We start from the raw sequence: 57,671 nt of genomic DNA, 5'->3' as shown, positions 1-57,671 counted from the left end.
GTCAGTGGTGGTCGCAGCGCTTGTGAAACAGCGCCGGATGCTGAGCCCGGCACGGTGCTGTTTCACGAATATTTCAGATCGATCTCGGCCAAGGTCTTGACGATCTATGTTAACGCTAACAGCATGGAGGCTCCCCGTAACGCTCGCGTCTGGAGCCCCGCCATGCAGGTGTCTGCCGGCCCTCCGGCCCCACGCTCACCACGACGGATCCCGCTCGTGACGGCCGGCGTGCTCCTCTGCGCCGCCGCGGTCTCGCCAGGTGGCGTGGCCCACGCCGCCGACGAGTGGTCACCCGCGTCGTCGTACACCTCGACCGACCGAGGGGACGGCACGTACAGCGTGCCGCTGCTGCGCTCCGACGTGCCGGACATCAGCGTGGAGCGGGTGCCGGCCGCCGAGAACGACGAGGGCCGCGACGTCTACTACATGATCAGCACGACCATGCACCTCAGCCCGGGCGCGCCGATCATGAAGTCTCACGACCTCGTGAACTGGGAGATCGTCAACTACGTGTTCAATCGGGCGAGCGTCGGCGACTCGTTCTCGTTGCGCAACGGGCAGAACTCGTACGGGCAGGGCCAGTGGGCCTCGTCGCTGCGCTACCACGACGGCGTCTTCTACGTCGTGTTCAACACCAACAACCTCGGCGGCGCGTACATCTACCGCACGGACGACATCGAGAACGGGGCGTGGCAGCGCACGGCACTGGGCCGGGGCCTGCACGACCCCTCGCTCTTCTTCGACGTCGACGGCACGCCGTACATCTTCCACGGCTCCGGCGGGACCAGCGCGGTACGGCTCAACGCCGACCTGACCGCGATCACCGCCGACTACCCGAACATCTTCACCGCGGGTGACTACGCCGGTCAGCCGTTCATCGGCGGGTTGTTCGAGGGCGCGCAGTTCTACCACATCGACGGCTGGTACTACGCGGTCATCATCACCTGGCCCTCCGGCCAGGGCCGGCAGGTCGTCATGTTCCGCTCCCGGGAACTGCTCGGTCGCTACACCGCGACCGGCGGCGTGAACACCTACGAGGCGCGCGGCGTGCTCAACTCCAACGGATTCGCGCAGGGCAGCCTGGTCCCGATCGCGCGCGACGGCGGGACGACGGACTGGTACGGCATGTTCTTCCGGGACACCTTCCCGATCGGTCGTATCCCGGCGCTCATCCCCGCCACCTGGTCCGACGGCTGGCCGACCTTCGGCACCAACGGGGTCGTGGCGGTGGACGGCAGCTTCGCCAAACCGATCCGGCTCAGCCCCGCCGAGGAACTGTTCGCACGCCAGCAGAGCATCGTGGTCTCCGACGACTTCGCCAACGACGCGCCGCACCGGCCCTACCTGGACGAACAGTGGACCGCACCGCCGGGAGGCGAGGCGGAGATCGCGCCGAACGGATCACGGCTGGACCTGGCGTGGCAGTGGAACCACGCCCCGGACGACCGGTACTGGTCGCTCACCGACCGCGCCGGCTGGCTGCGGCTCACCGCCGGCAAGGTGGTCACCGGCGACTACGTCTACACCAAGCTCGCCAACCGTGCCGAACTCGCCTGGTTCGAGGAGGCCCGCAACACCCTGTCGCAGCGCACGTTCGGGCCACGGCAGTCGGTCGAGACCAGGATGGACATCTCCGGGATGAAGGACGGCGACGTCGCCGGTCTGGCCGCCTACAACCGTGGTTTCTCGTACGTCGCGGTCAAGCGGTCCGGTGGCGTCAACACCATCGGCGTGGTGCACCGGGGCCAACCGTTCGCGGTCGATCTGGACCAGGCGACGCTTGAGAACTTCCTGCCGGGCAGCACAACGCCGCTGGGCGAGGCCACCGAGGTGCACCTGAAGGCGGACCTCGACTTCGCCTCACCGACCGGCCAGCTCTGGACGACCTTCCACTACAGCCTCGACGGTCGTCAGTGGTCCCAACTGGGCAGCCGGGTCGGTCCGCAGACGCTGGACGGCAGTCTCGCCCACTTCATGGGGCACCGGGTCGGCCTGTTCAACTACGCGACGCAGCAGACCGGCGGGCAGGTCGACTTCGACCACTTCCTGCTCAGCGACACGCTGACGGCTCAGGGCCGGCCGCTGGACACCAGCCGGCTGGACGCCGCCATCGCCCACGCCGGGTCGCTGGACGAGGCCGACCATCCGGCCGACGCCTGGGCCGTGATGCTCGCCCGGCTGGGCGAGGCACGGACGGCGCGGGAAGGCGGTTTCGGCACTCAGAACCAGATCGACGCACCGGAGCGGGCGCTGAGCTACCAACTCGCCCGGCTCGGCGTACTCCGGGCCGACCAGGTCGAGCTGCCGGTGACCGTGAGCGCGCAGGCCCGCTGCGTCGGTGGCAGCGCGTACGTGGCCGTGCAGGCCCGTAACGACCATGACGCGCCGGTCGACATCGTGCTGGAGACCGCGTACGGCCAGCGCCCGGTGCCGGACGTCGCGCCCGGTGCCCACGCCTACCAGCAGTTCAACACCCGCGCCTCGGCGGTGCCCGCCGGCACCGTGACTGTCCGGGTCACCGGGGCGGTCGACGGCCGGACGGTGACCACCGCGCGTACCGCGAACCACCCGGCCACGGACTGCTGACCCGATCTTCCCGACGACCACGACGGTTGGCCGGCACGGGCCGGCCGTCGGCACCGAACCCCCGGATCCACCGCAGTGATCAAGGAGGATGTCAGTGACACATCGCGTGCGAAGGGCGGCGTTACGTAGGGCCGCCGCTGTCGTCACGGTCGGGCTCATGCTGGCCAGTGGGCTCGTCGCCGGGTCGCCGGCCCAGGCCGACGACACCGATCTCGTCGTCAACGGCGGGTTCGAGGACGGTCTCACCGGTTGGTTCGTCAACAACGGCAACGCGACCGACAGCGCCACGCTGTCGCTCACGGCGGACGCCCACTCGGGGTCGAGCGCCGTGCTCGTCACCAACCGGGCGACCACCGGGTCCGGCCCGATGCAGGATCTCAGCGGCCGGGTGCAGGCCGGGCAGACCTACGCCCTGACAGCCCGGATCAAGTACGAGAACCCGAACGGGCCGGCGACCAAGCAGTTCTTCGCCACGATGCACTACGGCGCGGCGACCTACACCAACCTGGTCAGCGTCGTCGCCACCAAGGGCCAGTGGGCGCAGTTCAACGGGACATTCACCATCCCGGCCGGACAGAGCGTGTCGACGGCCCGGCTGTTCTTCGAGACGCCGTGGACGAGCACCCCGTCAGAGGACCCGGAGCTGCACCTGATGGACTTCAAGCTGGACGGCGTGTCGGTGGTCGGTGCCGCACCGCCGCCCGCTCCGTCGAAGACGATCGAGGTGGTCGGCAAGCTGCCCGGCGAGCACAACCCGTTGATCGGGCACAAGTTCGGCGCCGACGGCTTCGGCTTCGTGCACGACGGCCGGGTGTACCTGTACCTGACCAATGACACCCAGGGTTACGCGCCCGACCCGGTCACCGGTGTCTCGCCGGGCATCAACTACGGCGACATCAACCAGATCACGGTGATCTCCTCGGCGGACCTGGTCAACTGGACCGACCACGGCGAGATCCAGGTCGCGGGCCCGAACGGCGTGGCACCCTTCACCGCCAACTCGTGGGCGCCCGGCATGGCCAAGAAGGTGGTCGACGGCCAGGAGAAGTTCTTCCTCTACTACGCCAACAACGGCAGTTCGAGCAACGTGATCACGGGTGCGTCGCCGGTCGGTCCGTGGACCAGCGAGCGGACGAGCACGCTTATCGACGGCCGTACGCCCGGCGCGGAGGACGTGGCCTGGAAGTTCGATCCGGCGCCGTTCGTGGATGCGGACGGGGAGCCGTACCTCTACTTCGGTGGTGGCCCGGCGTCGACAAGCATGCCGCCGGCCGAGCGCTTCAACAACCCGAAGAACCTGCGGGCCATCAAGCTCGGCGACGACATGGTGTCGACCGAGGGCACGGCGGCGGTGGTGGACGCCCCGGTTGCCTTCGAGGCGGCCCAGGTGTTCGAGCGCGACGGCAGGTACTACCTGTCGTACTCGTCGCACTTCGGCGGCAACGACTTCGGTGGTAACCAGACCCCGCTGCCCGGCTATCCCGGCGGCGGCCAGATCGGCTACCTGATCTCCGACGACCCGATGGAGTGGCCGAAGGAGACCTACGCGGGCGTGCTGTTCCCGAACCAGTCGCAGTTCTTCGGCGCCGGCACCGGCGGCAACAACCACCAGTCGGTCTTCGAGTTCGAAGGCAGGTACTACTTCACGTACCACGCCCCGACGCTGAACAAGCGCATCAACGGAAACACCACCCAGGGGTACCGCAGCCCGCACATCCAGGAGCTGACCTTCAATGCGGATGGCACGATCCAGCAGGTGGTGGGCACCTACGCCGGGGTCGACCAGGTCCGCGACTTCGACCCGTACCGGGTGTTCGAGGCGGAGACCTTCGGCTGGAGCAAGGGCGTCGCGACCGCCAAGGTCGACGGCGGGTCCGCGCAGTTCGGCGACGCGGCACCGAACCTGGTCGTGCGCGACATCGACAACGGCGACTGGACGGCGTTGTCGTCGGTGGACTTCGGCGAGGGTGCCCGCAGCGTGACGGCGAAGGTACGGCCACTGGCCAGCGGCGGGTCGATCCAGATCCGACTGGGTGAGGTCACCGCGCCGGTGGTCGCGACCATCCCGGTCGACGCGCCCCCCGGTGAGTGGACCGAACTGACCGCCGAACTCGACGGTGTCGCGGGCGTGCACGACGTGTACTTCACCTACGCCGGGCCGGAGGGTGTCGACCTTTTCGAGCTGGACACCTGGGCCTTCGAGGCCGGAGCCGAGGTGCCGGTGACGGTCGGCGCCCAGGCGCGGTGCGTGGGTGGTAACGCGTACGTGGCGGTGCAGGCGCGCAACGACCACGACACGCCGGTGGACGTGGTGCTGGAGACGGCGTACGGGCAGCGGTCGGTGAGCGCCGTGTCGCCCGGTGCCAACGCGTACCAGCAGTTCAATGCGCGGATGCCGGCAGTCCCGGCCGGGGTGGCGACCGTCCGGGTCACCGCCGACGGTGTCGAGGGAACAACCGTACGTACCGCCGAGTACCCCGCCGCCGACTGCGGCGCCTGACTTGCCGTCCATCCACAAACGACAACGGAGCAACGGATGAGCACATGGAATCGCAAGCGGTTGGTCACCGCGGGGGCTGCGAGCGTCCTCCTGGTCGGGGCGGCGGTGGCGCCGTCGCCGGCCCAGGCCGAGCCGGGTGACAGCGGCGAGGTGGAGGTCACCGTCGACATCGAGGAGATTCAAGAGCCGGGAGTGCTGGCGATGTCGATCGCCGGTGACTCGGTGGCGTTGACCGAGGACGGCTCGACGTTGCTGGTACGCCAGTTCGTGGGCGGGCTGCCGACGGTCACCGTCACCGACACCCGCACGGCCGACGAGCTACCCGAGGGTGCGGCGTGGGCGGTGCTGGGCAGCGCGACCGATTTCGTCGGTAGCGCCGGTCAGGCGCCGATCGGGGCCGGGCATCTGGGCTGGCAGCCGCGGTTGCTCGACGGCGGTGAGACCGGCCTGGTCAGTGCGGGCGAAGAGGTCGTCACGGTGTTGGACGAGCCGACGCAGCCGGGGAACAACGTTGGTCTGGTCGACCAGGAACTGCTGGTCTCGACGTTCGACTCGGGGGCGGTCGCCGGGGATGCGTACTCGGTCGACGCCGATTTGTTCCTGCGCACCCCGGCCGATGTCGCAGCCGGTTCGTACACCTCGACGTTGACCCTGTCCCTGTTCGAGTGATGGCCGGCGCGGTGGGCGGCCACCGCGCTCCCGGGGGTCGCCGCTCGGCGGCCCCCGGGTCCGTACCTCTCCGACCTCGAAGGACTGTGATGATCCGATTCCTGCCGCGGTGGGGAGCGGTGCTGGTCGCGGTGTCGGCCATCGTGCCGACCACACCGGTTGCCGCGTCGGCGGAGCCGACCGGGGCGACGGTGACCTGGGCGGTGCAGCCGGCGGACGCGCGGGGCCCGGACGGCCGCCGGTGGATCGAGCACACGCTGGATCCGGGTGTGGTGCTGACCGAGCATCTGGCGGTGCGGAACTTCGGCGACGCGCCGGTGGTGTTCGCGTTGCAGGCCGCCGACGGCTACCTGACCGACAAGGGGCGGTTCAACATGCTGACCTCCGGCCAGGAGTCGGTCGACGGTGGTACCTGGATCACGCTGCCCGAGACGGTGACCGTCGGGGCGAAGCAGACGACTGTGGTGCCGTTCACCATCTCCGTCCCGCAGGACGCGACGCCGGGGGATCATCCGGCCGGTGTCGCGGCCACCGTGACGAGCACCGGGGGCACGGTGGCGGTGCAGAGCAGGGTCGGGTTTCGGGTGATGCTGCGGGCCAGTGGCACGGTCACCGCCGCGGTCGCGGTCGAGGATCTGACCGTCAGGTACGAGAGGTCGTGGAATCCCTTCGCCTCCGGCGGTGTCCACCTGACGTACACCGCGCGGAACAACGGCAACGCCGCGGTGACCGGCGACGGCACTGTGCGGGTGGGCGAACTGTTCGGCCTGGCGGGCCGGAACGCGTCCACCGACGTGCCGGAACTGTTGCCGGGCGACGGCCGGCAGGTCGAGGCCCACGTCGGTGGGATCTGGGGGCTGGGACGGCTCACCACCACTGTCGAGGTGACCCCGGCGGTCGTGTCCGGTGAACCGGCCGGTGCCGAGGTCCGGCCGACCACCACCACCGTGACCGTGTGGACGGTGCCCTGGCCGCAACTGGCCCTCGGCGTACTGTTCGGCGTGCTGTTGCTGGGCTGGCGGACCATCACCCGCCGGCGTCGCCGGCAGCTCGCCCGGCTGCTCGACCAGGCCCGTGCCGAGGGCCGCGAGTCCGTGCTCACCGCCGACTGATCCGGCGGATGGCAATGGACCTCCACCCCGGAATCGGTCGCGACGGCCAGAACTTTTCCCATCTGAACAAAAAGATGGCGACCTATTGCCAGAAGAGACGTCATCGCGAGGATGATTCGATGCGTCATCTCCCTCGGGCTCATGGCCGCGCGGCCGCCGGTCTGCTCGCTCTGGCCCTCGCCGCCAGCGTCGTCCTCCTCGGGCCTGCCGCGCCCGCCTCGGCGCACGGCACACTGGCGACGTCCACACCGGCCGAGGGCGCCACCGTCGACGAGGCCGTGACGGCCGTGCAGCTCTACTTCACCGAGCGGGTCCGCGAGAACGCGTACTTCACCGTCACCGCGCCCGGAGGTGGGCGGGTCGACAACGGCTGGACGCACGGCGAACCCCGCACGCTGGATCGTCCGGTGCGCGAGTACTTCCTGGTCGACGGCGTGTTCGAACCACGCGAGTACACCACCGGTTTTCCCGCGGTGGTGAGCCTCGCGCACCTGCCCGCGGCCGGCGAGTATTCGGTGAGCTACCTGTCGGTGGCCTCGGACGGTGACCCGGTGCGCGGCACGGTCACCTTCCGGTACACCGGGAAGCCGACGGCCGCGCCGCCGAACTGGCAACCGCCCACCGGCCAGCCGGATCCGTCGCTACTCGCCGGCGCCGAGCAGCACGGGAACACCGGGTCGCAGCCGGTCCCCGGCGTGACGGGCGACGTCGGACCAACACCCGTAGCCGCGGCGGCACCGGTGCCGTCGGTGGCGGCCGCGCCACCCACCGAGGACGACTCCGGCGGGATCGGCCCGCTGGGCTGGGCCGCCGTGGCCGTTGCCGTCGTCGCGGTCGCCGGTTTCTTCGCCTGGCAGCGCCGTCCGGCCCGCGTCGAGCGGAGTCGCAAGGCGGTACGTCGGCCCGGTGCCACCCGACCTCGCGCCAGGCGCACCACACCCACCAAGGGGCGTCGCGTCACGGCCGCCGCCACGGGTCGCGGCGGCACCGTGGCAGGCCCGACCGCCCGGCGAGGCGCGAAGGCTGCCACGGTGTCGGCTGCCGCCCCGCCCCAGCGGGCGGTGACCACCACCCCGGTCGCCACCGCCGAACCTGCGGAAGCCGCCGCAGCCGAGACACCAGCGGACGGCTCCGCGTCGACGGGCCGGTGGCACCGCACGGGCGACACCCGGCTCGCGTTGCTTGTCGGTGGACTCGTGCTGACGCTGTTTGCCGGTTTCACGCTCGGCCGGATCGGCACCTCCGACGAACCCACCCCCGTGGCGCAACCGTCCGGCGCGGCAGCGGGCGTTGGCAGCCGGGACGCGGCCCAGACGGTGGCGGCAGGTGACGGCCATCAGCACCCGGCGGGTACCGGCCCACACGCGCATCCGGGCGACGGCCAGGATCAGGCCACCGGTACGACGGTAAGCGTCGCCGGGTACACGCTGAAGCCGGTGCTGCGCTCCCAGGCGGCCGGCGCTACCGGGGACTACCGGTTCCGGGTGGTGGGGGTCGACGGGCAGCCGGTGACCCGCTTCGCGGTGGTGCACGACAAGCCGCTGCACATGATCGTGGTTGGCCGTGACCTCGGCGGATACCAGCACCTGCACCCGACGATGGCGGCCGACGGCACCTGGAGCGTGCCGCTGAAACTCACCCGGCCCGGTGGCTACCGCATCTACGCCGACTTCACCCTCACCACGGGTGACGGCAGGCAGTTGCCGCTGGTGCTCGGCGTCGACCACGAGGTGCCGGGGAAGTACCAACCGGCCGGGCTGCCCCCGCCGCAGCCGCAGGCGACCACCGGTCCGTACGCGGTGTCCATGGCCGGCACGCCCACCATCGGCATGACCGTTCCGCTGACCTTCCGGGTCGACCGCGACGGCACGACCGGGCCGGTGCAGTTGGAGCGCTACCTCGGCGCGTACGGGCATCTGGTGGTGGTCCGCGAGGGAGACCTGGGTTTCCTGCACGTCCACCCGGAACCGGAGCTGGTCGACAGTGCGGTCAAGTTCTGGTTGACCGCGCCCAGCACCGGCCGCTACCGGGCGTTCTTCGACTTCCAGGTCGACGGGAAGGTGCACACCGCGGCGTTCACGATCAATCTGGCCTGACGTCCTCGTCCACCGGGGAGTCCGCCGTCACCGGATCACCGGCCGCCAGGGCGGCACCGCGGGGGGTGTGCCAGTAGAGCACCTCCCGCCCCGAGCGCCGTTTGGTCACCATGCCCGCGTCGAGCAGTACCCGCAGGTGGTCACCGACCGCCCCCAGGGACAGCCCGGTGAGCGCGGCCAGGTGCGAGGTGCTCAGCGGTGTGCCCAGCCGGACCAGGATGGCGGCGCGGTTCGAGCCGATCAGCCGGTCCAACCCGTCCGGCGTGGGCGAGGACACCTCGGCGAGGATGCCGCTGGCCGGGTAGACCATGCCGAACCGGTCCTGGTCCCACACCACCCAGCCCTTGCCGCAGTGGGCCGGGACGAACACCAGTTGTTCGGCCCGGTCGAGCGGCAGCGGCGCGGCGGGGTGGTCGTTGACCTGAAGCCAGCCGTCGCCCAGCCACCGCATCCCGGGGTTGAGGTCCGCGAGGAGCCCCGCCCACCCCTGGGCGCTCAACCGCGAGGTACGGGCCACCACGTCGGCCCGCAGCCGGCGTTCCCGCTCCGGCCACTCCGGGCGCACCGTGTGGTTCCAGACCCAGTCGAGCAGGTACACCACCTGCTCGATCAGACCGTCGTGGCACAGCACCTCGGCCAGCGGTCCCGGCCGGGTCACCCGCAGGTCAGCGCGGATCCGCTCGTCGGAGCGGGCGGCGACGACGGCCAGTTCCTCGGCGAAGGTCGGCGTCGCCGTCGCCGGCGGCAGGGTGAGGAAGTCAGCGATCCACCGTGGTGCGAAGGCCGCCGCCAGCAGCGCCGGAAGCACCGGCCGCCGCGCCAGCATCCGCTGGTACGCCCCGAGGTGCGGCCGCTGCCAGGAGTGTTGCCACGGGTGGCGGGGGCTGTGCAGTGCCTTCAGCGCCGCCACCGTGTCCGTCATCGGTGAGATGACGAAGCGACTACCCGCCAGCAGATCCACCGGCACCCGCCACCGCGACATGTTTCGCCCCCAGCCGTAACTCTACGCCGCCGGCGTCGACGCCTCGACGATCGTCGGCGTGAGGACGTACTCGGAACTGTTCGCCGTGACCGAATTCCGCAACCTTTTCGTGGCCAACTGCGTAGGCATCGCGGCGCACACCACGTCGGCGCTGGCCCTCGGTTCGCTTACCTACGCCGTGACCGGTTCGGCGCTGCTCACCGCACTGAGCATGTTCGGCGCGCCGCTGGCCAGCGTACTCGGCAGCCTGACGCTGCTCTCCGCGGCCGACAGCCTGCCGCCGCGCCGGGCGTTGACCCTCGCCGCGCTGGTCGGCCTCGCCGGTGCGGTGCTACAGGCCGTACCCGGTCTGCCGCTGCCGGTGCGCTTCGCGGTGATCCTGCTCGTGGCGTACGTCGGCTCGGTTACCGGCGGTGCCCGGTGGGCGTTGATCAACGACATTCTGCCGGCCGACGCGTACGTGCTGGGCCGGTCCACGATGAACGTGAGCGTCGGCGTCATGCAGATCGCCGGCTTCGGGGCGGGCGGTTTGCTGCTCGTCTGGTTGAGCCCGTACCAGGTGTTCCTGGTCGCCGCCGCGCTGCGCGCCCTGGCCATGGCGGTGACCTGGCTCGGGTTACGGGAACGGCCGGCGCGGGCCGGTGAGCGGACCTCGACCGCCCGCACCATGCGGATCAACCGGGAGCTGTGGGCGGACCCGGGTCGCCGGTCGCTGTACCTGAACCTGTGGCTGCCCAACGGACTGGTCGTCGGCTGCGAGGCGCTGTTCCTGCCGTACGCGGGCGACCGGGCCGGTTTCCTCTTCGCCGCCGGTGCCCTCGGCATGCTCGCCGGCGACGTGCTGGTGGGGCGGTTCCTGCCGGCCGCGGCGCGGCAGCGGTACGTGCTGCCGCTGCGGCTGCTGCTTCCCGTGCCCTACCTGGTCTTCCTGATCCGTCCGGAGCTGCCGCTGGCGATGCTGCTCGCCCTGATCGCCTCGGTCGGGTTCGCGGTCTCGTTGCCGTTGCAGGAGCGGCTGATCGCCTGCTCCCCGCCGCAGACCCGAGGCCAGGTGCTGGGCCTGCAACAGAACGGGATGCTGGCCGGACAGGCGGTGTTCGCGGCCCTGGCCGGTACGGTCGCCGACCTGCTGCCGACCCACCGGGCGGTGGCCGTGATGGCCGGGCTGTCGCTGGTCACGACGCTGCTGCTGACCCGGGGCCTGCGGCGGACCGCGCCGGTACCGGTCGGATGCAACCGATCGGCACCCGCCGACGTCCGATCGGCATGAGCATTCGTCGAAGCGGGCGACTCGCGGTCGTCCCTCTGCTGTTGCTGACGTCCGCGGCCTGCGGCCAGCAGGCCGGTGGCGCCGGGTCCGGAGAGGCGGACTCACCCGAGCGGTCCTACTCCGCCGACGCGGTGGTGTTCCGGATGGATCACACCGGGGGTTTCGTCACGCCGGCCATGCTGGCCACCCGCCTGCCCACGGTCAGCGTGTACGGTGACGGCCGCGTGATCACCCAGGGGCCGGTGCCATTGATCTATCCCGGTCCGGCGTTGCCCAACCTCCAGGTCGGCACGATCAGCGCCACGGAGGTGGACGAACTGCTCAAGGCGGCCCGCACCGCAGGGGTGGGCGACGCGGTGGATCTGGGCCGGCCACCGGTCTCCGACGCCCCCTCGACCCGGTTCACGGTGCTCGGGGACAACGGGACCGAGGAACTCGAGGTGTACGCCCTCGCCGAGTCCGGCGGCGCGGACGCCGGCCTCACCGCCGAACAGCGGGCGGGTCGGGACAAGCTACGCGAGTTCGCCGACTCGCTGACCGCCGAGTCCGGTCCGCTCGCCGCCGCGCAGGCGGACCCGCAGCCGTACGCGCCGACCGCCGTCGCGGCCGTCGCGGAGCCCTGGGTCGCCAACGCCGACGCCGGCCAGCAGCCCGAGGTGGCCTGGCCCGGGCCGGCGCTGCCCGGCCCCGAACTCGGCCAGGGCGTGGGGCTGGGCTGTGTCACGGTGACCGGTGACGAGGCGCAGCGGTTGCTCACCGCCGCGGCGGCGGCGAACGCGGCCACCCCCTGGGTGTCGGACGGCAAACGGTGGACGGTTACCCTGCGGCCGCTGCTGCCCGACGAGACCGACTGCGGCGACCTGGCCAGCAACCGCTGATCAAGGTTCCGGGCGGTCGGCCACCGGCCGCCCGGACGCCTCCGGCGGGCTGGTGACGTCGGCCGGTTAGGCTGCGGCGCGATGAGCAAGAGCCTGTCTCGCATCCTGGTCTACGGGGTCCACGGCTCCGGCAAGTCCACCCTTGCGCAGCGCCTGTCCGAGCGGCTCGGGCTGCCCTGGTACCCGGTCGACGACCTGCTCTGGGAACCCAACTGGGTCGAGGTGCCGGTGGCGCGGCAACGCAGCCAGATCGAGGCGATCTGCCGTCGGGACCGCTGGATCCTCGACGGGGCGTACCACGGCTGGCGGGACGTGCCGTTGGCCCGCGCGGACCTGGTCATCGGCCTGGACTACCCGCGCGGGTTGTCCTTCCGGTGGTTGCTGCGGCGCACGCTGCGCCGGCTGTCGACGGGCGAGCAGATCTGCAACGGCAACCGGGAGTCACTGGGCAGCGTGCTGTCTACCGAGTCGGTCCTGATGTGGCACGTGACCGAGTTCGGCCGGGAACGGCGGCGGCTGCGGGCCTGGCACGCCGACCCGACCGGCCCCCCGGTGCTGCTTCTCGACTCTCCGGAGGCCCTCGAACGCTGGCTGGCCGGCCTACCGCCCCGGTGAGAGGTCGGTCAGCGGCCGGCGGGCCGACGCTACGGTGGGCGGATGGACGAACTCGTGGCGCTCTACCGGCAAGGTGACACCTCGGGAACCGTCACCGGCACCGCGCCACGCAGTGCCGTACGGGCCGGCAACCTGCCGCACGCCGCGACGGCGGTGTTGCTACGTGACGAGCGGGACCGGGTCTACGTCCATCGCCGTACCGACACGAAGGACGTCTACCCGGGCATGCACGACGCCTTCGCCGGAGGTGTCGTCCTGGCCGGCGAGGATCCGTCCGAGGCGGCGGCCCGGGAACTCACCGAGGAACTGGGCGTCACCAACTGCGAGATCCGGCCCTGCCTGCGCTACTGGTACGCCGACGCGCGCACCAACTACCTCGCGTACGTCTTCGAGGCGCGCTACGAGCGGCACCGTTGCGGCCCGGTGGTGCATCAACCCAGCGAGGTCGCCGACGGCTGGTGGCTCGATCTGGCCGAGTTGGTCACCCGGCTCGCCGATCCGTCCTGGCCCTTCGTCCCCGACGGGCGGGTCACCCTCGATCACTACCTGCGGCAGGTAAAACCCTAGGTCGAGCTTGGCCAATCGTCGCGACCGCGGTGGTCGCAGCGATGAAGATGGGCACATGGGGCAGTTCCTCCGAGGGCGGGTAGAGACGACCACGGAGGCGCACCGGACGACGCGGTACGAGATCTTCTTCGATCTGGTGTTCGTCTTCGCCCTGACCCGGATCACCGCCTACATGACGGGTCACGCCTGGCCGTTGACCCTGCTCAAGGGCCTGGTCGTCCTGCTGCTGCTGTGGATCTCCTGGCTGATCTACGCCTGGCTGGGTAACCAGGCCCGCGCCGACATCGGGCTGATCCGGGCCGGCACCACCGCCGTCATGGGCCCCATCTTCCTCATCGCCGTGGTCATCCCGAACGTCTGGGGATCGAGCCCGGGCCCGCGCCTGATCCTGGTGCTGTCGTACCTCGTGGTGCGGGTGGTCCACCTGGCGCTCTACCGCCGGGCGGCTGAGGGCGACCGGCGGCTGCACCGCACGCTGCGCATCTACACCGCTACCACCGCGCTGTCCTGGATCCCGCTCGTCCTCGGCGCCGTCCTCGGCGGTGACGCACAGTTGCCGCTCTGGGCGGCGGCGGTCGCGGTCGATTTCGCCGGCGGACTGATCGCCTCCATGTTGAGCGGGTGGCCGTTGCGCAGTTCGGAGCACTTCACCGAACGGCACGCCCTCGTGGTGATCATCGCGCTCGGCGAGACGCTGATCTCCGTCGGCGCCGGCATCGGCTCCCAGTTGATCAACGGACCGGCCCTGCTGGCCGCGCTGCTCACCCTCGTCGTCACGGTCTGCCTGTTCCGGCTGTACATGCTGAACTCGATGGCGGCCGGCGAGGCGCTGATGACCGAGCGCGGGCCGCGGCGGGACCGGCTCGCCGCCAACGCCTACAGCGGCGGCCACTTCGCGTTGGTCGCCGGGACGATCTACCTGGCGCTCGGGGTCCACGCGGTGATCGCTCCGTTGGCGCATCACGAGCCCTGGCATGCCGCCGGCTCGGGCCTGGCCTGGACCTCGGCCGCCGCGCTGTTCGGCGGGGTAGCCCTCTTCCTCGCGGGCGAGGCGCTGTTCCGGGGGCTCAGCGTCCGATCGGTTACCCCGGCGCAGCTGCTCACGCCCGCGGTGGCGCTGGCGCTGCTGCCGGCCGGACGGTACCTGCCCGGCCTGGTTGCCCTCGGCCTGCTCGCCGCCTTCCTCGTCGTGCTCGTCGGCTACGAACGTGCCTTCGGGGCCGGCCGCGCCTCCCGCGCTCCCGCAGCCACCAGCAGGCACGACACGGGGTCGCGCTGAGCCACCCCTCGACGTGGCGCTCGACGGACCGCGGGCCGGCAGCCGCAGCCGGGACCGGCCCGCACGTCAAGGTCAGAAGCCGAGGGCGGTCCTTCCGCCGACCACTGGCAGACGCAGCTCGCTGTGGTGCGGTGCGACCCGTAGCCGCGTGCCACCCGGCGGGAGCAGGGTGTATTCCTGGTCGCTGGAGAAGATCACCAGACCGATCCGGTGACCCGCCGGGACGACGTGGTCCTTGGGCTCCAGGGTCCACCGCAGGTCGTACAGCCTGCCCTGGCGCAGCGGGTCGGTGCGCGAGACGCTCCGGCGGTTCTGTGGGTCCATCCAGCCCCGGGTCACCACCGTCGGTGCGACGGTGGAACCGGCCGGTCCGTAGTCGACCAGGTACGCGGTGAGGTTCGCGTCCGGTTTGTTGTCGATCGCCAGCCGGAGCCGCAGCTCCGGACGGCCGGAGACGCGGACGTCCCGGGGCAGCGCGGGGGAGAGGTAGGCCAGCCGGTACGGGCTGGCCGTCTCCGGGTCGGCAATCAGGGTGTCGGGGTGGATGGTGCGACCCTCGTCGACGAAGCGTTGCTCGACGGCGCGCTTCGGCGCCCGGGCAGAGGTGAGCGTGCCGACCGTGGTGGCGTCGGTGGCGGCCAGCCGCAGCGCGGCCTTCCGGCTGCCCGGGTCGGGCCAGTTCGCGTACGTCGTGTAGACGCGGTCCTCGCGCTGCACCACGGCGGTCGGCTCGTCCATGATCCCGTTGGGCACCTGCCACAGCCAGTGGTCGAACCAGCGGTTCTCGGTCTGCTTCCAGGTCCAGGTGCGGCCGTCGGGCAGGGTCACCGACGCGGTGTTGCCCGGGCCGCCGTGCCCGCCCTGGTGCAGCCAGATCTTGCGCGGTACGCGGTGCCGGGCCAACTCGTCCCACCAGCCGGCGAAGTGCTCGGTCTTGACGTTCCAGTCGTTGAGGCCGTGCACGACGAGCACGCTGGCCCGTACCCTCCGCGCGTCGCGGTGGTCCCGGTCGCGCCAGAACGCCGAGTAGTCGCCGGTGACCCGGTCCTGCCGGGCGGTCAGCGCCGCGATCTCGTCGGCGCAGCGACCTTCGGCGCGGGCCCGGCCGGCGGTGAACCCGGCCAGCACGTCGGTGTCCTCACCCTGGTACGTGCCCGGGGCCACCACCAGGCCGTTGGCGCGGTAGTAGTCGTACCAGCTGCTGATGGCGGCCACCGGCACGATGGTCCGCAGCCCCGGGACGCCGGTGGTGGCCACCTGGTTGGGCAGTGTGCCGTTGTAGGAGACGCCGGTCATGCCGACGGCCCCGGTGGTCCAGTCGGCGGTGACCGGTGCACCGGCCGCGTCGTACCCCTTCGCCCGCCCGTTCAGCCAGTCGATCACCGCCCTGGTGCCGAGCGTCTCGGCGTGGTCGCCGCTGGTCGGGCAGCCGTCGGAATCGCCGGTGCCGACGCTCTGGCCGAGCACGACCGCGTATCCCCGGGGCACGTAGTAGTCGTCAAGCGAACCGGGCAGGTTGGCCTTTGCCGCCGCCCGCTGCACCGCCAGGTCGGACGTCCGGTGGCCGGACCGACGGTTGATGCCGTTCTGCGGCAGCTCGTCCACCAGCACACTCGGGTACGGCACGTCGTACCAGACATCCTTGCGGTACGGGCTGTGTTCGAAGATGACCGGCACCTTGAACCCGTCGGTGGCGGTTTCCCGGGGCCGGGAGATGTCGATCGCCACCCGGTCGAGACGGCCGTCCCGGTCGGTGTCCACGATGGTCTGCACGTACACCCGTTCCTCGATCGCGTCGGCGAGCGCGAACACCGGTTGGGTCATGCCGTCGACGACCACGATGGACGGTGCGCCGGTGGACGAGGGCCGCGCCGCCGCCGGTGCCGCGTGCAGCGCCAGCGTGCCGGACAGGCCGATCCCGAGTAGTGCCAGCAGGTGGGGGTGGCGACGCACGGGCGTCTCCCTTCGATGGCCCGGAGACATTTACACCTTGCGATGTTATCGCTCACTGACTACGTTTCGGAGGCAGGAGCGAAGGGCACGCTCCGACGTCCCCCGCCCGGTCGGCGACCAGGCGAGCCGAGGCGCTGTGCGCCGGCTGACGGGCACTGCGGGCCCCGTGCGGGACGGGTCACGCCGCCGGTCCAGGACGGCTGACAGCACGTCGCGGGAGCCGTGGCACACGTCGAAGGTCGCCGCCCGGGTCCCCACCTGACCTGACATCCCGGGCCGGCGTCGCACCGTATCCAGGCGCATCCCAGCGGTACGCCGGCCGTTCCCGGCATGACCTCGACCGCGATGCGCCGCACCGCCGCGCGTCCACAGCGGGCGCGGAATGGAGTACACGATGTCCAGGCGTAAATCGATTTTCGGGCCGGTCGCGCTCGCCGCGCTGATGGTGCTGGCCGTCGCCGGCACGGCGCTGAGCGCGAATCCCGGCAGCGTCTCGGCCGCCCAGTCGGGCATCTTCGCCGCGACCGCCGGTTGCGGCAAGGCACCCACGCTGCGCAGCGGTACGCACACCATCCAGAGCAGCGGTAAGAACCGCAGCTACATCCTGCGGGTACCGGACAACTACAACAACAACCACCCGTACCGACTGGTGTTCGGGTTCCACTGGCTCAACGGCTCGGCGACCGACGTCGCCACCGGCCAGACCGTGCAGCGCGACACTTGGGCCTACTACGGGCTGTTGCCGCTGTCGAACAACAGCACCATCTTCGTCGCGCCGCAGGGACTCAACAGCGGCTGGGCCAACTCCGGTGGCGAGGACGTCACGTTCGTCGACGACATGCTCCGGCAGATCGAGGGCGATCTCTGTGTCGAGACCACGCAGCGCTTCGCCCTCGGGTTCAGCTACGGCGGCGCCATGAGCTACGCCGTCGCCTGTGCTCGGCCCAACATCTTCCGCGCGGTCGCCGTCTACGGCGGCGCACAGCTGAGTGGATGCAGCGGCGGCAGCCAGTCGGTCGCCTACTTCGGGGCACACGGCATCCGCGACAGCGTTCTCAACATCTCCAACGGGCGGTCGCTGCGGGACCGGTTCGTCCGCAACAACGGCTGCACCGCGCAGAACCCGCCGGAACCGTCGCAGGGCAGCCTCACCCACCGCAGCACCACCTACTCCGGCTGCGCGTCCGGCTACCCGGTGGTCTGGGCGGCGTTCGACGAGGGACACATCGCCGCACCGCAGGACGGCGCCCCCGGCGACAGCGGCTCCCGGACCTGGCTGCCGGGCGAGACCTGGCGCTTCTTCACCCAGTTCGGCGGCACCACCCCGCCCCCGAGCCCGACCACCCCGCCGCCGAGCCCGACCACCCCGCCGCCGAGCCCGACCACCCCGCCCCCGAGCCCGACCACCCCGCCGCCCGGTAGCGGGGCGTGCCGGGTCACCGCCGAGGTCAACGCCTGGAACACCGGGCTGACCGAGCAGATCACCATCACCAACACCGGCAGTTCCACCATCAACGGCTGGTCGCTGGTCTTCACGCTGCCCGGCGGACAGACCATCACCGGCGGCTGGAACGCCAGCTACTCACCGACCTCCGGGCAGGTGACCGCCCGGAACGTCTCGTACAACGGCACCATCGCCCCGAACGCGTCGGTCGGTATCGGCTTCCAGGCCACCCACACCGGCAACACCGCCAGACCGAGTTCGTTCACCCTCAACGGTGCGGCCTGCACCGTCAGCTGACCCGTACGCTCGTCCGGGCGCGGATCCCACTCGGGGTCCGCGCCCGGCCCGGCCCGGCCGTCAGCCGGCACCGGAACGAGCGTTGTGTCCCTGCCTCCGGTCAGCGAATCGGCTGGATCGGGAAGCGGCCGCGGCGCCAGTGCCAGTGTCGGCCGGCCGTGAGGTGGTCGATGACCGCGCGCTGGAGCACGGTGTCGCGTGGGAGTTGCCCCAGGGGTGTGGTCAGGGTGCGGAACACGAACCGCAGCACTTCGACGTCGGCGTCGAGCCCTTCCGGCTCCTGATAGGGCTCCAGCTCGAACCGCCGCTGGAAGCGGACGATGTTGGAGTGCTCGGGCAGATATTCCCGCAGCTGCGGGTCGAGCAGCCAGGAGCCGCAGGCGAATGACGTGTAGTGCTCGTCGGGGAAGTGGCGCGGGAAGAACGCGCGGGCCTCGTCGAGTGACGCCTCGACCGCCTCCGGGCTCATCGGCCCCGAGTCGGGGATGTGCAGTTCGATGGCGGTGCCACCGCGATGGTGCTGGAGCCGGCCGAGCTCGTAGACGCTGCCGCGCGCGTGCAGCGTCAGCCAGCTCTGCATGACCGACCAGCCCTCGCGATGCATCCGCCGGTCGATGGCGAGGTTGCGACCCAGGTCCGCGAGAGTCACCCAGGAGACGGCGTCGGGGACACCATGGTCACGGTGATATTCCCTGACCACGTCGACCAGGGCGAGGTACGCGTAGACGTAGAGATGCTGCCAGGCGGGGCCCCGCTCGCGCGGCAGCGCCGGACCGGGCGGCAGCCACTCGTGGCCCCCGAGATCCGCGCGGACCAGGGCGATCGAGCGGTCGAGCAGCCAGCGCAGCTCCGGGGTCCACTCCGTGGAGTCGGGGTCGGGCCAGCCCGCCATGATCTCGGCGGCGTCGTCCGGCCGCACCGCGAGCCGGTCGAGCAGCGCGGGCGCGTCGGCTCTGGCGGGCACCGGAGCCGACGGGTGCTCGCCGGCTAGCCGGTGCACGCGCTTGATGTCCTCGACGGGTACGCCGAGCCGGGTGGCGATGTCGTCCAGATCCACGCGGAAGACAGTAGCGACCGGTGCCGTCGTCGCAACAGGCCCGAACCTGCGATGATTCGTAACCCGCTCAGGGGTTGGGCGGCGTGACCGCGATGATCACATGGGCCGGCTGGTCGCTGGCGTTGCGGTAGAGGTGGGCCAGGCGTGAGTCGAAGGTGACGGCCTCACCGGCGGTGAGGGTGTACGCCTCGCCGCCGATGTCGGCGACCACCTCGCCGCTGATGACGATGGCGCACTCGGTCGAGGGGTGTGCCCACGGCTCGGCCGAGCTGGCGTCGCCGGGGGCGAGGTGGGCCTGGAGCACCTCCAGGTCGCCGCGCCCGGGGGTGAGGCGCTCGTAGGTGATCTGACCCGGGGGAGCGGTGAGCAGGCTGCGGCTGCCGGCCCGGCTGATGTGCACCGCCGGTGCCTCCGGTTCGGAGAACAACTCGGCGATCGAGGTGTCGAACACCTGCGCGAGTTTGCGCAGGGTGGCCAAGCTCGGGTCGGTCGCCCCGTTCTCGATCTGACTCAGCAGGGCGGGTGACACGTCGGCGGCTGTGGCGAGCTGCCGCAGCGTGAGGGAGTGCTGCTGACGCAGGACGCGGAGCCGGTCACCGAGCATGGGAACCTCGATCCGATAACAGTGTGGCTAAAAATGTTTGACCAAGCTACACGGCCGTGTTTAGGGTGGTCAAACGCGAGGGCGGCGTTGTTTGGTACTGGTAGACACGCCGCGCCCAGACACGAACCGGACGAACGCGAGTCCGGCTACATCCAACCCTGCGACGACGCACCCCGAGAACCCGACGCACCCCCGAGAACCCGGAACACCGTCATTGGCCGTCTGGGCCCGGCCGGTGGTGGTGCCGCCGGACGTCGATGCCCCGCGGATCCCGCGCAGCGGGCCGCGCCATACGAAGGTAGGAACAGCATGTCGGTGTCCCCCCGCCGGCTCCGCGCCGGAGCGCTCGCTCTGGCGACGCTGGCCATCATCTCCACCACCGCCTGCACGGCCGGCGGCAGCGGTGGCAACGCGAACGGTGGCGAGGCCAAGACCCTCACCGTCAACACCTCGTTCGTGCTCAAGACCCTCGACCCCGGCCGCGTCTACGAAGCCACCGGCCTGACCGCCGTGCACGCCCTCTACGACACCCTGCTCACCTTCGAGGGCTCCGACGTCGGTACCCCCGTCCCGGCGCTTGCCGAGTCGTACGAGGCGTCCCCGGACGCGAAGACCTTCACCTTCAAGCTGCGCTCCGGGGTGACCTTCTCCGACGGCAGCCCGCTCACCGCCGACGACGTGGTGTTCTCCCTCAACCGGCTGAAGAACATCAAGGGCAGCCCGGCGGTTACCGTGAGCGAGCTGAGCGTCAGCAAGACCGACGACAGCACCGTCGTGGTCACCTCGGCCACGCCCAACCCGAACGTGCCGGTGGTGCTGGCGATGCCGTCCACCGGCGTGCTCAACGCCGAGGTCGCCCAGGACAACGGCGCCAAGGACGGCGCGGACGCCGCGCAGGGCGACACCGCCCAGCAGTACCTCGACACCAACTCGATCGGCAGCGGGCCGTACGTGCTCAAGTCGTATGAGCCGGAGTCGCAGGTGGTGCTGGAGGCCAACCCGAACTACTGGGGCGACAAGCCACAGTTCGAGCGGGTGGTACTGCGCAACATGGACGTACAGACCCAGAAGCTGACCATGCAGCGCGCCGAGAGCGCCGAGATCTCGCTGGACATCTCCGGCAAGCTGCTCGACGGTCTGCCGGAGAGCCTGCAGACCTCCGGCGTGCAGGACACCGTCTACTTCCTCTTCCTCAACGCCGATCCGGCGGTCTCGGCGGTGACCGCGAATCCGAAGTTCAACCAGGCGCTGCGCGCTGCCATCGACTACCAGGGCATCGCCGCCCTGTACGGCGAGGGCGCCGCTCCCGGCGCCGGCCTGGTGGCACCGGCCTTCCCCGGCACCCTGCCCGCGAGCGAGGCGTCCACCCGGGACGTGGCGAAGGCCAAGGCGCTGCTCGCCGAGGCCGGACTGAGCGACCCGACGGTCACGTTCAACTACCCGGCCATCACCTACAAGGGCGTGGACCTGGGCACCGTGGCCACCAAGGTGCAGGGCGACGCCGCCGAGGCCGGCATCACGCTGGAGTTGAACCCGCAGCCGCTGACCACCTTCCTCGACGAGATGCGCGGCGGCAAGTCGCCGCTGGGCTTCACCCCGCAGAGCCTGAACTACCCGGTCGCCGACTCGCTGATCAACAACATGGCACCCGGCCAGGCAACCGCGCTGCGGTCGGGCTGGACCGTCGAGCGGGCCGACCCGGCGGTCGTCGCCGCCGGTGAGAAGGTCACCGAGACCCTCGATCTCGCGGCCCGGGCCACCGCCATGCAGGAGTGGCAGCGGCTGATGAACCAGTCGTCCCCGTACATCGTGCTGGCCAGCAACTCCTCCACGGTGGTGGCGACCGCCGACCTGACCGGCGCGGACTACTCCGCCGCCGGCTGGCAGGTCGACGTCGCCGCGGTCGGCCGCAGGTAGTCGGAGCACCATGACGACGGTCCACAACGGCGAGCCGGGCGCGGTCACCACGACCGCGCCCCGGCCCCGCCGCGCCCACCCGCTGCTCGCCTTCCTGGCCAAACGGCTGGCGATCACCGCCGGACTGCTGCTGGGCGTCACCGTGGTGACGTTCGGGCTGGTAAACGTGGTGCCCGGCGACCCGGTCACCGCCAACCTGTCCGACCAGGCGCTCAACGACCCGGCCACGGTGGCCGCCTTCCGCGAGAAGTGGGGGCTGGACCAGCCACTCTGGCAGCAGTACCTGCACTACCTGGGCAACCTCTTCCGCGGCGACCTGGGTATCTCCCAGCAGACCGGTCGGGCGGTCCTGGACGACCTGGTGCGGTACGTGCCGGCGACCCTGGAACTGGCCATCCCCACCATGGTGCTGGCGCTGTTGATCGGCACCGGGATCGGCATGCTGGCGGCGGTCCGCAACGGCCGGTTCACCGACCAGCTCGTCCGGGTGGGCGCCCTGCTCGGGCTCTCCACTCCGCCGTTCTGGCTGTCGCTCGTGGTGCTCTACGTCTTCTTCTACCAACTCGGGCTGGCTCCCAGCGGTGGACGGCTCTCCACCGGCTTCAGCCCGCCGCCGACCGTCACCGGCATGTACACCGTCGACGCGGCACTGGCCGGTCAGTGGGATGTGGCCTGGGACGCGGCGCAGCACCTGACCCTGCCGGTGCTGGTGCTGACCTCGCTGACCGTGGCGCTGCTGGTCCGCTTCGTCCGCTCCGCCATGCTGGAGGTGCTCCAGCAGGACTACATTCGGGCCGCGTACGCCAAGGGCCTGCCGACCCGGGTGGTGCTGCGCCGGCACCTGCTGCGCGCCGGCCTGGTCCCGGTGGTCACCGTGTCCGGCCTGGCCTTCGCCTCGCTGCTGTCCGGGACGGTGCTGGTGGAGAGCATCTTCGGCTGGCCCGGCGTCGGTCAGTACGCCTACCGCAGCGCCACCGCCCTCGACCTGCCCGCGATCCTCGGCGTCAGCCTGTTCGTGGCGCTTGTCTACACGCTTGTCAACCTGACCGTCGACCTGCTGTACGGGCTCATCGACCCGAGGATCCGCCTGTCATGACGATGATCGCACCCGATCCGGTGACCCCAGACCCGAAGGTGGACCGGGCACTGACCCGCCGTCGCTGGCTCGGTCGGCTGCGCGGCGGCTCGGCCGGCCGACCGGTCTGGCGACAGCCGATCGCCGTGGTGGCGCTGACCATTCTCGGTGGCTGGCTGCTGGTGGCGATCCTCGCCCCGTTCGTCGCCCCCTACGACCCGCTCGCCCAGAGCGCCGACACCTACGCGGCACCGTCGGCGGCGCACTGGTTCGGCACCGACTCCCTCGGCCGGGACATCTTCAGCCGGGTCGTGCACGGCGCGCGGTTGTCGATCCCGCTGGCCCTGGCCATCGTCTCGCTGGCCCTGCTGATCGGCGGCCTGCTCGGGCTGATCGCCGGATACCTGGGCCGGTTCGCCGACGAGGCGCTGATGCGGCTGACCGACCTGGTCTTCGCCTTCCCGCAGATCATCCTGGCCATGGCGGTCACCGCCGCCTTCGGCCCGAACACCCGCAACGCGGTGCTGGCGCTGGTCATCGTCTCCTGGCCGGTGTACGCCCGGGTCATCCGCAGCGCCGTGCTCAGCATGCGCGGCGACGACTACCTCAACGCCGCCCGACTACTCGGTGTCGGACCGGTCCGGGCGCTGCGCCGCGATGTGCTGCCCAACAGCATCGGTCCGGCGATCGTGCTGGCCACCCTGGAACTCGGCAACGCGGTGCTGCTGCTCGCCGCGCTCTCCTTCCTGGGGCTGGGCCCGCGCCCACCGGCCGCCGAGTGGGGCTCGATGGTCGCGCTCGGCTCCCAGGACCTGTCGATGTGGTGGGTCAGCGTCTTCCCGGGCCTGGCCATCCTCACCGTCGTGATGGCCTTCAACGTGCTCGGCGACGCGTTGCGCGACCGGCTCGACCCCCGCTACGCGAAGGGACGCTGAGATGGCGCCGCTGCTCGACGTCGACTCCCTCGCCGTGACCCTGCCCGGCCCGCGCGGGCCGTTGCCGATCCTGCACGACGTGTCCCTCACCGTCGACGAGGGCGAACTCGTCGGCATCGCCGGCGAGAGCGGCTGCGGCAAGAGCCTGACCGCGCAGACCCTGCTCGGTCTGCTCCCGGCCGGCGCCAAGGTCACCGGAACGGCGCGGTTCGCCGGCACCGACCTGCTCGGCCTGGACAACCGGGGCTGGCAGCGGATCCGGGGCGCGGGCATCGCCATGGTCTTCCAGGACCCGACCGCCGCCCTGCACCCGATGCTCACCGTCGGCCGTCAGCTCACCGAACACATGCGGGTGCACCTGCGGATGGACCGGCGGTCCGCGACCCGTCGGGCGGTGGAGCTGCTCGACCAGGTCCGGATCCCCGACCCGGAGCGTGCCCTGCGCGCCTATCCGCACCAGTTCTCCGGCGGCATGCGGCAACGGGCGGCCATCGCGATCGCCCTGGCCGCCCGGCCCCGACTGTTGATCGCCGACGAACCGACCACCGCTCTCGACGTCACCGTGCAGGCCGGCATCCTCGCCCTGCTCGACCGGCTGCGCGCCGAGACCGGGCTGGCGGTCGCCTTCATCACCCACGACCTGGGGGTGCTCAGCGCGTTGACCACCCGTGGCTACGTCTTCTACGCCGGCCGCGTGGTGGAGACCGGTCCCACCGGCTCGCTGCTCACCGCACCCACCCATCCGTACACGGCGGCGCTGCTCGGTGCCCGGCCGCACGGCACCCAGGCGGTCGGCACGCTGCGGCCCATCCCCGGCGCACCGCCGGCACCGGGCGAGGCACCGCCCGGCTGCCCGTTCCAACCCCGCTGCCAGTACGCCGAGCCGGCCTGCGGCACCGTGCCCCCGCCCCTGGCTCCGGTGGGTGCCGACCGGTCGGTGGCCTGCGTGGTCCGCCCGCACCTGGAGGTGACAGCCCGATGACCGGCCTGCTGGACATCAGCGACGTCGAGGTCGAGTACCGCTCGCGGGGACGCGGCCGGGTGCTCGCGGTCGCCGGGGTCAGTCTGGGGGTGGCGTCCGGGCAGATCGTCGGCCTGGTCGGTGAGTCCGGCTGCGGCAAGTCCTCGCTGGCCCGGGCCGTCGTGGGGCTGACCCCGCCGAGCGCCGGGGTGGTCCGCTTCGCCGGACGGCCGGTCACCCCGCTGGGCTGGCGACGCCGGCCGGACGCCGAGATCGGCCTGCAGATGGTCTTCCAGAACCCGTACGCCTCGCTGAATCCCCGGCGCACCATCGGCGCGCAACTTCTCGACGGCGTTCCGGCGACGCTTACCGGCGTGGCCCGCCGGGACCGGGTACGCGAGTTGCTGGACCGGGTCGGCATGCCGACCACGGCCGCCGAGCGGTACCCGCACCAGTTCTCCGGCGGCCAGCGGCAACGGCTCGCCATCGCCCGGGGCCTCGCCCCGCAACCCCGCATGATCATCGCCGACGAACCGGTCACCGCGCTGGACGCCTCATCCCAGGCACAGGTGGTCAACCTGCTCGTCGGGCTGGTCCGCGATCTCGACATGGGCATGCTGTTCATCTCCCACGACCTCGCCCTGGTGCACGAGATCGCCGACGTCACCGCCGTGATGTACCTGGGCCGCATCGTGGAGAGCGCACCCACCCGCGAGCTGTGGCGGAATCCGCGACACCCCTACACCCGGGCGCTCATCGACGCGGTGCCCCGCATCGGCCCCACCCCACGGTTGCCCGCCACCCTGGCCGGTGAGGTACCCGATCCCGCCAACGCCCCCACCGGCTGCCGGTTCCGGCCACGCTGCCCGCACGCCTTCGCCCCCTGCGGCGACCAGCCACCCACCCTCGACCTCGGCGGACGCAGCGCCGCCTGCTGGCTCAACGATCCCACGATGGCCCCGGCCACCGTGCCCGCGAACTGAGGACGTCGTCATGCACACCGCCACCGAACAGGTCCTGGTCAACCTCGCGCTCTACGACGGCGTCGCCGACCACCTCCAGCCCGACCAGGGCGTCCGGGTCGGCGCCGACGGATTGATCAAGGCTGTGGGCGCCGTCGACGACGTGCTCGCCGAGGCCGGCGACGCCCGGGTGGTCGACCTCGGCGGCGACGTGGTGATGCCCGGCCTGACCAACATGCACGTGCACCTCTCCCTCGGGCTGCCCGGTCACCTCGCCGACACGGTGCACCGCTCCAACCTGGCCGAACTGGTGCTGCTGATGGCCGACTCGGCCCGACGCACCCTGCACGCCGGGGTCACCACCGCCCGGCTGGTCGGCGAGGGACGCTACGCCGACTTCGCGCTGCGCCGGGGCATCGAGGCCGGCGCGGTGGACGGTCCCCGGATCTTCACCGCCGGACACGCGCTGTGCTGCACCGGCGGCCACGGCTGGGAGGCCGACGCCCTGGAGGCCGACGGTGCCGACGGCTTCCGCCGGCTCACCCGGGCCCAGATCCGGGCCGGCGCCGACCTGATCAAAGTCTGTATCTCCGGCGGGATCGCCGGTCAGTTCGAGGCGATCGACACCCCGCAGCTGCTCGACGACGAGATGGCCGCCGTCATCCGGGTCGCCCACGACTGGGGGCGCAAGGTCACCGCGCACGCCGGCCCGGCCGACACCGTACGCCGGGCGGTCGAACTCGGTCTCGACTGCGTCGAACACGGCTACGAGCTGACCGACGAGGTCACCCGACTGATGGCCGACCGGGGCGTCTGGTACGTGCCCACCATCGTGGTGAGCCGCTGTGAACAGTTCTTCCGTGACTCCGGGGTGCCCGGCTGGCTGATGGACCGGGCCCTGGCCGCCGGCCCCCGACACTGGGAGAGCCTCCAGCACGCCATCCGCAACGGGGTACCGATCGCACTGGGCAGCGACATGCCGCCGCACGCGGGCTACGACGAGACCACCGCGACCGTGCGTGAGCTGGAGTTCATGGTGGACGCCGGGATGCCGGTGGCCGACGCGCTGAAGGCCGCCACCATCCGGCCCGCCGAATGGCTCCGCCAGGCCGACATGCTCGGCAGCGTCGAGGCCGGCAAGCACGCCGACCTGCTGGTGCTGCGCGACGACCCGACCCGTTCCGTCTCCGCGCTGCGCACCCTGCACGCGGTCATGAAGGGCGGCGTGGTGTACCGCGACGACCACCAGCGGCTCCGGACGCCCCGATGACCGGCGCCGGGACGGCCGACACGACCGGACCGAGCATCTCCACCGTGGCCGACGGGTACCTGCACGCCCTCGCCGCGCTCGATCCGGAGGCCGCCGAGACGGCCGGGCGTACGCCCGAACGGCGGCTGGCGGACCTGTCGCCGGACGCTTTCGACGCCCGGGCCGAGCTGACCCGCGCGACCGCCACCGCGGTGGCCACCGCCACGGTGACCGGCCCGACCGAGCGTGCCCTCGCCGGTGCCCTGGCCGACCGGCTGGCCAGCGAGGTGGCGCTGCACGACGCCGGCTTCACCACCCGGCTGCTCGCTCCGCTGGCCACCCCGGTGCACCTGGCCCGGCAGGTCTTCGACAACCTGCCTCGGATCACCGCCGACGACTGGGCCGTGGTCGCCGACCACCTGCACCGGCTGCCCACCACCCTCGACCAGTACACCGCCACGCTGCGTCGCTCCGCCCAGCGCGGCCAACTGGTCGCCCGCCGGCAGGTGCTGACCGTCGCCGCGCAGTGCACCGCCTGGGTCACCGCCGACTTCTTCGGCGGTCTCGTCGCCGGTCACCCGGCCGGGCCGCTCGCCGAGCGCCTCGCCGAGGGGGCCCGGCTGGCCACCGCCGCCACGGCGGGATTCGCCACGTTCCTGCGCACCGAACTGGCTCCCGCCGCTACCGAGGTGGACGGCGTGGGGCGCGACCTTTACCAGGTCACCGCCCGCGCCTTCCTCGGTGCCACCGTGGACCTGGACGAGCTGTACGCGTACGGCTGGGCGGAACTGGCCCGGACCGCCGCCGAGCTGCGGACGGCGGCGCTCGACTGCGGCCATCCGGACCCAACCGCCGCCCGGACCGCCCTGGACGCGGACCCGGCCGGTCGGGTGCCGGTCGGTCCGGCCCTTGAGGACTGGCTGACCCGGCGGACGGCGCTGGTGACCGAACTGCTCGACGGGACGCACTTCGACATCCCACCCGCCACCCGGCAGGTGGTCTGCCGGATCAGCCCCGCCGCCTCCGGGGTCATGTACTACACGCCACCCGACGCGAATCTGACCCGCCCCGGTGGCATCTGGTGGTCGGTACCGCCGGGCGAGTCGACGGTGCCGGTGTGGCGGCATGTCGGCACGCTCTGCCACGAAGGGTTGCCCGGCCACCACCTCCAGCACGCCATCACGCTCACCACCGCCGACCTGCATCCGTGGCAGCGCACGCTGTGCCACGTGCACGGGTACGCCGAGGGCTGGGCGCACTACGCCGAACGGCTCGCCGACGAACTCGGCCTCTACGCCAGCCCGGCGGAACGGCTCGGCATGCTGGACGGGCAGATGTGGCGGGCCGCCCGCGTGGTCATCGATCTCGGCCTGCACCTCGACCTGCCGATTCCGGCCGGCAACGGGTTCACCGACGCGCCCCGCTGGAGCCACCCGGTGGCCGTGGACCTGCTCACCCGGGTCGCCGGGCTGGACGCCGCGACGGCCCGGTTCGAGGTCGACCGCTATCTCGGCTGGCCCGCCCAGGCGCTCGCCTTCAAGGTCGGCGCGCGGCTGTGGCAGCAGACCCGCCAGGACGCCGAGCGTCGCGCCGGCCCCGCCTTCGACCGGAAACGGTTCCACCACACCGCGCTGGCGCTCGGGCCGATGGGTCTGGATCCGCTGCGTGAGCGCCTCGCCGAGACGTTCCGACCCGCTGCCGCCTCCCTCGACCGGAAGTGACCCCGATGAGTATCGACGAACTCACCAACACGATCACCGAGATGTACCGATCACTGGGGGATCGGTCTGCCTTCGACGCCCACCTGCACCCCGACCTGACCATCTGGGAATCCGACGCCGATCGGCTGATCACCGGGCTGGCCGCGCTGGACGCGCTGCGTGACCGCCGGGCCGCCGGGGCCACCGGACCGGCACCGGTCACGGTCGCTCCGGAAGCGTTGCACGCCGAGTCGTGGGACGACACCGGTCTGGTCCGGTACGTGCTCCGGGCCCGGCACGCCGACGACCGACCGGACGTCTGCTTCCGGGTAACCGACGTGCTGCGGCGCGACGACGCGGGCTGGCGGATTGTCCACCACCACGCGGAGGCCGTGCGATGAGCGACGACCAGCCCACCACCGACGTCTACGACCTGCGGGTCGTGGTGGAGCGCATCGAGGGACGCTCGGTGTGCGGCATGAAGCCGGGCGACCACGTCGACCTGACCGAGTCGTGCCGGTTGCGCATCCCCGAGGGCCAGCACTTCTGCCTGTACGCGCTGGCTGCGTGCCTGCCGCTGCTGCCGGCCAAGCAGCGGGCCCTGGACGACGGGGACTGGATGGCCCGGGACAGCCACGTCGCCTGCCCCGACCCGGAGGAGCGGCTCATCATGCGCATCGAGCGCACTGCCCGGCGGCAGATCCCCACCGAGGAGCTGACGTGAGTTCTCCCGATCGCCTGGTCGGCATCGGCCTACAGTCGGACAAGTCCGCCGACGAGTACGCCGTGCTGGCGGAGATGGCCGAACGGCACGGCTTCGACGTGCTGTCGGTCTTCGGCGACCTGATGTACCAGCCGCCGCTGTTCCCGTTGCTGGTGGCCGCCCGGCACACCCGCCGGATCCGGCTCGGCGCGGCCTGTCTCAACCCGTTCACCCTGCACCCGGTGGAGGTGGCCGGTCAGGTGGCCGCCCTCGACCTGGCCTCGCACGGCCGCGCGTACCTCGGCCTGGCCCGGGGCACCTGGTTGCAGCAGGTCGGGGTGGCACAGTCCCGGCCGCTGCGGCGCATCGCCGAGACGGTGCAGATCGTCCGGCGGCTGCTCGCCGGTGACGACGGCGGTTTCGTCGGCGGCGAGTTCACCGTGGCCCCGGGTACCGCGCTGCGGTACACCCCGGCCCGGTCGGACGTGCCGGTGCTGGTGGGCACCTGGGGCCAGCAGACCGCCCGGTCCGCCGCCGGGTTCGCCGACGAGGTGAAGGTCGGCGGGTCGGCGAACCCGGCGATGGCCAAGACCATGCGGGCGTGGCTGGACGAGGCGGCCTCGGGCCGGGACACCGGGGTGGTGCTCGGCGCGGTCACCGTCGTCGACACCGACGGCGCGCTGGCCCGACGGATGGCCCGTACCGAGGTCGCCATGTACCTCGCGGTGGTCGCCGCCCTCGATCCCACCGTCGAGGTCGACCCGGAGCTGCTGGCCCGCATCCAGCAACATGTCACCCGCCGCGAGGACGACCTGGCCGGCGCGCTGATCGGTGACGACCTGCTCGACCTGTTCGCGTTCTCCGGTACGCCCGAGCAGGTCGCCGCGCAGGCCGCCGCGGTCTTCGACGCCGGGGCCAGCCGGGTGGAGTTCGGTACTCCGCACGGGCTGACCCCGCAACGCGGGATCGACCTGATCGGCCGACGGGTGCTGCCGCTGCTGCGCACCTGACGGCCCGCCCGGGCAGCCCGGGTCACGCCCGCCTGGTCGGCCTGCCGCCGCCAGGTCAGCGCCGCCAGGCCGACCAGAGTTCGGCGTACCGGCCGCCGGCCGCCACCAGTTCGTCCGGCGTGCCGAGCTCGACGATCCGGCCGTGCGCCATCACGGCGATCCGGTCGCAGGTGTGCGCCTGGCTGAGCCGGTGGGCGACCACGACGGCCGTGCGGCCCCGGATCAGGGCGGCGCTGGCCCGTTCCAGCTGCCGGGCCCCCGCGCTGCCGGCCTCGGCGCTGGCCTCGTCGAGCACGACGATCGGTGGGTCGAGCAGGGCGATCCGGGCCAGCGCCACCTGCTGCGCCTGACCGGCCGTGAGCGGGTGTTCGCCGTCGCCGACCCGGGTCGACAGCCCTTCGGGCAGGGCGGCGACCCAACCGTCGGCTTCGACCAGCCGCAACGCGGCGTGCAGGTCCTCGTCCGAGGCGCCCGGAGCGGCCAGTCGCAGGTCGTCGGCGAGGGTGCCGGCGAAGACGTGGACCTCCTGGGTGACCACGCCGACGGTGCGGCGCAGCTCGGCCGGATGCAGCTCGCCGACCGGCCGGTCGCCCAGCCACACCTCGCCCTCGGCGGCGGGGAAGACGCCACCGAGGATGGCCGCGAGGGTCGTCTTACCGGCTCCGCTCTCGCCGACGATCGCCAACGACTCGCCCTCGACGATCTCGATCGAGACGTCCTGCACGACGGCGGGGCCGCCGGGGTAGCGGTGCCACACCGACTTGGCGGTGATGCTGGTCGGCAGCCACCCGGAGACCGGTCCGGCCGGCTGCGTCGCGGGTACGTCGAGCCCGGAGATACCGACGAGCCGCGCGAGCGCCGCGCCGGCCGACTGGATGTCGTTGAACGACATCAACAACAGGCCGAGCGGACCGAAGAGTCGATGGAACAGCAGCGCCGCGGCGGTGACGTCGCCGACCGTGCTGTCGCCCGCGCGAACCAGCAGGAAGCCGGTGAGCAGCACGGCGGTCAGTCCGAGCGCCTCCGCGTAGTTCATCGTGTTCGCGAACCAGAGGAAACCGCGCACCGCTCGCAGGCGCGCCCCGACGGCGTCCCGGGAGGCCTGCTCGACCCGTCGGCTCTGACGGGCCTGCATGCCGTACGCGTGCACCGTACGGGCACCGGTGAAGGTGTTCAGCAGGCTCTGCGTACGCACCGCCGCGGCTTCCCGCTCGGCGGTGTAAAGCCGTTTCGCCTGCGGCACGAAACGGCGCAGGCTCACCACGTACACCGGGAAGACGACCAGGAACGCGGCGGCGATGCGCCAGTCGAGGGTCGCGAAACCGGCGAAGGTGATGACGACGGTGACCAGTGCGGTGAAGATTCCGGCCGCGAGCCGTACCGAGTCGGTCACCCGCTCCACGTCCTCGGTGACCCGGGACGCCACGTCGCCGGACCCGGCGCTCTCCAGCCGGGTCGCGTCCATCCGCAGGGCCCGGTCGAGCACCTCCTCGCGGAGATCGGCGCAGGCACGCATGCCCCACTCGGTGACCAGCCAGTTGGCGGTGCCGGTGAGGACGGCGGCGGCCAGGCCCGCACCGAGGATCAACGCCGAGGTCAGCAGCAGTGCGCCGACGGTGCCACCGGCCACCACCAGGTCGACCAGCCGGCCGAGCAGGATCGGCACGACGACGGCCGCGACGCTCGCCGCCGTGGCCGCGGCCACCGACGTCCAGGCGAGCACCGGATAGCGTCGGAGGGCACGCCAGAAGGCGGTGAACGTCACCCGGCCGGTCGCGACCGGCAGGATCGTGGGGTCGGGGGTCATCGCAGCACCACCTCCGCGTACGACGAGTCGGCGAGCAGGTCGCGGTGCCGCCCGACGGCCGCCACCCGGCCGGCGCGGAGGAACACGACCCGGTCGCACCGGTCGAGCAGCGGTGCGCTGGTGGTGACCAGTACGGTCGCCCGGCCGTCGCCGGTCCGGTAGGCGCGGATGCCGTCGGCGATGGCGTGCTCGGTGACCGCGTCGATCGCCGTGGTCGGGTCACGGAAGACGGTGACCGGCCGGTCGGCCAGCAGCGCGCGGGTCAGGGCGAGCCGTTGCCGCTGGCCGCCGGAGAGGTTCAGGCCGTGGTCGACGAGTTCCCGGTCGAACCCGCCGTCGTCGGTGAGCAGGTCACCGACGGCGGCCGAGGCCATGGCGGTGCGCAGCGCGGCGTCGTCCCGGTCGTCGCCGCTCTGGAGCACCTCCCGCAGGGTGCTGCCGAACAGGTCGACGCCGTGCGGTTCGACAAGCACGGTTCGGCGCAACGAGTCGAGGTCCAGCTCCGGCATCGGCATGCCGGCCAGCCGCACCTCGCCCCGGTCCGGCGACCGCGCCCCCGCGAGCAGCTCGGTGACGCTGTCGGCGGTGCCGGTCTCTGCGGTGACGATGCCGAGCAGCTCGCCGGGGGCCACGGCGAGGTGGACACCGTCCAGGCCCGGGGCGTGCACCGCCTCGAGGGCCAGCGTTCCCGGCTGGGCCGTGAGCGTCCCGGACGGCACCCGCTCCGGGGCGGCGAGCACCTCGGCCACGCGGGCCGCGCTGGCCCGTGCCGTCGCCAGCCGGAAGACGCAGTCGGCGAGGTTGAGCACCGGATCGGTGAGGAAGGTGGCCAGCCCGACGATCGTGATGAGCTGCCCGACCGTGATCCGCCCCTCCAGGGCGAACCAGCCCGCCAGCGCGGCCACTACGGTGATCAGCAGGCCGGTGGTGAAGGTGGACGCACCGATGAACGTGGCACCGGCCTTGACCGTGCCGATGCCGGCGCGCAGCGACGTACGGCTGGCCGTGCGGTAACGGTCGACGGCCTCGTCGACCCCACCGAACCCTCGCAGTGGCCGGAGCCCACGCAGCAGGTCCGACGCCGTGGCGGCGGCCCGGCCGACCGCCTGCTGCTGCGCGGCCGTGCGGCGGCCCACGACCGGCCCCAGCGCGTTGAGCCCGAGCACCAGGATCGGCACGCCCACCACCAGTCCGAGCCCGAGCGACCAGTCGATCCGCAGCAGCACGACCGTCGACACCGTCAGCCCGACGAGCGCGCTCACTCCCCGGGTGCCCAGTTCGAGCAGCTCGGCGGCGGACTGGGTGTCGGACGTCGCGATCGAGAGCAGCTCCCCGCTCTGGCGGTTGGTCCGGACCCCCTGACCACCGACCACGCGCCGGACCACCCGCATCCGCAACTCGTGGGACTCCTCGGTTACCGCCCGGGACAGGAACCAGAAGCCCGACCGCCAGCCCATGGTGAGGGCGGTGAACAGCGCGAAGATGCCCAGCACGGACCAGGCCATCGCCGAGGTCGACCCGGTTCCGACGGCCTGGTCGATGACCAGGCCGATGGCCACCGGGACGAGAGCCTCACACAGCTGGTGCAGTGACCAGAACGCGGCGCACAGGGCAGCGTCGCGACGCTGCCGCCAGAACATCCGGCGGATCAGTCGCCCCGTGGTCTGTGTCATGCCCCCGCCTCACGTTCGAAGAGTTAGGGCAGGCTAACCTGCTGTCCTCGCGGTACGCCATTCGCGGGTGCACCGTGCTGCCCAGGTCTCAGACCTCGGCTTGCTGAAGCGGCGGCCGGTCGAGCCCGGCCCAGGAGCGCAGCAGCCGACCGCCGATGGAGTCGGCCGGTCCCGAGCCCGGACCGTTGCGGACGCGTTCGACGATCTCGGCTCGGGTGAACCACCGGGCCTCCAGCAGTTCGCGTCCGTCCACGGCGATCGTCTCGTCCACGGCCCGGGCGACGAAGCCGACCATGAGGCCGGCGGGGAACGGCCATCCCTGGGAACCCTGGTAGGTGACCGCACCGACCGTCACGCCGGCCTCCTCGCCGACCTCGCGGCGGACGGTGCCCTCCAGGCTCTCGCCGATCTCGACGAAGCCGGCGAGCAGCGAGAAGTTGTTCGGGCCGGCACCGTGATGGCGGGCGAGCAGGCAGCGTGGCTGCGGACCAGGGCCTTCCACAAGCACGATGACGGCGGGTTCGATCCGGGGAAACAACTGCCTGCCGCAGTCGGGGCCCTGGCAGACCCGCAGGTGACCGGCGTCGGCGCTGGCCGTGGTCGCGCCGCAGGTGCCGCAGTATCTGGCGTGCCGGTTCCAGTAGAGCAGGCCGCGCGCGTACGCCAGGGTCGCGGCGAGTGGGCCGGGCAGGGTGGCGGCCAGTCCGCGCAGGTCGGCGCTGGTGTGGGCGGCACCCAGGCGCAGCGCCTCGGTCTCCTCGACCCCGCTGAGGTCGGCGGCGAAGCTCGCCGTGGTGCCGTCGAGGCCGAGCAGGGCGGTCTGACCGGCCACCGCCATCAGGGTGCGGGCGGGCGAACCGGTGAGCCGCACCGGCCTGCCGTCGGCGGTGAGCAGTGGCCGGTCGCGCCACATCGGCAGCACCTGGCTGTCGTCGCGGTCGAGCAGGTCGGCGACCCGGGCCGGGTCGGCGCGCAGGCTCGCGGCCCGGTCGTGCGGTGTCGCGGTGTACGCGAGCCCGTGGAAGACCATGCCGCTGATCGTGCCGCACGCCTCCGGTGGTGCGGTCACCGGCTCGGGAGGAAAGCGATCACCCAACACGGTGCTCAAGGCGTACCGGTAGTTGGAGATCGAAGGACTGGCCGAGGGGTGGCCGGGCGTCGGCACGTTCATCACCGCGTCGCTGCATCGCGAGGCCCTGGTCAACCAGGCCGAGCTGCGCGCCGAGCTGGTCGACTGGGTGCGTCGGGCGCAGGCGGTGGGGCTCACGGCCGAGGAGGTCACCGCCCGACCTCCGGTCCGGCACCGGTCCGTCAGACGGACCGGTGCCGGACGACCGCTTCGATCAGCTCGCCGTGCAGGTGGGTGTGGGTGTGCTGGGCGTGCCGGTGGTGGAGCCGAGGAAACCGAACGTGGTGCTGGCGCCCGCGGCGAGGTTGCCGTTGTAGCTGACGTTGCGGGCGGTCACCGCCGATCCCTGGCTGGTGACGGTCGCGTTCCATGCCTGGGTGACCGTCTGCCCGGCCGGGTACGTCCAGGTCACGGTCCAGCCACGGATCGCCGAACCGCCCGCGGTGACCCGCACCTCGCCCTGGAAGCCGCCGGACCACTGGTTGGTCACCGTGTAGGTCGCGGTGCAGCCGCCTCCGCCGGGCGGCGGGGTGGTCGGCGGCGGCGGCGCGGTGGTGGTGGGCGGTGGAGTGGTGGGCGGCGGGGTGGTGGGCGGTGGAGTGGTGGGCGGCGGGGTGGTGGAACCGCCCCAGCCGGCCGTCGAGTCCAACCAGGCCGCGCGGCGCAACATCCAGTCCCGCATGAACTGGACCTGCCCCTGCCAGGTCGGCGCGGTCGGCGTGATGAAAGGCCCGACGTTTCGGTTGCTCAGGTTCGGCCAGCGCTGGAAGTTGCGCTGCGCGGCGGCGGTCAGCGGGGCGCTGAGGCTGTCGATGCGGGACTGCAACGACGCATCGGAGAGCGGGCCGCGGCGTAGCGTCTGCCAGCGCAGCCGCACCTCGTTGACGAACGCCGGATCGCGCATCAACTGCGTGTACCAGTCATTGGCCACCGGTTGGCGGACCTGCTGATACTGCCAGCCGGAGGTCTGGTCGTTCTGGAAGTAGCCGCCCACCCCGAAGCTCAGGTCGTAGTCCCAGAGCGGCCCGGCGAAGATCTTGGTGTCGCGGTCCTTGTAGAAGTACGCGCTGCGGATGTACGAGTCCATCTCCCGGCTCAGTTCGTTGACGATGAGCTGGTCGATGAAGGAGCCGACGTCGATGTACGCCCGGTAGCCGCTGACCGGATCGGCGAAGTTCGGTGCCCGTAGCACGTTGTGGAACTCCTGGATGTGGTTGCGCAGCCAGTCGCGTTGCTCGGGTTGCAGCGGCGACGGATCGGCGACCTCAAGGTAGTTCCAGCAGCTCGCTGCCGGCCCGGTGCAGGGCAGGGTCGGCTCCTCGGCGGCCATCCACTCGAACTTCCAGATGTAGCCGCCGGTGATCTTCGGCAGGGTCCGGTCGTCCTCACGGAGCTGTTTGAGGTCGAGACGGTTCTTGGAGTTTTTGATCGTCTCGACGAGCATGTAGACGCCCATGTAGTCGTCGGCACCGACCGGGGCGGCGTCGGTGTTCAGGTAGAACTCCGCGAAGGCGTACCGGGGCGCCGGCAGGCCCATCTGCCGTCCGAGGTCGTAGACGAACGCCTCACGGATGAGGGCCTTGTCGCTGAACGGCCCGCGCAGTACCCAGTCGGAGTCGGCCGGCATGCCGAGCACCGGGTAGTCGGCGTCGTCGTCCTCGTTGTCCCAGAATTCGAGCCGGAACGGCGTCTTCTCGAACATCGCCGACGACTGCCCGCGCAGCCGGAACCCGGCTCGGGTGGCCACGGTGGGTGCGGCGGCCAGGGAGGTGCTGCCGCCGCCCGGTTCGAAGATCATCGTAGTGGCGTCGAAGTACTCCCGCTCGGGCCGGCCGGCACCGTAGGAGTCGATCAGTACGACCGGCAGGTCGTGCGCCGTGCTGGTGTTCTGCGCGACGTACATGGCGGTGCCGGGTGCGCCCGAAGCGGTCTGCCCGACGAACGCCTGGGCCCGCAGTTGCGTCGTACGCGTGAATCGCAGCGCCGATCCGGAGTAGAGCGGCGACTGCGCGTTCGGCAGGCGCCCGTCGGTGGTGTAGCGGATCTGGGCACCGCTCACGGTGGTGCTCAGCGACACCGAGACCGCCCCGGTGAAGGTGCCACTGGGTACGGAGAAGCCGATGTCGCCGACCAGGTCCTCGGCGGCCGCCGCAGCCGCGACGGCGTCTGCGGCGGCCCGGTCGACCGGGGCGGTGGAACTGGACGTGCCGGCGAGGGGCTCGGCACCGGCCGGTGCCGGCGACGGGACGAGGAACCCGGTGACCAGCACGGCGACGGCCGCGATCCCCGCGATGCGCAGGGGTGCCGCCGGGGTGCCGCCGCTGGGGTCGGTCAGACGCACGATGCCTCCTGAACGGGACGGTGGGTGGTGGCGGTCGGTGCCGTGCCCACCGACGGGGTGGTGCGGAAATGACGGCGCAGGGTCCGGCGCCAGGGCGAGTCCGGCAGGTCCGGACGCAGCGCCGCCAAACCTGTGGCGTACTTGGAGATGCGGGCAGGCCGCAGCCCCCGCTGCCAGAGCAGCCGATCGGCCGGCGATGCGGCGGCGCTGGTCTTGGTCTCGACCACGGCCAGTTCCGGCAGGTGCAGTGAGGTGTCGCCGGCCTGCCAAGCGAGCCCGGTGTCGATGGTGACCCGGCTGGCGGTCGCCGGCAGCAGCAGCGTCGCCCGCCGGTAGCTGGTGACCAGCACCGGGTCGAGGGCACTGCCGGCGGGTGGGCAGATCGCCTCCCGCGCCAGCGCTTCGTCGACGAAGTCCCGCCCGGGGCGTACGGTCGTACGGTCGCGCGGATCGTATGGCAACCGGTGTTTGGTGATGCTGTCGCGCGCTCCGCTGATCTTCACCTCGAGCCAGCACTGGGCCGAGTCGAGGTAGGTGCGGGTGCGCACCTTGAAGCGGCGTCGCCGCCGGTAGGCCGCGCAGTGATAACTGGCCAGCCTCGGGGTGTCGAAGTAGACCGACTCGTAGCGGAAGCTCCGGGCGCTGTCGATCTCCAGCACTCGTGCGTGCGGGGTGAGCTGGTCCAGCAGGTGCGGCAACTGGTCGAGGGGGACGACGTACTTGCGGTCCACCCTGGTCTGCAACGCGGCCCGGTCGATGAGCTCGGCCAGCCCGATGGTGTCCATGGCCGCCAGGGACGCGGTGATGGGTTGGTTGTTCATCGGTGGACTCCCGCCTGTGCCGGGGTGGCGGCGGCCCTGGCGGCGCGGCCCTTGACCGAGTACCGGACGTCGACCACGGTGGTCTCGTTCACCAGGTCGAGTCGCTGCACGGTGGCGACGTGCACGCGGGCGCCGAGCAGTTGCTCCAACTGGGCGATGAGGGTCACGTGGTCGGTCACGGCCGAGTCGAGCACCATGATCTGGTGCCGGTAGTGGCGGAGCAGCCGGGGATGGTCGCCCAGGAACATCACCACGAGGATGAGGCCCATCAGCCCGCCGCTGAGCCAGACCGAGGTGGTGCTCAACGCGCCGAGGATGCCCAGGGCCAGCGCTGAGAAGTAGTAGGCGACCTCGTGCTGGTCGAGCTCCGTCGACCGCAGGCGGATGATCGACAGTACGCCGAACAGCGCCAGCCCGAGCCCCAGCCCCGCGCCGACGTTGCTGGCGCTGAGCGCGCTGGCCACCGCGAGGACACCGACGTTGACGCCGAGGTAGGCGACGACGAGATCGCGGCGGCGGTGCCTCGGGAAGTAGAGCCCGAAGACGAGCAGCACCACCGCGCCGATGTCGATCGCGAACAGGATGAGCTGCGACATCTGGTGTCTTCCTCCTGGGTCGCTGTCGCGCCGGCCCCGTCCCATCTCGTCGGCACGAGCTGCGGCCAGGCGGACCGAACGCAACCGAAAGTCTCGGTAAACTTGCGGGAACTATTCCGAGAATAGTAGTAGAAAGCATCGAAGTAGGTCAATGGCAATGTAGTGCCAACCTGGACTTTTGGCGCGTGCCAGGCGCTGCCCCGGCTCTCCGACTCGGCCCGATTCGCTGGTCAGGGCGCAATCACGCGCGGGTGGACCGAGCGTGGACCGATGGTAAACCCAGGGTAAACAACCCCAAGCGGCTGCCGCTCGCCGGGAACGCGGCCAGCCGGAGCGGCGTGGTTGGGGACTGCCGGCGGGCCGAGGCCGCTCCGGCTGCCCCGAGGGTGGTCGCGGGTCGTGACGGGCGGGTCGACGGGCGGCGGGCGCCGATAATCACCGAAACTGTATTGACACGTTTCGTTTCCCGGCTCGAAACTTACCTTCGACTGGAAATCGATGTCCCTCGATCAATCTCGCTCTACTCGGCGTCTGCCCGGAAGGGGTCTGGAGTGACTGCGAAGCTCGGCCGCCCTCGGACCCGTTCGGTGGTCGTCGTACTGGCGGTGACGGCGCTCGCCCTCGCCGCAACGACACTGGCGGTGGCGGAGATGGGCGTTGCCCGGGCCGCCGCCGGGCTCGCGGTCGTCTCCTCGGTGGAGGACGACGGCGTCGACTGTCCGACGCCGAATCCGGGAACGCCGTCGGCCACCCCCAGGCTGCCCGACCCCTTCCGAAGGCTCGACGGGAGCCGGATCTCGGCCAAGTCGGACTGGCGCTGTCAGCGTGTGGAGACCAAGCAGCTCGCGCAGCGGTACGTCTACGGCGACAAGCCGGCGAAACCGCAGACCGTCAGCGGTACGGTCTCGAACACCAGCATCACGGTGAACGTGGCACACAACGGCCGTACCGCCAGTTTCTCCGCGAGCGTGCAACTGCCCAGCGGCGGCAGCGGACCGTTTCCGGCCGTCGTGGTGCTGGGCGGGTTCGGCGCGGACACCGCCACCATCCGGTCCGCCGGTGCCGCCGTGATCAGCTATGACCCGCTCGCGGTGGGGCGGGAGGGCACGCCCCGCAACAACAAACAGGGCGCCTTCTACAGCATCTACGGCTCATCCAGCAGCAGCGGACTGCTGGTCGCCTGGGCCTGGGGCGTCAGCCGGATCATCGACGTCATCGAGCAGTCGGGCGGCAACATCCTGCGTGCGGACGCGACCGGCGTGACGGGGTGCTCCCGCTACGGCAAGGGAGCCTTCGTGACGGGCGCGTTCGACCAGCGCATCGCCCTGACCATGCCCATCGAGTCGGGCAGCGCCGGTTCACCGATCTTCCGCGGTATCCCCGGCGAGTCCGGCGCCCAACCGCTGAGCAGCGCGTACGGCGAGCAGCCGTGGCTGGGCGACGCCTTCGGTTCGTACACCGGCAACCCCGCGAACCTGCCGATCGACACCCATCAGACGGTGGCCATGGTGGCTCCGCGTGGACTGCTCATCATGGACAACCCGCACATCGACTGGCTGGCCGCCCGGTCCTCCAGCGTCGCCGCGTTGGCCGGAGCGGAGGTCTACCGGGCACTCGGTGCGGGCGACAACATCAGCTACTGGTCCGACGTCCAGGACGGCACGCACTGCGCCTCCCGGTCGGAGTGGCGTGCCCCGTTGCAGCAGAGCATCCAGAAGTTCCTGCTCAACACCGGCAACTCGGCGGGCGTCTTCCGGATCTCCAGCCGCAAGGCCGGCAACCTGTCCGAGTGGCGGGACTGGCAGACGCCGACCCTCGCCGACGGCCCGACCACCCCGCCGACCACGCCTCCAACGACCCCGCCGACCACGCCGCCGACCACGCCTCCGACGACCCCGCCCACGACGCCACCCACCACGCCACCGGCGAGCGGCGCCTGCTCGGCGTCGGTGTCGGTCAATCAGTGGACCGGCGGCTTCGTCGCCACCGTACGGGTCACCGCCGGCTCCGCCGCGCTCAACGGCTGGGCGGTCACCATGACGCTGCCCTCCGGCGCCAGCGTCACCAACTCCTGGAACGCCCAGCGCAGCGGCTCCAGCGGAGCAGTCACCTTCAGTAATGTCAGCTACAACGGGTCCGTCGCCGCCGGGCAGTCGACCGAGTTCGGTTTCCAGGGCACCGGCACCGGCAGCGGGATGACTCCCACCTGCGCCGCCCGGTAGTTTCCGACGCCGCGAGCGGAGGTCTGGGCGTGGCGGCGAGCGCCGCCACGCCCCGTGGACACTCCGAAACTTCCGGTAGAACTTCCGGAAACCATTGACGTCTGTGAAATCTCGCTGCAATACTTCCGCCCAGTAAGGCCGATGCCGTCCCTTTGGCCGAGGTACGCACGGTCCACCCTTTCCGCACCTACACGTCCGGATTCATGCTGCCCAAATCGGGCCACCGGACCCGGAAGGAGCGTCATGGCCAACTCTTCCCGAGCACCCGGACGGTCGAGGCGACTGCGCGCCGCGCTCGTCGTCTCAGCCGCCGTCGGCCTGCTCGCCACCGCGGGTGCCCTGGTCCTGCCCGGCAGCGCCAGCGCCGCGAGCACCCTTGGCGCCTCCGCGGCTGAGCGCGGTCGTTACTTCGGCACCGCCGTGGCGGTGAGCCGGCTCAACGACTCGGCCTACACGACCATCCTGAACCGCGAGTTCAACCAGGTCACCGCCGAGAACGAAATGAAGATCGACGCGCTCCAGCCGAACCAGGGGCAGTTCAACTACGGCAACGCCGACCGGCTCGTCCAGCACGCCCGCAGCCAGGGCATGCTGGTTCGGGGACACACCCTGGCGTGGCACTCCCAGCAGCCCGGCTGGATGCAGAACATGTCGGGCACCACGCTGCGCAACGCCATGCTCAACCACGTGACCCAGGTCGCCACCCACTTCCGGGGCCAGATCGAGTGGTGGGACGTGGTCAACGAGGCGTTCCAGGACGGGTCGAGCGGCGCTCGCCGTGACTCGAACCTCCAGCGCACCGGCAACGACTGGATCGAGGCGGCCTTCCGCGCCGCACGGCAGGCCGACCCGAACGCCGACCTGTGCTACAACGACTACAACATCGACAACTGGAACGACGCCAAGACCCAGGCCGTCTACCGGATGGTCCAGGACTTCAAGAGCCGTGGCGTGCCGATCGACTGCGTCGGTCTGCAGTCGCACTTCACCGGCGGCTCGAACTACCCGAGCAACTACCGCACCACGCTGTCCAGCTTCGCCGCCCTCGGAGTCGACGTGCACATCACCGAGCTGGACATCCGCAACGCCCCGTCCGACGCGTACCGGAACGTGGTGAACGACTGCCTCGCCGTCGCCCGCTGCAAGGGCATCACCGTCTGGGGCATCCGCGACTCCGACTCGTGGCGCTCCAGCGAGAACCCGCTGCTGTTCAACGGCAGTGGCCAGAAGAAGCCGGCGTACGACGCCGTGCTCACCGCGCTGAACAACGGCACTCCGCCCACCGGCAACCCCACGACCCCGCCGCCCACCGGCAACCCGACCACGCCGCCGCCCGGTGGTGGATGCACCGCGACGGTGACGCCCGGCCAGGTCTGGGGCGACCGCTACAACACCTCTGTGACGGTCAGCGGGGCCAGCACCTGGTCGGTGGTCGTCGCCATCACCGCGCCGCAGAAGATCTCCGCCACCTGGAGCGGCAGCCCCACCTGGGACAGCAGTGGCAACGTGATGACGATGCGCTCCAACGGCAGCGGCAACACGTTCGGCTTCACCACGATGATGAACGGCAACTCCAGCGCCCGCCCGCAGATCACGTCCTGCACCGCAGGCTGACCTAGCCGAGGCACACCGGCCGTGCGGGCTTGTCCAGCACGGCCGGTGTTCGTTCGTCACGGCGGGCGTCGTCGCCGCCGTCGCGGTGCCCGCCCGGGTCGGCGGGAGAGGGTCAGCCGTAGCCGATCGATTCGGTGATCGCCGAGTAGGCCGGCTGGCTGATCCCGGTGGCGCTGGTCGCGATGACCCGTACCCGCAACCGACTTCCTGCGTCGGTCTCGGCGACCCGGTACGTCCTGCTGGTGGCGTCCGGAATCGACACGCAGACCGGTTGGGAGTGGTGGCAGCGTTGCCACTGGAAGGCGTACACCAGGTTTCGTTGGAACGGCCAGACCCCCGGCGTCGCGCTCCCCACTGATCCGTATGGGTCGATCGGGCTGTCGAGTCCGCTCAGTTGCGGCGGGATCGCGTTGAATGGCACCGGCGGCGACTGGTACGCGCCCGGATCACAGCCCCCGGCCAGCGAAGGGCGGCGGTTCTGGCCGTGCTGGTCGGTGCCGTCGCAGAGCGGGTCGCCAGCCGGGATGCTGCCGCGGATCGTGCTCGCCACGCCGAGAGCGTGGGTCGGGGTCGTGCCGGTGTCCGCCTCCGCCTCGGGGTGCAGGTCGATGTCGGCCGCTGCCACCTGCCGGCCACAACTGCCGTCGGCGCTGACGTTGTGATCGGCCGGGTCGATGACGGGCGAATGGGTGAATGCGCAGTCTCCGCCGGCGTTGCCGGTGAACAGCGACGCGGTGATGTCGTGGGACCGGTTCGGATCCCCGGAGGTCAGCAGAGCGGCCGGCCCCTGGTTGCCGGCGACCGTGGCGTGCCGCAGCCGCAGATCCCCGTGCGCGACGAGGATTCCGCTCGCGCTGGTACCGGCCGTGTTGCCGGTGATCGTGGAGTCCGTGATCCGCGTCGACGCGAAGACCGCGTAGACGCCGCCACCCGCGACGGCGGCGCGGTTGCCGCTGACCGTGGACTTCTCCAGGGTCAGCCCGTGCAACCGCGAGAAGATTCCGCCACCGCCGGAACGAGCGGTGTTGCCGCTGATGATGCTTCCGCTGACCCTGGTCGTGGCGTGGGCCGCGATCCCGCCGCCGAACTCGGCCGCGTTGTGCCACAACCGAACCTGCCGCACGGTCAGCGGTGCCGCGCTGGTGATCCCACCGCCGTCGAGGGCACCCTCGCCGACGCCGTTGACGATGCTCAGGTCGGCCACCTCGAGCGCGCCGCCGTCCCACGAGCCGACCACCGTGGCGCGCTTGTGTCCGTTGAGGACGGTGACGTCCATCCCGGCACCGATCAGGCTGACCGCGAGGCCGTCCGGGATGATGACGTTCTCGTCGTACCAGCCGGGCCCGATCCGGACCGTGCCGCCGGAGGCGACCCGGCCCACGGCATGGTTGATGGTGCGGCAGGGGACGGCTGGGGCGCCGCAGGCGGCAGAATCCGTGCCGGTGAGGGCGACGGCCACCTCGGTGAGCGGCTCGTCGGCGGACGCCGGTGCCGGCGCGGCGGTCAGCCCGGCGGCGACCGCCACGACGAGGGCAACCGTGATTCGTGTGACGGACAAGCCAGCCATGCTGGACCTTTCGACAGGGCCACCACCGAAGCCCGGGTGGCATCAGCGTACTGACGCGGCGGCCCGACGGGCTGACCACATGTCGACAGTGGACCCCGACCGGCCCTGCGGAGCGGAGCGGTTCGTTGACTGCCGTCCGGCTGCCGTCGTACCGTCGCAGCGTCAGCCATCGATGATGGGCATGGCGACCGAGCCGGCGTCGTGTCCGCCGGGCGACTTTCTCGGGCAGGGTCGCCGGGCGAGATGGGCCGCGATGGCCAGGATCGGCGCCGCCGGCGCGACCCGGGCCACGCACACGCCGCTGCCGGCTGCCGCCTCCGTACGCGATCACGAACCGCACGTCGATCCGTCGCTGTCGTGAACGCGAACAGTCCCGGCCGCTCATGTGGCGGCCAGGACTGAAGGAGGACCAATGGCGAAACGTACCCGCCTCGCCCTGCTCGCCGCCGCGGTGGCCAGCACGGTCGTCACCGCCGCCGTCGGGGTCGCGGTCGCGCACGCCGCGACCGTCGGTTGTGCTGTCCGGTACACGGTTTCCGCGCAGTGGCAGGGCGGCTTCAACGCCGACGTGACCATCACCAACCTCGGCGACCCGGTGTCGTCGTGGCGGCTGACCTGGGCCTACGCCTCGGGACAGCGGGTGACGCAGGCGTGGAACGCCACCGTGACCCAGGACCTCGCGCAGGTGACCGCGGCGAACGTGTCGTACAACGGGGCGATCGGCGTCGACGGCACCGTGAACTTCGGCTTCAACGGCTCGTGGAGCGGCAGCAACCCGGTGCCGACCGCGTTCGCGCTCAACGGGGTGACCTGCACCGGCTCCAGCAACCCCGGTCCGACCCCGACGCCGACCCGCACCACTCCGCCGCCGGTGCCCGACTATCCCCCCACCGGCCGGCTGTGTGACAGCGACGATCTGATCGACATTGGCAAGTACTGGATCCCCAACAACCAGTGGGGCGCCACCGGCGCCACCGGCAGCCAGTGCATCTGGTCCAACGGAGGCCCGGGTGACCCCATCTACTGGGGGACCAGCTACACCTGGAGCGGCGATGCCAGCAGCGTCAAGTCGTACGCGGCGGCGATCCTGGGTTGGCACTGGGGCTGGCGGCGGCCGAACACCGGGTTGCCGGTGCAGCTCTCCGCGAACCGTGACGTCAACACCAATTGGCGCTTCAACGTCACCTCCAATGGTGCCTCGAACATGAACGTCGCGTACGACATGTGGTTCCACCCGATGGCCAACCCGGGTTCGGCGGACCAGCCCACCGACGAGCTGATGATCTGGCTCTACCGTTCCAACGCGTCGCCGGCCGGCAGCCGCCAGGGCACGGTCACCATCGCGGGTACCACCTGGGAGGTCTGGCGTGGCTACGTGGGCACCTGGAACGTCTACTCCTACGTGCGGACCAGCAACACCACAAGCGCGACGCTCAACATCCGCGACTTCACCGACGACGTGGTGTCCCGGGGCTGGATGAGCCGCTCGAAGTACCTGACAAGCGTTCAGGCGGGACCGGAGATCTTCACCGGCAGCGGCGAGGTCAACACGACGTTGTACCAGGTCACCGTCGGCTGAGCCGGCAGCGAATTCGATCGAAGGACGTCATCGACCATTACCGTTACCACTCTTTAAGACTTGGCTGCCTCGAGGAACCAAGCATCTGACCTCGTCCGGCCGCAACGCCATGGCGGCCCCGTCCCGGTGGGGGCGGGGCCGCCTCGGCCGGCGGGCTCCTCATCGGCCGGGATCGGCGGTCACCGGCCCCACAGCCGCCAGGTCTGGTTGAGTGGGCTGCCCTGGCCCACCGGGTTGCAGGTCCACTGGTGAACGACGGCGCGGGGTGCGGTGGAGATGGTGCTGACGTCGACGCACTTGTTGCTGTGCCGAGCCACCAACTGGTAGTCGTGTGAATCGTTGCCCGAGTAGGTCACCTTGCGCAGGGTGAACTGCTGGTTGAGACCGCCGTGGCAGCCCCACTGGTGCACCGCCGCGCCGTCGGCGGTGGACACCCCGCTGACATCCAGGCATTTGCCGGTCTGCTGGTTGACCACGGTGTAGGTGTTCGCCACCCCGGAGACCGGCTGGAAGTTCCACAGCTGCTGGTCGCCGCCCGCACAGTGGAACTGCTGCTGCACGTTGCCCTCGGCGGTGTTGCGGTCGGTGTTGTCGAGACACTGCTGGGAGTGCTGCGCCACAGCCACCGACTGGAAGCCGCCGTCGGAGGGCGGCAGCAGGGTCAGGGTGTACGTGTCGGTCTGGTTGAAGTAGGGCACCGTCACGGTGGCGTTGTTGCCGCTCACGCTCACCACGCTGTTCGAGACGGTGATCGGGCCCTGCACCGCGCCGCCGCCGTTGTTGGGGGTCCGTTGTGTGAGCACCCGGACCTGGTTGTTCTGCACGATGCCGCTGGTGGCGTCGAGCCGTTGCAGGTTGACGGTCAGGTTGCCGGTGGTTCGACCTCCGCCGAGCAGCACCTTCGCCGAACCGGTCGTCTTCGTGGCGAAGGCGTCGTACGACGGGCTGGCCGAGACCGGAACGATCTGCCCGGTCTGCGAGCCGTAGAAGCGGTAGACCCACCACTCGCCCTTTGGCTGGTGCTGCCCGGCGGAGTTGCGCACCAGCAGGTTGCCGAGGTCGTTGTGCAGGTTGCCGCCGCCGGCCCAGTTCGCCCGGAGGCCGTCGGCGCGGGCCCGCTCCAGGCGGGCGATGTACCAGGCGCCGTCGGCGGGGTTCTGCTCGTCGGGGGCGGCGTACTCGTTGATCTGATACGGGCGGGGGTGCGGGATGCCGCGGGGGTCGAGGGTCGCGTTGGCGGCGGCGACGTTGGCCACCGGATCGCCGGGGAGGGCGTGCCAGCTCACGATGTCCGGCACCGTGCTGGTCGAGCGGACGAAGTCCAGGTACTGGTTCCAGAAGGCGTGGTTGGTCGAGGGTACGCAGGCGCAGCTCGGTCCGACGATGAGCTGGTTGGGGAACTCGGCCCGGATGCGTTGGTAGGTGCGGCGCCACAGCTCGAAGTACTGGGAGATCGGGCGGTTCCAGAACAGCGTGATGTTGGGCTCGTTCCAGATGTCCCACTGCACCGTCAGCCCGGCGGCGCGTACGTCGCTGATGACCCGGTTGAGGAAGTTGTCGTAGTCGGTCCAGTTGCCGTTGTCGCCGGGGAAACGGGAGATCGCGGCGCCGTCCGCGCCCCACAGGTCGTGCGGCAGGAGGATGAACTCGCCGCCGAGAGCGTTGGTCCGGCGAGCCTGGGCGAGGGTGGAGTTCCACCGGCGCTCGTAGTTTCCGCCGACCCAGCCGCTGCCGGGTAGCTGTGCGCCACCGGCACGCATGTACCGGAACTTCACGTCCCGATAGAAGTGGTCGGCCGGGCCGGAGGCGTTCTCGGTCATGCCGTAGATCCAGCCGGCCGCGCGGTACGTCGGTGCGCCGCCGGTGCCCGAGAAGTTCACGCTTATCGCCTCGTCTGCCGCCTGGGCCGGCGTGGATACCGCGACGACGGCGGTAGCCGCGAGGATACCGACCGCGAGTCGGGCGGTGAGGCGGCGGAGAGGTCCTGGTCTGCTCGTGCGGGGGAGTGGCACTGGGACTCCTTTGCGACGGGAGCACGTCCGAGGGGCGGAGGGCTGGAGGGCTGGAGGGCTGGAGGGCTGGAGCGAATCGATTCGCTGCGGAGCGTAGGATTTTACGGTGGTAAATGTCAACGCCGTGACGTCAGCGTGAAGCGGAAGTTTCTCCCCGTGGCTGGACCTCGTCTCACACGCTCTTGACCGGGTCGCTCGGCCGGGCCTATGGTCGGCCGAACCGGTTCGGCGAATCGGTTCGACAGTGGGTTGATGTTGCGCACCTTCCGCCACAGAAATCGAAGCGAGGCGTCAGATGACCCGATCCATCCCGCGCGGGCGTGCCGTCGGTGCCGCCCTGGTGGCAGTCGCCGTCGCCGCCACAGCCGTTGCCTGCTCCACTGGATCCCCGTCGAACGAGGCCGGCGGGACATACACCATCTGGGATCCGTACCCGCAGTTCACCGACGATTCCGACTGGGTCCGACTGCTCGAGGACTGCGGCACGTCGGTCGGCGTGACCGTCGAACGGACCGGCTACGACACCACCGACCTGACCAACAAGGCGTTGCTCGCCGCGCAGCAGGGCAACTCCGCGGATGTGCTGATCATCGACAACCCGGTGATCTCCACCCTGGCCGAGGCCGGTGCCCTGACCACGACCGACGAGACGAACCTCGACGTGTCGACGATGGAACCCAACCTGCTCGGCGCCGGGCAGAGCGGCGGCAAGACGTACGGCGTACCCATCGGCGCGAACACCCTCGCCCTTTACTACAACAGGGACCTGCTGACCGAGGCGGGCGTGGACGTCGCCACGGTGACAGACTGGCCCTCACTCGGCGCGGCGCTGGTCAAGGTCAAGGCCGCCGGCAAGAAGGGCATCACCTTCTCCGCGATCGGCACCGAGGAGGGCAGCTTCCAGTTCCTGCCCTGGTTCTGGGGCGCCGGTGCCCAGTTGACCGCGCTCGACGCGCCACCGGCGGTGGCGGCGTTGACCCTGTGGACCGACTGGCTGGCCGCCGGCCACGCGCCCAACTCCGTCATCAACAACACGCAGACCACCAGTTGGCAGGAGTTCGCCAGCGGCGACTACGCGTTCGGCGAGAACGGCACCTGGCAGCTGGCCAACGCGGCGAAGCTGGACTTCGAGTACGGCATCATTCCCATCCCGGCCCGAACCGGTGGCACCGCACCGGCACCTACCGGCGGCGAGTTCATCTCCATCCCGGTGCAGGGCGACACCGGGCGGTACGCCACCTCGCAGCAGCTGGTCACCTGCCTGACCAACGGCGACAACCTGCTCACCACGGACACCACCCTGTCCTACGTCGCCCCGGTCGCCGCGGTGCAGGAGCAACAGGTGGCGGCCAACGCCGAGCTGAAGGTCTGGGTCGAGGCGGTGAAGGCGGCGAAGGGGCGTACCGGCGACGACCTCGGGACCCGGTATCCGAGGATCTCCGAGTCGTTGTGGACGGCGGTGCAGTCCGCGCTCAGCGGCGCGCAGCCGCCGCAGGAGGCGCTGTCGGCCGCGCAGCGGGCCGCCGCGAGCGCAACGAGCTGAGCAAGGCCAGCGCCATGGGAATCGACGTCACCCGTACCCCGCCAACCGCGACGGTGGGCGAGACCGGTGGGGCGGCGACCAGGCCCCCACCGGCACACCGACGCCGTAGCCGCCCCGGCGGTTCCCAGTGGGCGGCGTGGGCCTTCCTCGCCCCGGTGGTCGGCTACCTGATCGCCTTCTACGCCTATCCGCTGTACCGCAACGTCGAGCTGAGTCTGCGCGAGTACACGGTCCGCTCCTTCGTCCAGGGCGGTGCGCCGTTCGCCGGGCTGGACAACTACCGTGCGGTGCTGTCCGCGCCGACGTTCCCGCCCGCGCTGCTCAACACGTTGGTCTTCACCGTCACGTCACTGGTCTTCCAGTTCGCCATCGGGCTGCTGCTGGCGCTCTTCTTCCATCGGCACTTTCCGCTCTCGCGTACGCTGCGCGCGCTGTTCCTCGTACCCTGGTTGCTGCCGTTGATCGTGTCGGCGTCCACCTGGTCCTGGCTGCTCAACAGCGAGGCCGGCGTGGTCAACGCGGCGCTCGCGCTGGTCGGCGTGGATGCGGTGAACTGGCTGACCTCGCCGCAGTGGTCGCTGGTGTCGGTGATCATCGCCAACATCTGGATCGGCATCCCGTTCAACCTGGTCGTGCTCTACAGCGGCCTGCAGGCGATCCCGCGCCAGCTCTACGAGGCGGCGGAGCTGGACGGAGCGGGCAGTTGGCAGCGCTTCCGGTGGATCACGTGGCCGTTGCTGCGCCCGGTCTCGGCGATCACGCTGCTGCTCGGGCTGGTCTACACGCTCAAGGTCTTCGACCTGATCTGGATCATGACCAGGGGCGGCCCGACCGATTCGTCGACCACCCTGGCCACCTGGTCGTACCGGCTCGGGTTCGGCAACCTGCTGCCCGAGTTCGGCTCCGGGGCGGCCGTCGGCAACCTGCTGATCCTGTTGGCGGTAGCCGCCGGCGGCTTCTACGTCGGCTTCGAGCGTCGGCGGCGGCTGTCATGAGCCGACCGACTCGTGGCTGGTGGCGAACCGGGCTCGGGGTGATGCTCACCGGGCTGATGCTCTTCCCGGTCTACTGGATGATCAACGTCTCCTTCACCCGGGACCAGGACATGCGCAAGAGCCCGCCGCACCTGTTCCCGATCGACGGCACCCTCGACGGCTACCGAGCCGTGCTCGGCCAGCAGTTGCCGTACGTCGGCACCAGTCTGGTCGTCGGGCTCGGCACCGTGCTGCTCACCCTGGCCCTGGCCGCGCCCGCCGGGTACGCGCTGGCCAAGCTCCGGCCGCCCGGCGGCGGGGCGATCCGGTTCGTCCTGCTGATCGCGCAGATGATCCCCGGCATCATCATGGCGATGGGCTTCTACGCCATCTATCTCAACCTCGGTGTGCTCAACACCGTGCCCGGGTTGATCCTGGCCGACTCGACGATCGCGGTGCCCTTCGCGGTGCTCATCTTCACCGCGTTCATGTCGGGGATACCGGACGACCTGATCCAGGCCGCGCTTGTCGACGGCGCGAACCGGCTACGCACGTTCTGGTCGGTGGTGCTGCCGGTCAGCCGCAACGCGATCGTCACCGTCTCGCTGTTCGCGTTCCTCTGGGCCTGGTCCGACTTCGTCTTCGCCTCCACCTTGGCCGGCGGTGGCGGCCATCGGCCGATCACGCTCGGCATCTACCAGTACATCGGCAACAACAACCAGCAGTGGAACGCAATCATGGCCACCGCCGTGGTGGCGTCCATCCCCACCACCCTGCTGCTGGTCCTGGCCCAACGCTACGTCGCCGCCGGGGTGACCGCTGGCGCCGTCAAGGACTGATCCGGCCGGCCCTTGGAGCAGTCGCACCAACCGCACCCCGAAAGGCAGTCGTCGATCATGACCGCCGTCCGTACCGGCCCGACCTTCTCCATCCAGGAGATTCCGTTCAGCTACCACGGGTCCTGGTTCAGCATCTCGCCGGTAGTGGCAGCGCACACGCAGGCACCAGAGCTGCATCTGGTCTCACACCAGACCGGGATGCATCCGGTGCTGCGGCTGACGCCCTCGGCCGACACCACGGTGACGGCCAGCGCCGCGCTGCTGACCTGGCGCAACCGCACCGGCCTCATCGAGCTGACCTACGACGGTCGGGACGCCGTGCGGTTGCGCGGTCGCGGAATCGGCCTGCGGATCGCCGCCGCCCAGGACACCCTCACCCCGTTCAGCGGCACCTACCTCTTCCACGACCCGGTCGACGACTCGTACGTCTTCACCTCGTACGAGACCGGCCGCCGCTACCGGGTCACATCCCTCTCCGGCCACCTGCGTGCCGTGGGTGCCGAGGCGCTCGGCACCGCCGAGCGGGCCGTGGAGCTGCCGGCCGAGCATCCGTGGGAGATCGCCGTCGAGGAGTACGAGTCGGCCCGCCGCCGTTACCCGGGCGACCGGCACTTCGACCAGCTCGTCGGGTCGGTGGCGGCCGAGTTCGCCAGCTTCGTCGACCGGTTGGCACCTTGGCGCAGTTCCGAGACTCCCGCCGCCGAGTTGGCCACGTACGTGCTGTGGTCGGCGACGGTCGCGCCGGCCGGCTTCCTCACCCGACCGGCGGTACTGATGTCCAAGCACTGGATGAACAAGGTGTGGAGCTGGGACCACTGCTTCAACGCCCTGGCCCTCGCCGAGGCGGACGCCGACCTGGCCTGGCACCAGTTCCACATACCGTTCGACCATCAGGACCCGACGGGTGCGTTGCCGGACTCGGTCGCCCACTCGGAGGTGCTGCACAACTACGTCAAGCCGCCCGTGCATGGCTGGGCGCTGCGGCAGCTGCGGCAGCGGCTGTCCCGGCCGCTGCCGCGCGACGAACTGTCCGACATATACCACCGGCTCACCCGCTGGACGACCTTCTGGCTTGACCACCGCCGGGTACCCGGACACCAGTTGCCGCACTACCAGCACGGCAACGACAGTGGATGGGACAACGCGACCACCTTCGACGGTGCCCGGACCATCGAGGCCCCGGACCTCGCCGCCCTGCTGCTGTTGCAGCTGTACCAGCTCGCGGACCTGGCCGCGGAGCTTCAGTTGCCCGAGGAGGTGGCACAGTGGAGCCGCACCGCGCGCCACGTCCGAGGTGAGCTGCTGAGCGAGCTCTGGGACGGTCAGCGGTTCGTCGCCCGCAGCGCCCGGACCGGTCAGCCCAGGTCGAGCGCCAGCCTGCTCGACCTGATGCCCATCGTGCTCGGTACCGACCTGCCCGCCGAGGTGAGCGCCGGGCTCGCTGGTGGTCTCAAACGTCACCTGACCGCACACGGCCTCGCCACCGAACCTGTCGACTCGCCGCACTACGTGGCCGACGGCTACTGGCGTGGGCCGATCTGGGCACCGGCCACCGTACTGATCGAGGACGGCCTGCGCCGGGCCGGACACGTCGGGCTCGCCGACGAGATCAGCCACCGGTTCCGTGCCCTGTGCGAGAAGTCCGGCTTCGCGGAGAACTTCGACGCCGAGACCGGCGCGGGCCTGCGCGACCGCGCCTACACCTGGACCGCCAGCAGCTACCTTCTCCTCGCCGCTGCCCACGAGCGCCGTCGCCCCCACCACCCACCCAGTTGATCAACGCCGTGGTCGGCGGGCGGGGGTGGTCGGGGCCGGTGGTCAGGTGGGTGGGGTCGGGCCGGCGCTGGCTCTCAGTGAGATGGGGGGCTGGTAGAGGTGGTGGCGGGGGGCGGCGGTGGGGGCGGCGATCCGTTCCAGCAGCAGCGCCACGGCTTCGGCGCCCATCTCCAGGGTGGGCACGTCCGCCGCCGTCAGCGGCGGGCGGAAATCCTCGGCCCAATGCGCGGCGGCGACCCCGACGACGGAGAAGTCGCGGGGCACCAGCCGGCCCGCCGCCTCCAGCGCCCGCTGTACGCCGGGCAGGGCAGCCTCGTTGATCGTGGCAACGGCGGTGACCTCCGGACGGGTGGTCAACAGCCGGGTCATGGCGGCCTCGCCAGCGGGTGCGTCGTCACCGCAGCACAGGTCGACGCCGGTCAGTCTGCGTTCGGCCACCGCCCGGGAGAACCCGGCCAGAGCGCGGTGCCCGGGACCGTAACCGGCGGCGACCAACTCGGCCGAGCGATTCACCAGGGCGACGTGCCGATGCCCCAGGTCGGCCAGATGGTGCACACATCGCGCGATCAGTCCCTCGTAGTCGACGTCGACCCAGCTGGTGCCGGTCGGTTCGGCCGTGCGGCCGATGGTGACGAAGGGCAGTTGACTCTGCCGCAGCCGGGTCACCCGGTCGTCCTCCAGCCGGATCTCCATGAGGATCACCCCGTCCACCCGGCGTCCGGTCACGATCCGCTCGAACGACCGGTCGTGGTCGCCGCCGGACGGGGAGAGCAGCACGTCCAGGTCGGCGCGGGCGGCGGCTTCGACCACGCTGGCGACGAAGCCGAGCTGCATGTCGGTCAGGCGCTGGCTGGCCGGGGGAATGACCAGGCCGAGCGTACGGGTGCGGCCCTCCTTTAACGCCCGGGCGTTCGCGTTGGGACGGTAGTCCAGCTCGTCGATGACGGCCTGGATCCGCTGCCGGGTCGGCTCCGACACCGCCCGCCTGCCACTCAACACGTACGACACGGTGCTGCGGGACACCCCGGCGCGGCGGGCGATCTCCCCGATGTTCATCCCGCTCCTCGCTGTCGAACCGATTCACCTCAGGTTATGAGGGTCGTCGGGCACGGTCAATGCAGGTCGCCGTGCCGCCGACATCACGCGATCAGCATGCTCCGGGCCTGGGCGAGGCCACCGACCAGTTCCCGCAGCGCCGCGACGATAGCCGCTTCGAGTTCCGGGCTCAGGCGACTGACGGGCACCGAGACGCTCACCGCGTCGACCGCCGGGTTCGCCAACGGTACGGCCATGGCGAAGCAGCGGATGCCCTCGGCGTTCTCCTCCCGGTCGACCGCGTGCCCGGTGTTCCGCACCGTCGCCAGGGCGGCGTGCAGGGCCTCGCGGTCGGTGACCGTGTGCGGCGTGAGGCGGGCCAGCGGCCAGGTCAGCATCTGGTCGACATCGGTGTCCGGATGCCCGGCCAGCAGAGCCTTGCCCAGCGCGGTGGCGTGCGCCGGCAGCCGGCGGCCGATCGCGCTGTAGAGCCGCAGTCGGTGCACCGACTCCCGTTTCGCGAGGTAGACGACCTGGTCGCCGTCGAGTCGACCGAGGTGCACGGCTTCACCGAAGCGACGGGACAACTCGTCGAGCACGCCGGACAGCAGGCCCACCCGGTCGTCCCCGTCCAGGTAGGCGGCGCCGACCCGCAGCGCGCGGAGGCCGAGTCGGAACCGGGTGCCGCTCTCGTCGGTCTGTACCCAGCCGCGGCTGACCAGCGTGCGCAGCAGGCCGTGCAGGCTGCTCTTCGGGATGGCGAGGGCGCGGGCCAGGTCGCCCAGCGCCCAGGTCTGTGGCTGATCGGCGAGCAGTTCGAGCAGGTCGAGGGTGCGTCCAGCCGACTTCACGGGCTGGAAGTCATCGGGCGCGGTGGACACAAGGCCAGACTAGCGAAGGGCGTACGCCTCCAGTAGGGTCACGTACGTGACCAACGTTCATGGTTCTGAACGCTTGCCTGTCGGGCGGGTGCTGCCGGTGGTGGTGCTCGACGACGCGCGGCACGCCGACCCGCTCGGTGACGCCCTGGTCAAGGGTGGTCTGACCGCGGTCGAGGTGACCCTGCGTACCGCCGCGGGGCTGGACGCCATCGCGGCGCTCGCCGCCCGCGGCGACCTGACCGTCGGCGCCGGCACGGTGCTCACCGTCGAACAGGCCGAGCGGGCGATCGGAGCCGGTGCCCGGTTCGTGGTGACCCCCGGCTTCGCGCCGGCCGTGGTCCGCGCCTGCCAACAGGCCGGCGTGCCGGTGGTGCCCGGAGCCGCCACCGCCACCGAGATCCAGATGGCCCTCGACGCCGGCCTGAACGTGGTCAAGTTCTTCCCCGCCCAACAGCTCGGTGGCGCGGCGATGATCAAGGCTCTCGCGGCACCGTTCCGCGACGTCCGGTTCATCCCCACCGGCGGGATCACCGCCGCGGTGATCGCCGACTACCTGGCCCTTCCGGCGGTCCTGGCGGTCGGAGCGAGCTGGATGGTCGCGGCCGACCTGGTCGCCGCCGAGCAGTGGGACGAGATCACCGCCCGCACGCGGGAGGCACTGGCCGCCGCCGGAGGTGCGGTGTGAGCGCGGTGAACCCCCGGCCGAAGGCCGACTGCCGGTACGACCTGGTCTCGCTCGGCGAGGTCATGCTGCGGCTCGACCCCGGCGAGGGTCGGGTCCGCACCGCCCGTCAGTTCCGGGTCTGGGAGGGCGGCGGCGAATACAACGTCGCCCGGGGCCTGCGCCGCTGCTTCGGCCTGCGCACAGCGGTCGTCACCGCGTTCGCCCGCAACGAGGTGGGCCTGCTGCTGGAGGACCTGATCCTCCAGGGCGGCGTCGACACCGGCCTCATCACCTGGCTGCCGTACGACGGCATCGGCCGCACTGTCCGCAACGGTCTGAACTTCACCGAGCGCGGCTTCGGGGTACGCGGCGCGGTCGGCACCTCCGACCGGGGCCACTCCGCCGCCAGCCAGCTAAAGCCGGACGACGTCGACTGGGACCATCTCTTCGGCACGCTCGGGGTGCGGTGGCTGCACACCGGCGGCATCTACGCCGCCCTGTCGGAGACGGCCGCGCAGACCGCCGAGGCGGCGATGACCGCCGCCCGCCGGCACGGCACACTCGTCTCGTACGACCTGAACTACCGGCCCAGCCTCTGGAAGGCCGTCGGCGGCCCGGACCGCGCGCGGGAGGTGAACACCCGACTCGCCGGCCTGGTGGACGTGATGATCGGCAATGAGGAGGACTTCACCGCCTGCCTGGGCTTCCCGGTGCCGGACACCGACATCCACAGTGGTGCGCTGGACGCCGGCAACTTCAAGGCGATGATCGAGGCGGTGGTGCGGGCGTACCCTAACTTCAAGGTGGTGGCGACCACCCTGCGCGGGGTACGCAGCGCGACCGTGAACGACTGGGGTGCCGTGGCCTGGGCCGGCGGTGCGTTCGCCGAGGCCACCCACCGACCCGGCCTGGAGATTCTGGACCGGGTCGGCGGCGGCGACAGCTTCGCCTCCGGGCTGATCTACGGCCTGCTCGAACGCGACGGCGACCTGACGCTCGCGGTGGAGTATGGCGCCGCGCACGGTGCGCTGGCGATGACCACGCCGGGCGACACGTCGATGGCCAGTCTGGCCGAGGTGGAGGCGTTGGTGCGCGGGGCCGGCGCCCGGGTGCAACGCTGACCCTGTCGGATAAGAGCGACATCCACGTTCGATTGGCGTCAGTGCGGAAATTGACATACGTCTTGTCATTCGTGATGCCCGATTGAACGATGAATTGCATGAGCGACAAATCATTCTCGCTGGACACCTACGTCGAGAAGTCCCTCGACGGCCAGACTGTCGGAGTGCGACTCCGGCTCAACGCGATCGTCACCCAGCTCGACGAGTTCAAGGATCACACCTTCGTCAGCGTCGACGTCAAAGGCACAAACGTCGCGGCGGCCCGGGACGGCAAAATGAAGCACGACAAGAAGGACAAGCGCGGGTACTTCCTGGAGGGGGTCGACCTCACCCTGCGCCTCGATTCGTCGGAGTACTACGTCGGCACCGACTCCCCGCCGACCACCATGAACGCCTCCACCATCACCTCATCCTCGCAGTTCACCCTGAACCTGAGCGCCGGCACGTTCGGCGACACCCCGACGACGAACGCGGGCGGGAGCCTCACGATCGGCAGTTCCGTCAGCGAGAGCCTGCAGGCATGGCGGGTCGAGAACCTCTCGGACGACACCGTGATCCAACACCAGTACCGCATGGCGACCACCGAGGACGGAGCGCGCTACAACCAGCCGAAGGATCTCGTCGACCTCAGCGGCGGCGGTCAGGTGGCGGGGGCGCCGTTGCACCCGGTGCCGCACATCTCGATCGTCAACCTTCCGCTGGTGACCACCGGGATCTTCGTCAGCCGCGGCAAGCAGTCGAACGACGTACGCCTCCTCGCCGACGTCACGGCCCACCTGGCGTCGGTGGAGAAGACCTTCGAGGTCTTCGCGGTGAAGGTGAAGACGCACACCGAACGCCTCAGTTGGTCCTTCACCTGCCCGGTCGCGATCTCCACCATCGACTGACCGACCTCCAGAAAGGAGTGCCGGTCATGCCGGACGAATTCATCATGGGCGTACCCGAGGAACTTCGCTTCGACGTCATCGAGCTGCTGCCCCCGGAGGCGCTCGCCAGCCTTGCGAGAGAGCCCTATTCCAAGGAGCTTCTCCAGGAGTACTTCCAGAAGGCCGACGT

At 70.9% G+C, this 57,671-nt stretch carries 44 protein-coding genes and 1 pseudogene; 31 read left to right on the top strand and 14 right to left on the bottom strand.

Features of this window, described 5'->3' with window-relative positions:
• Positions 1-216 precede the first annotated feature (216 nt).
• From ACFY2A_RS26650 to ACFY2A_RS26630, 5 genes are all read left to right on the top strand, one after another.
• Complete coding sequence (locus tag ACFY2A_RS26650; RefSeq protein ID WP_387175544.1) at positions 217-2,586, top strand: glycoside hydrolase 43 family protein; 2,370 nt, start codon at positions 217-219, stop codon at positions 2,584-2,586.
• Between the two features lie 157 nt (positions 2,587-2,743).
• Positions 2,744-5,086: a family 43 glycosylhydrolase gene (locus ACFY2A_RS26645; protein WP_387175541.1), complete on the top strand. Its 2,343-nt coding sequence runs from the start codon at positions 2,744-2,746 to the stop codon at positions 5,084-5,086.
• 36 nt (positions 5,087-5,122) lie between these two features.
• Positions 5,123-5,755, top strand: coding sequence for a hypothetical protein (locus ACFY2A_RS26640; protein WP_387175539.1), 633 nt, complete (start codon positions 5,123-5,125; stop codon positions 5,753-5,755).
• An 89-nt stretch (positions 5,756-5,844) separates the two neighbouring features.
• On the top strand, positions 5,845-6,867 hold the full coding sequence (locus tag ACFY2A_RS26635; RefSeq protein WP_387175537.1) for a hypothetical protein: 1,023 nt from the start codon (positions 5,845-5,847) through the stop codon (positions 6,865-6,867).
• A gap of 119 nt (positions 6,868-6,986) precedes the next feature.
• Complete coding sequence (locus ACFY2A_RS26630) at positions 6,987-8,963, top strand: copper resistance protein CopC (RefSeq protein WP_387175535.1); 1,977 nt, start codon at positions 6,987-6,989, stop codon at positions 8,961-8,963.
• Here the strand turns inward: ACFY2A_RS26630 and ACFY2A_RS26625 are convergent.
• Positions 8,950-9,945 (bottom strand): ArsR/SmtB family transcription factor, encoded by a 996-nt coding sequence (locus ACFY2A_RS26625; RefSeq protein WP_387175533.1) that lies wholly within the window; start codon positions 9,943-9,945, stop codon positions 8,950-8,952. The two genes, ACFY2A_RS26630 and ACFY2A_RS26625, sit on opposite strands and share 14 nt — an antisense overlap.
• Positions 9,946-10,003: 58 nt before the next feature.
• Between ACFY2A_RS26625 and ACFY2A_RS26620 the strand changes: the two genes are divergently transcribed.
• The 5 genes from ACFY2A_RS26620 (at position 10,004) to ACFY2A_RS26600 (ending at position 14,554) form a co-directional block, all read left to right on the top strand.
• Entirely contained in the window at positions 10,004-11,215 is a 1,212-nt protein-coding gene (locus ACFY2A_RS26620; protein ID WP_387175531.1) for an MFS transporter, read from the top strand.
• Positions 11,212-12,093 (top strand): hypothetical protein, encoded by an 882-nt coding sequence (locus tag ACFY2A_RS26615; protein ID WP_387175529.1) that lies wholly within the window; start codon positions 11,212-11,214, stop codon positions 12,091-12,093. Before ACFY2A_RS26620 ends, ACFY2A_RS26615 begins: the two co-directional genes overlap by 4 nt.
• Before the next feature lie 81 nt (positions 12,094-12,174).
• Complete coding sequence (locus ACFY2A_RS26610) at positions 12,175-12,708, top strand: AAA family ATPase (RefSeq protein WP_387175527.1); 534 nt, start codon at positions 12,175-12,177, stop codon at positions 12,706-12,708.
• 42 nt (positions 12,709-12,750) lie between these two features.
• Positions 12,751-13,275 (top strand): NUDIX hydrolase, encoded by a 525-nt coding sequence (locus ACFY2A_RS26605; protein ID WP_387175525.1) that lies wholly within the window; start codon positions 12,751-12,753, stop codon positions 13,273-13,275.
• Positions 13,276-13,330: 55 nt separating this feature from the next.
• The gene (locus ACFY2A_RS26600; protein ID WP_387175523.1) at positions 13,331-14,554 is read left to right on the top strand and encodes a low temperature requirement protein A; all 1,224 of its coding nucleotides are present in this window, start codon (positions 13,331-13,333) and stop codon (positions 14,552-14,554) included.
• A gap of 72 nt (positions 14,555-14,626) precedes the next feature.
• Here the strand turns inward: ACFY2A_RS26600 and ACFY2A_RS26595 are convergent, their stop codons facing one another.
• Positions 14,627-16,507, bottom strand: a complete 1,881-nt coding sequence (locus ACFY2A_RS26595; RefSeq protein WP_387175521.1) for a Xaa-Pro dipeptidyl-peptidase — start codon at positions 16,505-16,507, stop codon at positions 14,627-14,629.
• Positions 16,508-16,901: 394 nt separating this feature from the next.
• Here ACFY2A_RS26595 and ACFY2A_RS26590 point away from each other — a divergent pair, with 394 nt between their 5' ends.
• A complete protein-coding gene (locus ACFY2A_RS26590; protein ID WP_387175519.1) occupies positions 16,902-18,248 on the top strand; it encodes a cellulose binding domain-containing protein in 1,347 nt (448 codons plus the stop codon).
• Positions 18,249-18,348: 100 nt separating this feature from the next.
• Here ACFY2A_RS26590 and ACFY2A_RS26585 read toward each other — a convergent pair whose 3' ends face one another.
• Entirely contained in the window at positions 18,349-19,305 is a 957-nt protein-coding gene (locus tag ACFY2A_RS26585) for an acyltransferase domain-containing protein (RefSeq protein WP_387175517.1), read from the bottom strand.
• Positions 19,306-19,372: 67 nt separating this feature from the next.
• Positions 19,373-19,909 (bottom strand): cupin domain-containing protein, encoded by a 537-nt coding sequence (locus ACFY2A_RS26580; protein ID WP_387175515.1) that lies wholly within the window; start codon positions 19,907-19,909, stop codon positions 19,373-19,375.
• A 309-nt stretch (positions 19,910-20,218) separates the two neighbouring features.
• Here ACFY2A_RS26580 and ACFY2A_RS26575 point away from each other — a divergent pair, with 309 nt between their 5' ends.
• The 10 genes from ACFY2A_RS26575 to ACFY2A_RS26530 are packed head-to-tail and all read left to right on the top strand — an operon-like array spanning position 20,219 to position 30,421.
• Complete coding sequence (locus tag ACFY2A_RS26575; protein ID WP_387175513.1) at positions 20,219-21,826, top strand: ABC transporter substrate-binding protein; 1,608 nt, start codon at positions 20,219-20,221, stop codon at positions 21,824-21,826.
• A 10-nt stretch (positions 21,827-21,836) separates the two neighbouring features.
• The gene (locus ACFY2A_RS26570) at positions 21,837-22,922 is read left to right on the top strand and encodes an ABC transporter permease (protein WP_387175511.1); all 1,086 of its coding nucleotides are present in this window, start codon (positions 21,837-21,839) and stop codon (positions 22,920-22,922) included.
• The gene (locus tag ACFY2A_RS26565; protein WP_387175509.1) at positions 22,919-23,836 is read left to right on the top strand and encodes an ABC transporter permease; all 918 of its coding nucleotides are present in this window, start codon (positions 22,919-22,921) and stop codon (positions 23,834-23,836) included. The genes ACFY2A_RS26570 and ACFY2A_RS26565 overlap by 4 nt, the downstream gene beginning before the upstream one ends.
• Position 23,837: 1 nt before the next feature.
• The gene (locus ACFY2A_RS26560; protein WP_363924715.1) at positions 23,838-24,818 is read left to right on the top strand and encodes an ABC transporter ATP-binding protein; all 981 of its coding nucleotides are present in this window, start codon (positions 23,838-23,840) and stop codon (positions 24,816-24,818) included.
• Complete coding sequence (locus ACFY2A_RS26555) at positions 24,815-25,780, top strand: ABC transporter ATP-binding protein (RefSeq protein ID WP_387175507.1); 966 nt, start codon at positions 24,815-24,817, stop codon at positions 25,778-25,780. Before ACFY2A_RS26560 ends, ACFY2A_RS26555 begins: the two co-directional genes overlap by 4 nt.
• A 10-nt stretch (positions 25,781-25,790) precedes the next feature.
• Entirely contained in the window at positions 25,791-27,029 is a 1,239-nt protein-coding gene (locus tag ACFY2A_RS26550) for an amidohydrolase family protein (RefSeq protein WP_363924713.1), read from the top strand.
• Positions 27,026-28,729, top strand: a complete 1,704-nt coding sequence (locus tag ACFY2A_RS26545) for a DUF885 domain-containing protein (protein WP_387175504.1) — start codon at positions 27,026-27,028, stop codon at positions 28,727-28,729. Before ACFY2A_RS26550 ends, ACFY2A_RS26545 begins: the two co-directional genes overlap by 4 nt.
• A 5-nt stretch (positions 28,730-28,734) precedes the next feature.
• Positions 28,735-29,109, top strand: coding sequence for a nuclear transport factor 2 family protein (locus ACFY2A_RS26540; RefSeq protein ID WP_387175502.1), 375 nt, complete (start codon positions 28,735-28,737; stop codon positions 29,107-29,109).
• Positions 29,106-29,432 carry a TIGR04076 family protein gene (locus ACFY2A_RS26535; RefSeq protein WP_357581702.1) on the top strand — a complete coding sequence of 109 codons (327 nt, stop codon included), beginning with the start codon at positions 29,106-29,108 and terminating at the stop codon, positions 29,430-29,432. Before ACFY2A_RS26540 ends, ACFY2A_RS26535 begins: the two co-directional genes overlap by 4 nt.
• On the top strand, positions 29,429-30,421 hold the full coding sequence (locus ACFY2A_RS26530; RefSeq protein ID WP_387175500.1) for an LLM class flavin-dependent oxidoreductase: 993 nt from the start codon (positions 29,429-29,431) through the stop codon (positions 30,419-30,421). Before ACFY2A_RS26535 ends, ACFY2A_RS26530 begins: the two co-directional genes overlap by 4 nt.
• Before the next feature lie 55 nt (positions 30,422-30,476).
• Here the strand turns inward: ACFY2A_RS26530 and ACFY2A_RS26525 are convergent, their stop codons facing one another.
• The 6 genes and pseudogenes from ACFY2A_RS26525 to ACFY2A_RS26500 form a co-directional block, all read right to left on the bottom strand.
• Complete coding sequence (locus ACFY2A_RS26525; RefSeq protein WP_387175498.1) at positions 30,477-32,228, bottom strand: ABC transporter ATP-binding protein; 1,752 nt, start codon at positions 32,226-32,228, stop codon at positions 30,477-30,479.
• Positions 32,225-33,901: an ABC transporter ATP-binding protein gene (locus ACFY2A_RS26520; protein WP_387175496.1), complete on the bottom strand. Its 1,677-nt coding sequence runs from the start codon at positions 33,899-33,901 to the stop codon at positions 32,225-32,227. Before ACFY2A_RS26520 ends, ACFY2A_RS26525 begins: the two co-directional genes overlap by 4 nt.
• Positions 33,902-34,031: 130 nt before the next feature.
• Positions 34,032-34,931 (bottom strand): annotated as a pseudogene (gene nudC, locus ACFY2A_RS26515) (NAD(+) diphosphatase); the annotation flags it as partial.
• Between the two features lie 313 nt (positions 34,932-35,244).
• Positions 35,245-37,371: a CotH kinase family protein gene (locus tag ACFY2A_RS26510; RefSeq protein ID WP_387175494.1), complete on the bottom strand. Its 2,127-nt coding sequence runs from the start codon at positions 37,369-37,371 to the stop codon at positions 35,245-35,247.
• Positions 37,362-38,192, bottom strand: a complete 831-nt coding sequence (locus ACFY2A_RS26505; protein WP_363924706.1) for a polyphosphate polymerase domain-containing protein — start codon at positions 38,190-38,192, stop codon at positions 37,362-37,364. Before ACFY2A_RS26505 ends, ACFY2A_RS26510 begins: the two co-directional genes overlap by 10 nt.
• Positions 38,189-38,788, bottom strand: a complete 600-nt coding sequence (locus ACFY2A_RS26500; protein ID WP_363924705.1) for a DUF4956 domain-containing protein — start codon at positions 38,786-38,788, stop codon at positions 38,189-38,191. Before ACFY2A_RS26500 ends, ACFY2A_RS26505 begins: the two co-directional genes overlap by 4 nt.
• A 551-nt stretch (positions 38,789-39,339) precedes the next feature.
• Here ACFY2A_RS26500 and ACFY2A_RS26495 point away from each other — a divergent pair.
• A complete protein-coding gene (locus ACFY2A_RS26495; RefSeq protein ID WP_387175491.1) occupies positions 39,340-41,010 on the top strand; it encodes a cellulose binding domain-containing protein in 1,671 nt (556 codons plus the stop codon).
• 243 nt (positions 41,011-41,253) lie between these two features.
• The gene (locus tag ACFY2A_RS26490) at positions 41,254-42,624 is read left to right on the top strand and encodes an endo-1,4-beta-xylanase (RefSeq protein WP_363924703.1); all 1,371 of its coding nucleotides are present in this window, start codon (positions 41,254-41,256) and stop codon (positions 42,622-42,624) included.
• A 112-nt stretch (positions 42,625-42,736) separates the two neighbouring features.
• On the opposite strand, the gene ACFY2A_RS26485 is transcribed toward ACFY2A_RS26490, so the two are convergent.
• Complete coding sequence (locus ACFY2A_RS26485; protein ID WP_387175489.1) at positions 42,737-44,182, bottom strand: hypothetical protein; 1,446 nt, start codon at positions 44,180-44,182, stop codon at positions 42,737-42,739.
• Positions 44,183-44,603: 421 nt separating this feature from the next.
• Between ACFY2A_RS26485 and ACFY2A_RS26480 the strand changes: the two genes are divergently transcribed.
• The gene (locus tag ACFY2A_RS26480) at positions 44,604-45,770 is read left to right on the top strand and encodes a cellulose binding domain-containing protein (protein WP_387175488.1); all 1,167 of its coding nucleotides are present in this window, start codon (positions 44,604-44,606) and stop codon (positions 45,768-45,770) included.
• 179 nt (positions 45,771-45,949) lie between these two features.
• Here ACFY2A_RS26480 and ACFY2A_RS26475 read toward each other — a convergent pair whose 3' ends face one another.
• On the bottom strand, positions 45,950-47,782 hold the full coding sequence (locus tag ACFY2A_RS26475) for an RICIN domain-containing protein (RefSeq protein WP_387175486.1): 1,833 nt from the start codon (positions 47,780-47,782) through the stop codon (positions 45,950-45,952).
• 295 nt (positions 47,783-48,077) lie between these two features.
• On the opposite strand from ACFY2A_RS26475, the gene ACFY2A_RS26470 reads away from it, so the two are divergent.
• From ACFY2A_RS26470 to ACFY2A_RS26455, 4 genes are read left to right on the top strand one after another with little or no spacing between them, the layout of a single operon-like run.
• Entirely contained in the window at positions 48,078-49,325 is a 1,248-nt protein-coding gene (locus ACFY2A_RS26470; protein WP_387175484.1) for an extracellular solute-binding protein, read from the top strand.
• Positions 49,326-49,339: 14 nt separating this feature from the next.
• Positions 49,340-50,320 (top strand): carbohydrate ABC transporter permease, encoded by a 981-nt coding sequence (locus tag ACFY2A_RS26465; protein WP_387175482.1) that lies wholly within the window; start codon positions 49,340-49,342, stop codon positions 50,318-50,320.
• The gene (locus ACFY2A_RS26460) at positions 50,317-51,138 is read left to right on the top strand and encodes a carbohydrate ABC transporter permease (RefSeq protein ID WP_387175480.1); all 822 of its coding nucleotides are present in this window, start codon (positions 50,317-50,319) and stop codon (positions 51,136-51,138) included. The genes ACFY2A_RS26465 and ACFY2A_RS26460 overlap by 4 nt, the downstream gene beginning before the upstream one ends.
• 57 nt (positions 51,139-51,195) lie before the next feature.
• Positions 51,196-52,914, top strand: a complete 1,719-nt coding sequence (locus ACFY2A_RS26455) for an amylo-alpha-1,6-glucosidase (protein ID WP_387175478.1) — start codon at positions 51,196-51,198, stop codon at positions 52,912-52,914.
• Between the two features lie 42 nt (positions 52,915-52,956).
• Here the strand turns inward: ACFY2A_RS26455 and ACFY2A_RS26450 are convergent, their stop codons facing one another.
• The gene (locus ACFY2A_RS26450) at positions 52,957-53,970 is read right to left on the bottom strand and encodes a LacI family DNA-binding transcriptional regulator (RefSeq protein ID WP_387175477.1); all 1,014 of its coding nucleotides are present in this window, start codon (positions 53,968-53,970) and stop codon (positions 52,957-52,959) included.
• Between the two features lie 83 nt (positions 53,971-54,053).
• Positions 54,054-54,830 carry an IclR family transcriptional regulator gene (locus ACFY2A_RS26445; RefSeq protein WP_387175475.1) on the bottom strand — a complete coding sequence of 259 codons (777 nt, stop codon included), beginning with the start codon at positions 54,828-54,830 and terminating at the stop codon, positions 54,054-54,056.
• Positions 54,831-54,876: 46 nt separating this feature from the next.
• Here ACFY2A_RS26445 and eda point away from each other — a divergent pair, with 46 nt between their 5' ends.
• From eda to ACFY2A_RS26430, 3 genes are all read left to right on the top strand, one after another.
• Positions 54,877-55,515, top strand: coding sequence for a bifunctional 4-hydroxy-2-oxoglutarate aldolase/2-dehydro-3-deoxy-phosphogluconate aldolase (eda, locus tag ACFY2A_RS26440; protein WP_387175473.1), 639 nt, complete (start codon positions 54,877-54,879; stop codon positions 55,513-55,515).
• The gene (locus tag ACFY2A_RS26435; protein WP_387175471.1) at positions 55,512-56,615 is read left to right on the top strand and encodes a sugar kinase; all 1,104 of its coding nucleotides are present in this window, start codon (positions 55,512-55,514) and stop codon (positions 56,613-56,615) included. Before eda ends, ACFY2A_RS26435 begins: the two co-directional genes overlap by 4 nt.
• Positions 56,616-56,713: 98 nt before the next feature.
• Positions 56,714-57,502: a hypothetical protein gene (locus ACFY2A_RS26430; RefSeq protein ID WP_387175469.1), complete on the top strand. Its 789-nt coding sequence runs from the start codon at positions 56,714-56,716 to the stop codon at positions 57,500-57,502.
• The last annotated feature ends 169 nt before the right edge of the window (positions 57,503-57,671 follow it).

Source organism: Micromonospora sp. NPDC000442 (assembly GCF_042898635.1).
In the GTDB taxonomy this organism is placed as follows: Bacteria; Actinomycetota; Actinomycetes; order Mycobacteriales; family Micromonosporaceae; genus Micromonospora.
Note: the sequence above shows the minus strand (reverse complement) of the source record. Positions and strands in the feature narration are given on the sequence as shown.

Bases quoted from the DNA above. Each gene is read 5' to 3' on its own strand.
- ACFY2A_RS26540 (WP_387175502.1), top strand. From the start codon at position 28,735: ATGAGTATCGACGAACTCACCAACACGATCACCGAGATGTACCGATCA.
- ACFY2A_RS26635 (WP_387175537.1), top strand. From the start codon at position 5,845: ATGATCCGATTCCTGCCGCGGTGGGGAGCGGTGCTGGTCGCGGTGTCG.
- ACFY2A_RS26505 (WP_363924706.1), bottom strand. From the start codon at position 38,192: ATGAACAACCAACCCATCACCGCGTCCCTGGCGGCCATGGACACCATC.
- ACFY2A_RS26630 (WP_387175535.1), top strand. From the start codon at position 6,987: ATGCGTCATCTCCCTCGGGCTCATGGCCGCGCGGCCGCCGGTCTGCTC.
- ACFY2A_RS26575 (WP_387175513.1), top strand. From the start codon at position 20,219: ATGTCGGTGTCCCCCCGCCGGCTCCGCGCCGGAGCGCTCGCTCTGGCG.
- ACFY2A_RS26480 (WP_387175488.1), top strand. From the start codon at position 44,604: ATGGCGAAACGTACCCGCCTCGCCCTGCTCGCCGCCGCGGTGGCCAGC.
- ACFY2A_RS26470 (WP_387175484.1), top strand. From the start codon at position 48,078: ATGACCCGATCCATCCCGCGCGGGCGTGCCGTCGGTGCCGCCCTGGTG.
- ACFY2A_RS26550 (WP_363924713.1), top strand. From the start codon at position 25,791: ATGCACACCGCCACCGAACAGGTCCTGGTCAACCTCGCGCTCTACGAC.
- ACFY2A_RS26605 (WP_387175525.1), top strand. From the start codon at position 12,751: ATGGACGAACTCGTGGCGCTCTACCGGCAAGGTGACACCTCGGGAACC.
- ACFY2A_RS26645 (WP_387175541.1), top strand. From the start codon at position 2,744: ATGCTGGCCAGTGGGCTCGTCGCCGGGTCGCCGGCCCAGGCCGACGAC.
- ACFY2A_RS26590 (WP_387175519.1), top strand. From the start codon at position 16,902: ATGTCCAGGCGTAAATCGATTTTCGGGCCGGTCGCGCTCGCCGCGCTG.
- ACFY2A_RS26545 (WP_387175504.1), top strand. From the start codon at position 27,026: ATGACCGGCGCCGGGACGGCCGACACGACCGGACCGAGCATCTCCACC.
- ACFY2A_RS26460 (WP_387175480.1), top strand. From the start codon at position 50,317: ATGAGCCGACCGACTCGTGGCTGGTGGCGAACCGGGCTCGGGGTGATG.
- ACFY2A_RS26465 (WP_387175482.1), top strand. From the start codon at position 49,340: ATGGGAATCGACGTCACCCGTACCCCGCCAACCGCGACGGTGGGCGAG.
- ACFY2A_RS26450 (WP_387175477.1), bottom strand. From the start codon at position 53,970: ATGAACATCGGGGAGATCGCCCGCCGCGCCGGGGTGTCCCGCAGCACC.
- ACFY2A_RS26640 (WP_387175539.1), top strand. From the start codon at position 5,123: ATGAGCACATGGAATCGCAAGCGGTTGGTCACCGCGGGGGCTGCGAGC.
- ACFY2A_RS26580 (WP_387175515.1), bottom strand. From the start codon at position 19,909: ATGCTCGGTGACCGGCTCCGCGTCCTGCGTCAGCAGCACTCCCTCACG.
- ACFY2A_RS26430 (WP_387175469.1), top strand. From the start codon at position 56,714: ATGAGCGACAAATCATTCTCGCTGGACACCTACGTCGAGAAGTCCCTC.
- ACFY2A_RS26555 (WP_387175507.1), top strand. From the start codon at position 24,815: ATGACCGGCCTGCTGGACATCAGCGACGTCGAGGTCGAGTACCGCTCG.
- ACFY2A_RS26625 (WP_387175533.1), bottom strand. From the start codon at position 9,945: ATGTCGCGGTGGCGGGTGCCGGTGGATCTGCTGGCGGGTAGTCGCTTC.
- ACFY2A_RS26520 (WP_387175496.1), bottom strand. From the start codon at position 33,901: ATGACACAGACCACGGGGCGACTGATCCGCCGGATGTTCTGGCGGCAG.
- ACFY2A_RS26565 (WP_387175509.1), top strand. From the start codon at position 22,919: ATGACGATGATCGCACCCGATCCGGTGACCCCAGACCCGAAGGTGGAC.
- ACFY2A_RS26600 (WP_387175523.1), top strand. From the start codon at position 13,331: ATGGGGCAGTTCCTCCGAGGGCGGGTAGAGACGACCACGGAGGCGCAC.
- ACFY2A_RS26570 (WP_387175511.1), top strand. From the start codon at position 21,837: ATGACGACGGTCCACAACGGCGAGCCGGGCGCGGTCACCACGACCGCG.
- ACFY2A_RS26535 (WP_357581702.1), top strand. From the start codon at position 29,106: ATGAGCGACGACCAGCCCACCACCGACGTCTACGACCTGCGGGTCGTG.
- ACFY2A_RS26455 (WP_387175478.1), top strand. From the start codon at position 51,196: ATGACCGCCGTCCGTACCGGCCCGACCTTCTCCATCCAGGAGATTCCG.
- ACFY2A_RS26525 (WP_387175498.1), bottom strand. From the start codon at position 32,228: ATGACCCCCGACCCCACGATCCTGCCGGTCGCGACCGGCCGGGTGACG.
- ACFY2A_RS26560 (WP_363924715.1), top strand. From the start codon at position 23,838: ATGGCGCCGCTGCTCGACGTCGACTCCCTCGCCGTGACCCTGCCCGGC.
- ACFY2A_RS26500 (WP_363924705.1), bottom strand. From the start codon at position 38,788: ATGTCGCAGCTCATCCTGTTCGCGATCGACATCGGCGCGGTGGTGCTG.
- ACFY2A_RS26615 (WP_387175529.1), top strand. From the start codon at position 11,212: ATGAGCATTCGTCGAAGCGGGCGACTCGCGGTCGTCCCTCTGCTGTTG.
- ACFY2A_RS26610 (WP_387175527.1), top strand. From the start codon at position 12,175: ATGAGCAAGAGCCTGTCTCGCATCCTGGTCTACGGGGTCCACGGCTCC.
- ACFY2A_RS26490 (WP_363924703.1), top strand. From the start codon at position 41,254: ATGGCCAACTCTTCCCGAGCACCCGGACGGTCGAGGCGACTGCGCGCC.